This window comes from Pseudomonas sp. AB39(2026), assembly GCF_059831485.1.
Window position 1 is genome coordinate 339746 of record NZ_CP195212.1, and the last position, 57671, is coordinate 397416.

Annotated in this window: 50 protein-coding genes (2 of these 50 running past the window's edge); 25 read left to right on the plus strand and 25 right to left on the minus strand. The window is 59.0% G+C overall.

Translation table 11 applies throughout. From position 1 onward, the window contains the following. Positions 1 to 394 carry the 3' portion of an alpha,alpha-trehalase TreA gene (gene treA / locus ACSAMW_RS01450; RefSeq protein ID WP_500592331.1) on the plus strand. 1241 nt of this gene lie to the left of the window's left edge, so only the last 394 of its 1635 coding nucleotides appear in the window; its start codon lies beyond the left edge, outside the window; its stop codon occupies positions 392 to 394. 55 nt (positions 395 to 449) lie between these two features. Here the strand turns inward: treA and ACSAMW_RS01455 are convergent, their stop codons facing one another. Together ACSAMW_RS01455 and ACSAMW_RS01460 are read right to left on the minus strand one after the other, a co-directional pair. Continuing rightward, a complete protein-coding gene (locus ACSAMW_RS01455) occupies positions 450 to 1736 on the minus strand; it encodes an MFS transporter (RefSeq protein ID WP_500592332.1) in 1287 nt (428 codons plus the stop codon). Between the two features lie 109 nt (positions 1737 to 1845). Beyond that, positions 1846 to 2805, minus strand: coding sequence for a LysR family transcriptional regulator (locus ACSAMW_RS01460; protein WP_500592333.1), 960 nt, complete (start codon positions 2803 to 2805; stop codon positions 1846 to 1848). Between the two features lie 107 nt (positions 2806 to 2912). Here ACSAMW_RS01460 and ACSAMW_RS01465 point away from each other — a divergent pair, with 107 nt between their 5' ends. The 7 genes from ACSAMW_RS01465 to ACSAMW_RS01495 all read left to right on the plus strand — a co-directional run bounded on the left by ACSAMW_RS01465 (position 2913) and on the right by ACSAMW_RS01495 (position 10840). After that, positions 2913 to 3647, plus strand: a complete 735-nt coding sequence (locus ACSAMW_RS01465; protein ID WP_500592334.1) for an SDR family oxidoreductase — start codon at positions 2913 to 2915, stop codon at positions 3645 to 3647. A gap of 18 nt (positions 3648 to 3665) precedes the next feature. Next, positions 3666 to 4514, plus strand: a complete 849-nt coding sequence (locus ACSAMW_RS01470) for an ureidoglycolate lyase (protein ID WP_500592335.1) — start codon at positions 3666 to 3668, stop codon at positions 4512 to 4514. 44 nt (positions 4515 to 4558) lie between these two features. After that, positions 4559 to 5533, plus strand: coding sequence for a D-erythronate dehydrogenase (denD, locus tag ACSAMW_RS01475; RefSeq protein WP_500593934.1), 975 nt, complete (start codon positions 4559 to 4561; stop codon positions 5531 to 5533). Between the two features lie 62 nt (positions 5534 to 5595). Then, positions 5596 to 6966, plus strand: a complete 1371-nt coding sequence (locus ACSAMW_RS01480; protein ID WP_500592336.1) for an MFS transporter — start codon at positions 5596 to 5598, stop codon at positions 6964 to 6966. Next, positions 6963 to 7859, plus strand: a complete 897-nt coding sequence (locus tag ACSAMW_RS01485; protein ID WP_500592337.1) for an NAD(P)-dependent oxidoreductase — start codon at positions 6963 to 6965, stop codon at positions 7857 to 7859. Before ACSAMW_RS01480 ends, ACSAMW_RS01485 begins: the two co-directional genes overlap by 4 nt. After that, the gene (locus tag ACSAMW_RS01490; RefSeq protein ID WP_500592338.1) at positions 7852 to 9636 is read left to right on the plus strand and encodes an IlvD/Edd family dehydratase; all 1785 of its coding nucleotides are present in this window, start codon (positions 7852 to 7854) and stop codon (positions 9634 to 9636) included. The genes ACSAMW_RS01485 and ACSAMW_RS01490 overlap by 8 nt, the downstream gene beginning before the upstream one ends. A 28-nt stretch (positions 9637 to 9664) precedes the next feature. Beyond that, positions 9665 to 10840 carry a fumarylacetoacetate hydrolase family protein gene (locus tag ACSAMW_RS01495; RefSeq protein WP_500592339.1) on the plus strand — a complete coding sequence of 392 codons (1176 nt, stop codon included), beginning with the start codon at positions 9665 to 9667 and terminating at the stop codon, positions 10838 to 10840. A gap of 21 nt (positions 10841 to 10861) precedes the next feature. On the opposite strand, the gene ACSAMW_RS01500 is transcribed toward ACSAMW_RS01495, so the two are convergent. Together ACSAMW_RS01500 and ACSAMW_RS01505 are read right to left on the minus strand one after the other, a co-directional pair. Beyond that, the gene (locus tag ACSAMW_RS01500; RefSeq protein ID WP_500592340.1) at positions 10862 to 11440 is read right to left on the minus strand and encodes a plasmid pRiA4b ORF-3 family protein; all 579 of its coding nucleotides are present in this window, start codon (positions 11438 to 11440) and stop codon (positions 10862 to 10864) included. Between the two features lie 72 nt (positions 11441 to 11512). After that, positions 11513 to 11722, minus strand: coding sequence for a hypothetical protein (locus tag ACSAMW_RS01505; RefSeq protein WP_500592341.1), 210 nt, complete (start codon positions 11720 to 11722; stop codon positions 11513 to 11515). 270 nt (positions 11723 to 11992) lie between these two features. Here ACSAMW_RS01505 and ACSAMW_RS01510 point away from each other — a divergent pair, with 270 nt between their 5' ends. Further along, positions 11993 to 16174 (plus strand): PAS domain-containing hybrid sensor histidine kinase/response regulator, encoded by a 4182-nt coding sequence (locus ACSAMW_RS01510; protein ID WP_500592342.1) that lies wholly within the window; start codon positions 11993 to 11995, stop codon positions 16172 to 16174. Between the two features lie 132 nt (positions 16175 to 16306). Then, positions 16307 to 16546 carry a DUF6021 family protein gene (locus ACSAMW_RS01515; protein ID WP_500593935.1) on the plus strand — a complete coding sequence of 80 codons (240 nt, stop codon included), beginning with the start codon at positions 16307 to 16309 and terminating at the stop codon, positions 16544 to 16546. 53 nt (positions 16547 to 16599) lie between these two features. On the opposite strand, the gene ACSAMW_RS01520 is transcribed toward ACSAMW_RS01515, so the two are convergent. Then, complete coding sequence (locus tag ACSAMW_RS01520) at positions 16600 to 18543, minus strand: DNA topoisomerase III (protein ID WP_500592343.1); 1944 nt, start codon at positions 18541 to 18543, stop codon at positions 16600 to 16602. Between the two features lie 524 nt (positions 18544 to 19067). Here ACSAMW_RS01520 and ACSAMW_RS01525 point away from each other — a divergent pair. From ACSAMW_RS01525 to tssI, 7 genes are all read left to right on the plus strand, one after another. Next, a complete protein-coding gene (locus tag ACSAMW_RS01525) occupies positions 19068 to 20096 on the plus strand; it encodes a hypothetical protein (protein ID WP_500592344.1) in 1029 nt (342 codons plus the stop codon). Continuing rightward, entirely contained in the window at positions 20086 to 20820 is a 735-nt protein-coding gene (locus tag ACSAMW_RS01530; protein ID WP_500592345.1) for a hypothetical protein, read from the plus strand. The genes ACSAMW_RS01525 and ACSAMW_RS01530 overlap by 11 nt, the downstream gene beginning before the upstream one ends. 119 nt (positions 20821 to 20939) lie before the next feature. Beyond that, entirely contained in the window at positions 20940 to 21965 is a 1026-nt protein-coding gene (locus tag ACSAMW_RS01535; RefSeq protein ID WP_500592346.1) for a hypothetical protein, read from the plus strand. 2 nt (positions 21966 to 21967) lie between these two features. Then, entirely contained in the window at positions 21968 to 22684 is a 717-nt protein-coding gene (locus ACSAMW_RS01540) for a hypothetical protein (protein ID WP_500592347.1), read from the plus strand. A 213-nt stretch (positions 22685 to 22897) separates the two neighbouring features. Further along, complete coding sequence (locus tag ACSAMW_RS01545; RefSeq protein WP_500592348.1) at positions 22898 to 23179, plus strand: hypothetical protein; 282 nt, start codon at positions 22898 to 22900, stop codon at positions 23177 to 23179. A 39-nt stretch (positions 23180 to 23218) separates the two neighbouring features. Continuing rightward, on the plus strand, positions 23219 to 23938 hold the full coding sequence (locus ACSAMW_RS01550) for a hypothetical protein (protein WP_500592349.1): 720 nt from the start codon (positions 23219 to 23221) through the stop codon (positions 23936 to 23938). Between the two features lie 60 nt (positions 23939 to 23998). Further along, on the plus strand, positions 23999 to 25834 hold the full coding sequence (gene tssI, locus ACSAMW_RS01555) for a type VI secretion system tip protein TssI/VgrG (RefSeq protein ID WP_500592350.1): 1836 nt from the start codon (positions 23999 to 24001) through the stop codon (positions 25832 to 25834). A gap of 66 nt (positions 25835 to 25900) precedes the next feature. On the opposite strand, the gene ACSAMW_RS01560 is transcribed toward tssI, so the two are convergent. Both ACSAMW_RS01560 and ACSAMW_RS01565 read right to left on the minus strand, forming a co-directional pair. Continuing rightward, on the minus strand, positions 25901 to 28240 hold the full coding sequence (locus ACSAMW_RS01560; protein ID WP_500592351.1) for an FdhF/YdeP family oxidoreductase: 2340 nt from the start codon (positions 28238 to 28240) through the stop codon (positions 25901 to 25903). A 100-nt stretch (positions 28241 to 28340) separates the two neighbouring features. After that, positions 28341 to 29378, minus strand: coding sequence for an NADP(H)-dependent aldo-keto reductase (locus ACSAMW_RS01565; RefSeq protein WP_500592352.1), 1038 nt, complete (start codon positions 29376 to 29378; stop codon positions 28341 to 28343). A 215-nt stretch (positions 29379 to 29593) separates the two neighbouring features. On the opposite strand from ACSAMW_RS01565, the gene ACSAMW_RS01570 reads away from it, so the two are divergent. Further along, positions 29594 to 29845 carry a hypothetical protein gene (locus tag ACSAMW_RS01570; protein WP_168080883.1) on the plus strand — a complete coding sequence of 84 codons (252 nt, stop codon included), beginning with the start codon at positions 29594 to 29596 and terminating at the stop codon, positions 29843 to 29845. A gap of 52 nt (positions 29846 to 29897) precedes the next feature. Here ACSAMW_RS01570 and ACSAMW_RS01575 read toward each other — a convergent pair whose 3' ends face one another. Next, a complete protein-coding gene (locus ACSAMW_RS01575) occupies positions 29898 to 31025 on the minus strand; it encodes a mechanosensitive ion channel family protein (protein ID WP_500592353.1) in 1128 nt (375 codons plus the stop codon). Positions 31026 to 31125: 100 nt separating this feature from the next. Beyond that, positions 31126 to 31305, minus strand: coding sequence for a hypothetical protein (locus tag ACSAMW_RS01580; protein ID WP_500592354.1), 180 nt, complete (start codon positions 31303 to 31305; stop codon positions 31126 to 31128). 237 nt (positions 31306 to 31542) lie between these two features. Here ACSAMW_RS01580 and ACSAMW_RS01585 point away from each other — a divergent pair, with 237 nt between their 5' ends. Beyond that, positions 31543 to 31998 carry a DUF4946 domain-containing protein gene (locus ACSAMW_RS01585; RefSeq protein WP_500592355.1) on the plus strand — a complete coding sequence of 152 codons (456 nt, stop codon included), beginning with the start codon at positions 31543 to 31545 and terminating at the stop codon, positions 31996 to 31998. Positions 31999 to 32021: 23 nt separating this feature from the next. Beyond that, complete coding sequence (locus ACSAMW_RS01590; protein ID WP_500592356.1) at positions 32022 to 32714, plus strand: metallophosphoesterase; 693 nt, start codon at positions 32022 to 32024, stop codon at positions 32712 to 32714. Positions 32715 to 32719: 5 nt separating this feature from the next. Here the strand turns inward: ACSAMW_RS01590 and ACSAMW_RS01595 are convergent, their stop codons facing one another. Beyond that, the gene (locus ACSAMW_RS01595; RefSeq protein WP_500592357.1) at positions 32720 to 34297 is read right to left on the minus strand and encodes a GGDEF domain-containing protein; all 1578 of its coding nucleotides are present in this window, start codon (positions 34295 to 34297) and stop codon (positions 32720 to 32722) included. 118 nt (positions 34298 to 34415) lie between these two features. Here ACSAMW_RS01595 and treS point away from each other — a divergent pair, with 118 nt between their 5' ends. Continuing rightward, positions 34416 to 36482, plus strand: coding sequence for a maltose alpha-D-glucosyltransferase (gene treS / locus ACSAMW_RS01600; protein ID WP_500592358.1), 2067 nt, complete (start codon positions 34416 to 34418; stop codon positions 36480 to 36482). A 152-nt stretch (positions 36483 to 36634) separates the two neighbouring features. Here treS and tkt read toward each other — a convergent pair whose 3' ends face one another. Continuing rightward, positions 36635 to 38707 (minus strand): transketolase, encoded by a 2073-nt coding sequence (tkt, locus tag ACSAMW_RS01605; RefSeq protein ID WP_500592359.1) that lies wholly within the window; start codon positions 38705 to 38707, stop codon positions 36635 to 36637. A gap of 135 nt (positions 38708 to 38842) precedes the next feature. Continuing rightward, entirely contained in the window at positions 38843 to 39562 is a 720-nt protein-coding gene (locus tag ACSAMW_RS01610; RefSeq protein ID WP_168080908.1) for a pirin family protein, read from the minus strand. A gap of 111 nt (positions 39563 to 39673) precedes the next feature. On the opposite strand from ACSAMW_RS01610, the gene ACSAMW_RS01615 reads away from it, so the two are divergent. Continuing rightward, positions 39674 to 40561, plus strand: coding sequence for a LysR family transcriptional regulator (locus ACSAMW_RS01615; protein ID WP_500592360.1), 888 nt, complete (start codon positions 39674 to 39676; stop codon positions 40559 to 40561). On the opposite strand, the gene ACSAMW_RS01620 is transcribed toward ACSAMW_RS01615, so the two are convergent. The 8 genes from ACSAMW_RS01620 to ACSAMW_RS01655 all read right to left on the minus strand — a co-directional run bounded on the left by ACSAMW_RS01620 (position 40556) and on the right by ACSAMW_RS01655 (position 49036). Beyond that, on the minus strand, positions 40556 to 41734 hold the full coding sequence (locus ACSAMW_RS01620; RefSeq protein ID WP_500592361.1) for an MFS transporter: 1179 nt from the start codon (positions 41732 to 41734) through the stop codon (positions 40556 to 40558). The genes ACSAMW_RS01615 and ACSAMW_RS01620 overlap by 6 nt on opposite strands. Before the next feature lie 59 nt (positions 41735 to 41793). Continuing rightward, positions 41794 to 43380, minus strand: a complete 1587-nt coding sequence (locus ACSAMW_RS01625) for an ABC transporter ATP-binding protein (RefSeq protein WP_500592362.1) — start codon at positions 43378 to 43380, stop codon at positions 41794 to 41796. A 13-nt stretch (positions 43381 to 43393) separates the two neighbouring features. Then, positions 43394 to 44416 (minus strand): ABC transporter permease, encoded by a 1023-nt coding sequence (locus ACSAMW_RS01630; protein WP_500592363.1) that lies wholly within the window; start codon positions 44414 to 44416, stop codon positions 43394 to 43396. Further along, on the minus strand, positions 44413 to 45471 hold the full coding sequence (locus ACSAMW_RS01635; RefSeq protein ID WP_500592364.1) for a microcin C ABC transporter permease YejB: 1059 nt from the start codon (positions 45469 to 45471) through the stop codon (positions 44413 to 44415). Before ACSAMW_RS01635 ends, ACSAMW_RS01630 begins: the two co-directional genes overlap by 4 nt. Then, positions 45468 to 47306, minus strand: coding sequence for an extracellular solute-binding protein (locus ACSAMW_RS01640; RefSeq protein ID WP_500592365.1), 1839 nt, complete (start codon positions 47304 to 47306; stop codon positions 45468 to 45470). The genes ACSAMW_RS01635 and ACSAMW_RS01640 overlap by 4 nt, the downstream gene beginning before the upstream one ends. A 108-nt stretch (positions 47307 to 47414) precedes the next feature. After that, positions 47415 to 47696 (minus strand): peptidylprolyl isomerase, encoded by a 282-nt coding sequence (locus ACSAMW_RS01645; RefSeq protein WP_003417019.1) that lies wholly within the window; start codon positions 47694 to 47696, stop codon positions 47415 to 47417. Positions 47697 to 47765: 69 nt separating this feature from the next. Continuing rightward, on the minus strand, positions 47766 to 48845 hold the full coding sequence (locus tag ACSAMW_RS01650) for a 3-deoxy-7-phosphoheptulonate synthase (RefSeq protein ID WP_500592366.1): 1080 nt from the start codon (positions 48843 to 48845) through the stop codon (positions 47766 to 47768). 26 nt (positions 48846 to 48871) lie between these two features. Next, complete coding sequence (locus tag ACSAMW_RS01655) at positions 48872 to 49036, minus strand: hypothetical protein (protein ID WP_500592367.1); 165 nt, start codon at positions 49034 to 49036, stop codon at positions 48872 to 48874. 343 nt (positions 49037 to 49379) lie between these two features. Between ACSAMW_RS01655 and ACSAMW_RS01660 the strand changes: the two genes are divergently transcribed. Together ACSAMW_RS01660 and ACSAMW_RS01665 are read left to right on the plus strand one after the other, a co-directional pair. Beyond that, positions 49380 to 49823, plus strand: a complete 444-nt coding sequence (locus ACSAMW_RS01660) for a GNAT family N-acetyltransferase (RefSeq protein ID WP_500593936.1) — start codon at positions 49380 to 49382, stop codon at positions 49821 to 49823. Positions 49824 to 50035: 212 nt separating this feature from the next. Continuing rightward, positions 50036 to 52123, plus strand: a complete 2088-nt coding sequence (locus ACSAMW_RS01665; RefSeq protein ID WP_500592368.1) for a putative bifunctional diguanylate cyclase/phosphodiesterase — start codon at positions 50036 to 50038, stop codon at positions 52121 to 52123. Between the two features lie 57 nt (positions 52124 to 52180). Here ACSAMW_RS01665 and ACSAMW_RS01670 read toward each other — a convergent pair whose 3' ends face one another. Further along, positions 52181 to 53566, minus strand: a complete 1386-nt coding sequence (locus ACSAMW_RS01670) for an MFS transporter (protein WP_500592369.1) — start codon at positions 53564 to 53566, stop codon at positions 52181 to 52183. A gap of 241 nt (positions 53567 to 53807) precedes the next feature. Here ACSAMW_RS01670 and ACSAMW_RS01675 point away from each other — a divergent pair, with 241 nt between their 5' ends. Continuing rightward, the gene (locus ACSAMW_RS01675; protein ID WP_168080928.1) at positions 53808 to 54305 is read left to right on the plus strand and encodes an MgtC/SapB family protein; all 498 of its coding nucleotides are present in this window, start codon (positions 53808 to 53810) and stop codon (positions 54303 to 54305) included. A 5-nt stretch (positions 54306 to 54310) separates the two neighbouring features. On the opposite strand, the gene ACSAMW_RS01680 is transcribed toward ACSAMW_RS01675, so the two are convergent. The 4 genes from ACSAMW_RS01680 to ACSAMW_RS01695 form a co-directional block, all read right to left on the minus strand. Further along, positions 54311 to 55105: a class I SAM-dependent methyltransferase gene (locus ACSAMW_RS01680; RefSeq protein WP_500592370.1), complete on the minus strand. Its 795-nt coding sequence runs from the start codon at positions 55103 to 55105 to the stop codon at positions 54311 to 54313. A gap of 118 nt (positions 55106 to 55223) precedes the next feature. Further along, on the minus strand, positions 55224 to 56144 hold the full coding sequence (locus ACSAMW_RS01685) for an AraC family transcriptional regulator (protein ID WP_500592371.1): 921 nt from the start codon (positions 56142 to 56144) through the stop codon (positions 55224 to 55226). 98 nt (positions 56145 to 56242) lie between these two features. Beyond that, the gene (locus tag ACSAMW_RS01690; RefSeq protein WP_500592372.1) at positions 56243 to 57136 is read right to left on the minus strand and encodes a MurR/RpiR family transcriptional regulator; all 894 of its coding nucleotides are present in this window, start codon (positions 57134 to 57136) and stop codon (positions 56243 to 56245) included. Between the two features lie 433 nt (positions 57137 to 57569). Then, positions 57570 to 57671 carry the final stretch of a response regulator gene (locus ACSAMW_RS01695; protein ID WP_500592373.1) on the minus strand. 288 nt of this gene lie beyond the right edge of the window, so only the last 102 of its 390 coding nucleotides appear in the window; its start codon lies off the right edge, out of view; its stop codon occupies positions 57570 to 57572.

Sequence of the window (57671 nt, forward strand, 5' to 3'; positions counted from 1 at the left end):
GCTGTATACCCGCCTGGCCGACCCGCACCATGCTCAGCAGACCGCCGCGACCGTCAACCAGAAACTGATCCGCCCCGGCGGTATTGCCACCACCGCCAACAACAGTGGCCAGCAATGGGACGCCCCCAATGGCTGGGCACCTTTGCAACTGATCGCCGTGGAAGGCCTGCGGGCCTACGACCAGAGTGACCTGGCCGAAACCATCGGCCGCCATTTCCTTACCCAAGTGCAAGGCCTGTACGAGCGCGAGCATAAGCTGGTGGAAAAGTACGACATCGAAGGTGGCAAAGGCGGCGGCGGGGGAGAGTACGAGCTGCAGGATGGGTTCGGATGGACCAATGGTGTGACTCTGCAGTTGCTGCGGCTGTATGGCACCCAATCGCTGGTTCAGTAACCCATTGGTAAGCCGGGCCGCAAGGGCCCGGCCTGCTGAGTTGAACTGGCTTGCCTTAAGCCGAGCGGGGTATGGCGCCCCCAGGCACCGGGGGCACTGATACCGCAACAGGTGCAGGCTCCTTGAGCAACGCAAAGTACGCCAGTGCCGAACAGGCCGCCACTACCGCGCTGATCACGAAGGCGGATGAAAACGAGCCACTCTGCTGCACGCTGAAGCCTGTCAGGATCGGTGCGATTGAGCCTGCCAGGTAGCCGCCGAAGTTCTGGATCGATCCAAAGGAGGCCACGCGCTCGGATGGCACGATGGTATTGACGATCATCCAGGCGGTGGCGCTGGAAATGCTGATGAAAAACAGCGTGAGGCACAGCAGCACCACGCAAGCCACAACGTTCGTAGTGAAGGCCACTATCAACGTGAAGAGTGCGCCGCCTACCAGCCCGAGGATGACCATCAACTTACGGCTGGCCAATACTTTCATGCCTCGGGCCACCAACCGGTCGCAGGCCTTGCCGGCGACGATGGTGCCCACCGCGCCACACAGGTACGCCAGCGACACCACCCAGGCGGTACGGTAGAGGTCCAGGCCATGCTCCCGCTCGAAATAGCCAGGTAGCCACGTGAGGTTGAGCCAGATCATGTAGATCACGCCCATGAACCCCAGGAAGGCGCCCCAGGTATTGCGTTCCTTGAACATGGCGGCCCAGGGCAGGCGTTGTGCCTTAGTAACCTGCCCTGTTACCGGCTCGGCACGCCCTGTCTCGGCCATGTACTGGGCCTTGCTCTTGTAGAACACGAACCAGCAGGCGGCTAGCACGATGCCTAGCACGCCGGTCAGGATAAACATGCCACGCCAGCCCAGGTGCACCATGAATACCGTCAACAGCGGCGGGGCCAGGCAAGGCCCGATGCACGTGGACGACCACACCCAACCGGTTGCCGTGCCCCGTTCCTGCGTGTCGAACCATTCTGACAAGGCCTTAGCCGCCGACGGAAACACCGGCGCCTCGCCAATGCCCAGCAATACCCTTAAGCCCACCAGCTGGCTAAAGCCGCTGAACAGCCCGAACGCGGCCTGGGCGACCGACCACACGATCAGCGAACCACCCAGTGCCAGCTTGCTGCCGAGCTTGTCGATCAATGCGCCCAGCGGCAGCTGCGAGAACGCGTAGGCAATGGAAAACGCCGACAGCATAACGCCCATCTGGACTGGGGTGATGGCTAGGTCTTTCTGAATGGAGGTGTTGGCGATGGACAGCGCGCTGCGGTCCAGGTAGTTGATCACCCCGATCATGAATAGAAAACCGATGGTCAGGGCCTTGTAGCTTTTTATTGTTTTCATGGGCGCCTCTGTGAGCGGTTGCCGCCGTGCTGCAGCCGGCGTGCTTGCACTGTAGTAGGCGGCGGTTGCAACGCCAAATGACGACTTTCCATCGATCGATAACCGGGCGTTATCGACCTACCTGGGGCGGCGTTTCAGGCCTCTCAACGTTGTTTGACAGTGCGTCCATAAACGCTTGGGCAGACCAGCCTGGGGTTTCGTTTCTTCGTGTGATGATCCCGTAATCCGCCAGCACGAAGGGAAAGGGCAGGGCCAGCCGGGTAAGGCGGCCGGCCTGAATGTCCGGGGCCACCATCGACTCCCCCAACATGGCTACCATGGGTGCCGTTTGCAGCAGTTGCAGCGTGGTCTGCATGGAACTGGTTTCCACGGTGTTCCCAGGGGTTTGCATGCCGGCTTCGGCAAAGGCCTGCTCTAGCCGAGCGCGCATGGGCGTACCGGCCGGGTACACGATCCAGGGCCAGTTGCCCAGTTCCTCCAAAGGTACGTCGTGTGCCCCGGCCAGCGGGTGCTGGCTGCCGGTGACCAGGCACAGGGGTTCAGGGGCCAAGGCCTGGAAATCGAACAGTTTGCGGTGCTGGTCCAGGGTAAAGCGGGCGATCACCAAATCCAGCTGCTTGTGCTCCAAGCGCTCCAGCAGGTTGGCGCTGGTGCCCTCCAGAATGTCCAGCGTGAGCAATGGCCATTGTTGCTTGACCTTCACGATGGCCGCCGGTAGTGCCAAGGCGGTGGGCGCGAAAATAGTGCCTATTTTCAACAGGCCATGGCCACCTTGCCGCAGGTGGTTGATCTGGCCAACGAAGTGTTGCGCATCGTTCAGGGCAATTTGCGCATACCGTGCCACCTGGCTCCCCAGGTCGGTGGGGGGCATGTGCCGGGGAAGCCGCTGGAACAAGGCAAAGCCCAACAGCTTCTCCACCTCCCGCAGCATTTTGCTGACCGCGGGCTGGCTAATATTCATTTCCTGCGCGGTGGTATGCATATTCTGGGTACGGGCCAGGGTCGCGATAAGCACCAAGTGCCGAAACCGGAGCCAATTACACAGCTGATTAAAGCCCACATCTGCCATTCGATAACCCTCGGTTATTGAAGCTTGAGAATATCTCATTAGCGTTTATCGGCAACTGGCTCTACGGTTAAGGGCGCTGCGTAAATGGCGATAACAAGAGGCTAAGCATGGCCACCCAACGCATTCTGATCACCGCCGCTGCCCAAGGTATAGGCCGCGCTTCAGTGCTCGCCTTCCAGCAGGCGGGTTTTCACGTGATCGCCACAGACTTGCACGTTGAACCGTTGCAAGGCCTGGAGGGCATCGAAGTGGTGCCGCTGGATGTAACCCAGGCTTCGGCCATTGAGGCGGTGCAAGCTCAGGTAGGTCCCATAGATGCGCTGTTCAACTGCGCCGGGTATGTACACAGTGGCGCGTTACTGGCCTGTGATGAGCAGGCCTGGCAGTTCTCCTTCGACCTGAATGTGACGGCCATGTACCGCATGATCCGGGCCTTTCTGCCCGCCATGCTGCAAGCAGGCCACGGCAGCATCGTGAACATGGCGTCCGTGGCGTCCAGTGTTAAGGGTGTGCCCAACCGGCTGGCCTATTCAGCCAGCAAGGCGGCGGTGATCGGCCTTACCAAATCAGTAGCAATGGACTATGTGGCCCAAGGCGTGCGCTGCAACTGCATCTGCCCTGGCACGGTGGATTCGCCTTCCCTGCGCCAGCGTATCGCGGAGCAGGCCAAGGCCCAGGGCCGTACCGAAGCTGAGGTGTACGAGGCTTTTGTGGCGCGTCAACCCATGGGGCGCCTGGGTACCGCCGAGGAAATCGCCCACTTGGCGGTGTACCTGGCCAGCGAGGCCAGTGCCTACACTACAGGCGCGGTCCATGTGATCGATGGCGGTATGAGCGTTTAACTTTTTTCAGGACAGCCTATGAAATTGCTGCGTTACGGCCCCAAGGGCCAGGAAAAACCCGGCCTGCTGGATGACCACGGCCAGGTCCGCGACCTCTCCGGCCATGTGCCAGACATCGCAGGCGCTGTGCTGGGGGCTGAAAGCCTGCAAGCCCTGCGAGCGCTTGACCCGAGCAATTTGCCAGTGGTCAGTGGGTCGCCGCGCCTTGGACCCTGTGTGGGCCAGGTGGGCAAATTCATCTGTATCGGCCTGAACTACGCCGACCATGCTGCCGAGTCGGGCATGGCCGTGCCCACTGAGCCTGTGGTGTTCAACAAGTGGACCAGTGCCATCTGCGGCCCCAATGACGACGTGCAGATCCCTCGCGGGTCCACCGAGACGGACTGGGAGGTGGAGCTGGGTGTGGTGATCGGCAAGGCGGGGCGTTATATCGACGAACGTAATGCTCTGGAGCACGTGGCGGGGTATTGCGTGATCAACGACGTGTCCGAACGTGAATGGCAGCTTGAACGAGGCGGTACTTGGGACAAGGGCAAGGGGTTCGACACCTTCGGGCCTCTCGGGCCTTGGTTGGTCACCCCCGACGAAATCCCTGACCCCCACCAACTGAACCTGTGGCTGGAGGTGGATGGCCATCGTTACCAGAACGGTAATACCCGCACGCTGGTGTTCCAGATCCCCGCGCTGATCGCCTACCTGAGCCGGTGCATGTCCTTGCAACCGGGCGATGTGATCTCCACCGGCACACCTCCCGGCGTGGGCCTTGGGGTGAAACCTGATCCAGTGTTCCTGCGGGCCGGGCAGGTGATGCGCCTGGGCATTGAGGGGTTGGGCGAACAGCAGCAGCGCACGGTCGACGCGGACTGACCCTCGTTTTCTACCGTTTTCTACAACAATAAGAAGGAACCATGATGCGCATTCTGATTACCGGGGGCACGGGCTTTATTGGCAAACAATTGGCCCAGCGCCTGCTTGCCCTGAACAGCGTTACCCTGGAAGGGCAGGTTTCACAGGCTATCGAACGCATCGTGCTGTTTGATGCGTTTGATGGCGAGGCCGTGCCGCAGGACCCAAGGGTGCACGTGATCACCGGTGATATCACCGACCCCCAAGTGGTTGCCCGCGTGACAGACGGCGTGGACCTGGTATGGCACCTGGCAGCAGTGGTGAGTTCGGCCGCCGAGGCCGATTTCGACCTGGGCATGCAGGTGAACCTGTACGGTTTGATGACGCTGCTGGAGGCCTTGCGCAAGCAAGCAACAGTGCCTCGTTTTGTGTATGCCAGCGGCTTTGCTGTATTCGGAGGCACGCTGCCCGAGGTGGTCAACGACGAAACAGCCCTGACGCCGCAATCGTCCTATGGCATGCAAAAGGCGGTGGGCGAGTTACTGGTGGCCGACTACGCCCGCAAAGGTTTTGTAGATGGCCGGGTGCTGCGCCTGCCTACGGTGGCCGTACGCCCTGGCAAACCCAACAAGGCCGCTTCCACCTTCTTCAGCTCCATTATCCGTGAGCCACTGGTGGGCCAGCCGGCGGTGTGCCCCGTCCGGCCCGAGACGAAGGTGTACCTCACGTCGCCACGCCGGGTAGTAGACGCCATGGTGCATGCCATGAGCCTGTCGGCGGCCACGTTGGGTGACCAGCGCGTTATCCCGTTGCCAGGTGTTACCACGACCGTGGCTGACATGGTCGCGGCGCTGCAACGGGTAGCGGGGGAGGAGGCTGCACGCCTGATCCGCTGGGAACCGGACGCCACCATCCAACGCATCGTCGAAAGCTGGCCTAGCAAGGTCGATGCCCCCCGCGCCCGTGCGCTGGGCTTTAGCGCTGATCCCGATTTCGAGGCCATCGTGCGGGCGCACATAGAGGACACGGCCCACCCCTGAGCACTGCATTACCTACCAACACCTGTGTGCTTCCAAAAATAAGAACAGCGAGGCCGTGCACCATGATCACGTCACACCCTGACATCACTGACATCGAAAAGCAGACCATCAAGCGTGTGACGAAGCGCTTGATCCCGTTCCTGATCCTGCTGTTCGTGGTCGCGTTCCTGGACCGCAACAACGTGGGCTTCGCGGCCTTGCGCATGAACGACGACATTGGCATCAGCCAGACCATCTATGGGCTGGGGGCCGGTATTTTCTTTCTGGGGTATTTCATCTTCGAAGTGCCCAGCAACGTGTTACTTCACCGCTTCGGGGCGCGGGTATGGCTGGCCCGCATCATGGTGACCTGGGGCATCATTGCAGGGGCCATGGGCTTTCTGCAGACGGCCGGGCATTTCATTACGCTGCGTGTGCTGCTGGGTATTGCCGAGGCCGGGTTCTTTCCAGGCGTGATCTATCTGCTGTCCCTCTGGTTCCCGGCGCGCTACCGCGCACGCATGATTGCCACGTTCTACCTGGGTGTGCCCATTGCCCAGGTGATAGGCGCACCGCTGTCGGTGGGGCTGATGCAGGTGGGCGACGCAGTGGGCATGGTGGGCTGGCGGCTGATGTACATCGCCGAAGCCGTGCCCGCGATCATTCTAGGCGTGGTCTGCTATTTCTACCTGACAGACCGCCCTGCCGATGCACATTGGCTGACTGATGAACAACGTGCCTGGCTGATGAACACCCTGGAGCAGGAAGAGCGCGCCAAGCCCCTGGTAGTGGGTGTGCAGCCCACCAAATGGCAGATGATCCGCAGGGCCTTGGCCAGCCGGCAAGTGTGGATGCTGGCGCTGGTGTACTTCGGCATTACCTCGGGCAGCAATGCCATGAACTTCTTCCTGCCCACAGTGCTAGCGTCCTTCCGGGCCTCCTTCGGCCTTGAGATCGGCCTGATGCAAAATGGCCTGATCACCGCGGTGCCTTATGCCGTCGCTGCCGTGGCCATGATTATATGGAGCCGCCGTTCCGACCGCCTTCAGGAGCGCCACTGGCATGCCGGCGGGGCAGCCCTGCTGGCCGCCGTGTCCATCGCCGTGGCGCTGATCATTAACCAGCCCTGGATCATTGTGATTGGCTTTGTGCTGCTGGCCATCGGCGTGTACAGCGCCATCAACGTGTTCTGGGCCGTGCCAGGCCAGGTATTGACAGGAGTGGGCGCTGCAGCGGGGATCGGGCTGATCAACTCCATCGGCAACCTCAGTGGCTTTACCGGGCCGTACCTCACCGGTTTTTTATACAACGTTACCGGTAGCTACACCCCCGGTTTCTTGGTTATAGCTGCGCTGGTGGGTGCGGGTGGGCTGGGCATGCTGCTGATGCCACGCCATCCAGTGGTCGCCCCTGGCGCGGTAGCAACGCCTGCAGTAGCAGGAGGCAAGGCATGACGGTAGCGTTTATCGGGACGGGCATCATGGGCGCGCCCATGGTGGGCAACCTGTTGAAGGCGGGGTTTGAGGTTAGGGTGTGGAATCGCTCCCGCCATAAAGCCCAACCCTTGGCCGAGCAGGGCGCGCACGTGGCCGCTACGCCTGAAGAGGCGGCACGGGGCGCTCAGGTACTGGTGTGCATGCTCAGCGATGGCCCCACCTGCAACCATGTGCTGTTCGAGGAGGGTGCGGTACAGGGGCTGGCGGCAGGCGCGCTGGTGATCGTGATGAGCTCCATTGCCGTGGACGTGGCGGTCGCCCAGGCCAAACGCTGTGAAGAGCATGGCGTGCTGTACCTGGATGCACCCGTGTCGGGCGGTGAGCGTGGCGCGCGTGACGGCAGCCTGGCCATTATGGCGGGCGGCACCCAGGCTGCCTTCGAACAGGCCGGGCCCGTGTTGGCCGCCTTGGGCCGCCCGGTACACGTGGGCCCGGCAGGCACGGGTGAACTGGCCAAGCTGGTCAACCAGTTGATCGTGGCCAGCACGTTGGCCACGGTCAGCGAAGGCCTGCTGCTGGCCGAGCGCGGCGGCGCAGACCCCGCCAAGGTGCATGAAGCCCTTATGGGCGGCTTTGCCGATTCACCCATCTGGCGCCAGCACGGCCTGCGCATGCTCAGCGGGGACTTCACCCCCGGTGGCCCCGCCAAATGGCAGCTCAAGGACACCCATACCGCCTTGGCTCAGGCTGAGGCATTGGGGCTGGACCTGCCTGTGGCCAAGCAGGTCGACACGCTGTTCGAGGCCATGGTGCAGGCCGGCGATGGCGAACTGGACCATGCCGGCCTGATCCGCCAACTCCGCCGCCATAACGGTTTAACCCCAGACAATGCGGGAGCTTCAGATGAGTGATAGTCCTCCACGCCGCCTGCGCAGCCAGCAGTGGTTCGATGACCCCAGCCATGCCGACCTGACAGCGCTGTACGTTGAGCGTTACATGAACCAGGGGCTGACCCGTGCCGAGCTGCAATCGGGCCGGCCCATCATTGGCATCGCCCAGACCGGCAGCGATCTCACGCCCTGCAACCGCCACCACATCGAACTGGCCAAGCGTGTGAAGGATGGCATCCGCGATGCGGGTGCTATTCCCATGGAGTTTCCGGTTCACCCCATTGCCGAACAGTCACGCCGCCCTACGGCCGCCCTGGACCGCAACCTGGCGTACCTGGGCCTGGTGGAAGTGCTGCATGGCTACCCGCTTGATGGCGTGGTACTGACCACCGGGTGTGACAAGACCACCCCAGCATGCCTCATGGCGGCTGCTACCACGGATTTGCCCTCGATTGTATTGTCTGGCGGGCCGATGCTGGATGGCTGGCACAAGGGCCAGCGGATCGGCTCGGGCACTGTGCTGTGGCACGCCCGGAACCTGCTCAGCGCGGGCGAAATCGATTACGAAGGTTTCATGACCCTCACCACCGCCGCATCACCTTCGGTGGGCCACTGCAATACCATGGGCACCGCTTTGTCCATGAATGCCTTGGCGGAGGCCTTGGGGATGTCATTGCCCGGCTGCGCGAGCATCCCGGCACCGTACCGTGAACGCGGGCAGATGGCGTATGCCACGGGCGTGCGTATCGTTGACCTGGTACGTGAAGACGTTCGGCCCTCTCACATCATGACCCGGGAAGCGTTCGAAAACGCCATTGCCGTGGCCTCGGCACTGGGCGCTTCTACCAACTGCCCGCCGCACCTGATCGCCATTGCCCGCCACAGTGGTATCGACCTGACGCTGGAGGACTGGCAACGGGTGGGCGAGGACGTGCCGTTGCTGGTGAACTGCATGCCTGCCGGCGAGTACCTGGGTGAAAGCTTCCACCGTGCCGGTGGCGTGCCTGCAGTGATGCACGAGCTGGACGCTGTAGGGCGGTTGCACCGTGGCTGCCGTTCGGTCAGTGGGCCCAGCATCGGTGAACTGGTGCGCGACGCCGTTGCCCAGGACCGGGACGTGATCCGCAGCTACGAGCACCCACTCAAGCACCGCGCCGGGTTTATAGTGCTCAGTGGCAACTTCTTCGACAGTGCCATCATGAAGATGTCGGTGGTAGGCGAAGCGTTTCGCACTACATACCTGAGCGACCCGGCCCAGCCTAACTGCTTCGAAGCCAGGGCCATCGTGTTCGAAGGGCCTGAAGACTACCAGGCCAGGATCAACGACCCGGCGCTGGACATCGACGAACGCTGCATTCTAGTGATCCGCGGGTGTGGCACGGTGGGGTATCCCGGCAGCGCCGAAGTGGTGAACATGGCGCCGCCCTCAGCGCTGATTCGTGCCGGTATCGACGCCTTGCCTTGCCTGGGCGATGGCCGCCAGAGTGGTACTTCTGCCAGCCCATCGATTCTCAACATGTCCCCAGAGTCGGCAGTGGGCGGCGGGTTGGCCCTGCTGCGTACCGGCGACCGGTTACGGGTGGACCTCAATGCCCGCAGCGTGAACCTGTTGGTGGAGGAGGCTGAATTAGCCGCCCGTCGCGCTGAACCGCTGCCTGCGCTGGCGCCCTCGCAAACCCCATGGCAGGAACTGTACCGGCAATTGGTCGGGCAGTTGTCCACCGGGGGCTGCCTGGAGCCGGCCACCTTGTACTGGCGCGTGATTGCCGAAAACGGGCCGCCCCGTCATTCCCATTAATGGTGTTGGTTTTGTACAGGATGCGTGTATGCAGACGTTGCAGTTGAACATCGAAAACAGCCTGCCCACGGACTGGGAGCGAGCCACCCTGGTGGGGCGGGTCTGGCTGCCTGCCGTCCAAGGCCCAGCGGTGGTCGTGATTCGGGACGGGGTCGTAGTGGACTGCACCGCGCAGTTTCCAACGCTCAGCCTGCTGCTTGACAGCGAGGCCCCTCTGGAAACAGTGCGCACGCTGGAAGGGGTGCCCCTGGGTCGCATCGAGTCACTGCTGGCCAACAGTGGTGAGGCATTGAACCCTGACCAGCCCAGGCTGCTGGCGCCCGTGGACCTTCAAGTCATCAAGGCCGCAGGCGTGACCTTCGCGGCCAGCATGATCGAACGGGTGATCGAGGAGAAAGCAGGTGGTGATGCCCAGCGTGCCGAGCAGATACGTGCCCTGGTGCACGAGGTGATCGGTGACAACCTGCGGCAACTCAAGCCAGGCTCTGCCGAGGCCATGCGCTTGAAGCAGGTGCTGATCGATCAAGGCATGTGGTCGCAGTACCTGGAAGTAGGCATTGGGCCAGACGCTGAAATTTTTACCAAGGCGCCGGTGTTGGCCGCCGTGGGCAGCGGTAGCGCAGTCGGGATACACCCGGGTTCCTCTTGGAACAACCCTGAGCCAGAGGTGGTGCTGGCGGTGGATAGCCAAGGGCGTATTCACGGCGCCACCCTGGGCAACGACGTGAACCTGCGGGATTTCGAGGGGCGTAGCGCACTGTTGTTAAGCAAAGCCAAAGACAACAATGCGTCCTGTGCTCTGGGGCCTTTGATCCGGCTATTTGACGAGCATTTCAGCCTGGACGATGTGCGACGCTGCGAAGTGAGCCTGCGAATAGAGGGGCAGGGCGGTTATGTGCTCAATGGTCGAAGTGCCATGAGCCAGATCAGCCGCGACCCCGAAGACCTGACAGCGCAGGCGCTGAACCCCAACCACCAGTACCCGGATGGGTTCGTGCTGTTTCTGGGTACCCTGTTTGCCCCTACCGATGACCGTGACCAGCCAGGGCAAGGCTTTACTCACCATGAAGGCGACGTGGTCAGTATCACCTCGCCGGCACTGGGCGGGTTGCACAACCGTGTGACCACCAGTGATCAAGCGCCGCCCTGGGTATTCGGACTGGGCGCCTTGATGCGCAACCTGGCCGGCCGAGGCCTGCTGTAGCAGGCGATCAGCCGGTGTCCTTCAGCCCCAGAAGTTATTGCAGATGCGTTGAGTTGCGGCACTGGCAGCACGTGGGTCGAAGCGCTCAGGATCAAAGCCGGGCCCTGCCCATCGATGGAAGTCCTGGGCGTCTTCACTGTCTGGGGCCCGCTTGAGCATGGCCAGGATCTCCTGATAGCTGTCGACGCCACCGCAGTCTTCAGGCGGGCAGGCGCGTTCGCCCTCGATGACCACGCACCAGGCACCTTCGCCTTCGTCTGGGCCTTGCGCCTCTACCGCAATCACATGTTGCCAGCTGTCACCGAAATCGTAGGTATACCGCAGGCGGTCGCCCACACTCAGTACCCGCTTGAGCTTGAACTTGCGGTCATCGAGCAGGTGAGGGTCGGGGAAATCCCGGTCGGGTAACCCGTAGCGTTGTTCGTTGAGGTCGAACTCGTACAGGTGCTTGCTGCTCCAGCCCATAGCGGCTTGAATGAAATGATGGAGCCGGCGCAAGGTCACGTCGCTGTTCACGATAATGCGCCGCCACACTGGCGGGTTCAGTTGAAGGGGCTCAAGCTGGACGTAGAGCACGAAGCAGGTTGAGGCATTGGCCATTGGCATATCCTTGGGTAGTAGGCTGGCTACAGGGTCAGCTGTTCTGCCCAAGGTTTCAACCACAACATGGCATTACTTGCCCTTTGTTGGATCGCAACGGTAGAGCACGCTCAGGTCTTGGCGTTTGGCGTTTAGCTGTTCCGCCTTTTCCTTGCACTGGGCAACGCGTTTATCTTCCCTGATAAACCCGTCCGCCGCCCATACAAACTGAGGTGGCATGCAGGTGGTCTGGGCATCGCTTGTACAGAAAACAGCATTCAGGAACAAAGCAGGCAAGGACATCATGCACTCCAGATGAACTACCGTGCCGTGATGGCATGGTGCACGCATGCGAACCTTGGCCTGAAGGTTGGTTCATCACGGCGCAGCAAATAGTGTAATTTTTGGGAACAACTTCACGTGTGCCCGTGCCTAACGGGTGGGCGGTAAGTCCGAGCAATGCATAGGCCGCTTTGTAGGAATACCTTTGATTGACCAGCATTTAGAGTGATCGGAGGTTATCCTGAAGACATTGGGCAGGCAGTTGGTAGTAGCCCAGAGGGAAGAGGCGCGATGACCACACGGACGCGTTCACGTTTTTACCCTACCGCATTGGCCACTCTGGTAGTGGGGTTGTTGCTATCCGGGACAGGTGCCTGGCTGTTAGGCCAGGCTAATCATGCCCGCATTACACAGGCTGTGGACGACGCGGTTCAAGACACTGCCGACTCGATCTTCAGCCGCGTGCAGTTGTATCAATACGGTCTGCGCGGCGCGCGCGGCGCTGTGCTGACCTCGGGTGTGGATGCAATGTCCGTTCGGCTTTTCCATCGGTACAGCGAATCCAGGGACATTAGCGTGGAGTTTCCGGGCGCACGCGGGTTTGGCTTTGTGCGGCGTGTGCCTGCAGGTAACGAGCAGGCCTTTCTAGCGCGCACCCGTGCCGACGGACGGCCAGGTTTTGCCATCAGCACGCTCACGCCCCATGACGATGATCGCTGGATCATCGAATACATCGAGCCGGGCCTCGGAAACATCAGCGCAGTGGGCTTCGACATCGCATCGGAACCTAACCGTCGCCGTGCTGCGCAGGAAGCCGTAGACAACGGTGACGTGCGCCTCACCCAGCCCATTACGCTAATGCAAGAGCAATCCAAACCCCAGCAATCTTTCTTGATGCTCATGCCTGTGTACCAGTCAGCCAAGACACCGGCCACTGTGACCGAACGGCAACGCCAGCTCGTCGGCTTTGCCTATGCGCCCTTGCTGATGACAGACGTGCTGCAGGGGCTGCGCATTGATCCTCGATTGCTGCACGTCAAACTGTCTGACGTGTCTGACACCGACCGTGATCCTATCGTGTTCTTCAGCAACAGCGACAACCCCAATGGAGCCTCTGCTCAACTGCACTCTAGGCGGTTTCAGCGGGACATGTTCGGCAGGTCCTGGTGTTTTGAGTTCAGTGTCACACCAGCGTTTATCAAGCGCCTAGGCATCATACCGCCTGTGTGGATATGGCTGAGCGGCCTGCTGTGCAGCTTGGTTGTGGCTGGCCTGGCGGGTGCCATCGCAGTGAGCCGTGCCCAGCGGCGCGAAATTGCCTATGCGCGCATGGAGTTGGGTGCACTGGTAGAGAATGCTTCAGACGCCATTATTGGCAAGTCGTTGGAGGGCATTATCCGCAGCTGGAACAGGGGCGCTGAGCAATTGTTCGGGTATACGGCAGCAGAAACCATTGGCCGCCCCATTACCCGCCTGATTGTTCCGGCCGACCGCCTGGATGAAGAAAACAACATGCTGGCGCGTATTGGCCAGGGCGAGCCGGTCAGCAACTATGAAACCGTCCGCGTCCATAAAAGCGGGCAGCATCTGCACGTGGCCATTACCACGTCCCCGGTTTACGGGGCCAATGCACAGATCATCGGTGCCTCTGTGACGGCGCGCGACATTACGCTGCAGAGGGCACAGGCTGCCCACATTCAGAACCAGAATCAGGAACTCAAGAATCAAGTGTTCGACAGCCTGGCGACTACCCAGGCCATTCTTGACACCGTGGTAGACCCTGTCGTCAGCATAGACGAGCAAGGTACCGTGCTTTCCTTCAACCCCGCTGGCACCCGAGTATTTGGCTACGAAGCGGAGGAAATCATTGGGCAGCATGTAACGCACCTGATGCCTCAAACCAGTTGGGCCAGCTATAACGATTTCGTGGCCCGGCATCTGGAAAAGGCGTTGCCTTCTTCTCGTAGCCAAGAGGTACAGGGCCTGCGAAAAAATGGCACCGTGTTCCCGGCACGGGTTTCGGTGGGGTTAAAGCACAGTGGCGACGGCCGCGTATTTGTGTTTGTTGTCACTGACATCACCAGTGAGATCAAGCAGCGTAATGAGCTGCTGGCGGCACGCGACCACTTGCTGTTGGCAGCCGATGCGGCGGAACTGGGGATCTGGACGTTTAACTTGCACGACCGTTCGCTTATCTGGAACGACCGCATGTTCGAAATGTACGGCTTGGTTCCCACGCGCAGCGACCTTACTCTGCAGTACGAAGACTGGTTGCGCTGTGTCTACCCAGATGACATCCCCCGTTGCGAACATGGCGTTGATGCCCTGATTGAGCGGGGAGAGCCGTATAACCTGGTGTTCCGCGTACGTCGGCCGGACGGCCAACTTCGGTACATACAAGCCAGTGGTCGCGCCGAGCGGGACGCGGATGGCAGACCGCTGCGTGTCACGGGCATCAACCGTGACATCACCCTGCAACAGGAGATCGAAGCGCACCTGCGCCAGGCCAAGGCCAGCGCAGACGAAGCCAGTGCAGCTAAATCGGCCTTTCTGGCCAACATGAGCCATGAAATACGCACGCCGCTTAATGCGGTACTGGGCATGCTTCAACTGGTGCAGCGTACTGTGCTTGATGCCCAGCAGCAGGATTACATTGTGAAAGCGCGACAGGCCGCCAAGTCGTTGCTGGAGCTGCTCAATGACATCCTTGATTACTCAAAGATCGAAGCCGGCAAGCTGAAGCTGGACAGCCATACCTTCGAACTGGATGAACTGCTGAGCGAGCTTGCGGTAATCATTGCCGGAAACCAAGGCGCCCGGGACGTGGAAACGGTTTTCGACATCGACCCCGCGGTCCCGTCCCGGTTGTCTGGAGACGCGCTTCGGCTCAAGCAAGTGCTGGTGAACCTGGTAGGCAATGCGTTGAAGTTCACCTTGGACGGTGAGGTGGTGATACGCCTGGAAACAGTCAGGCATGAGGACGACCAGGTGACGCTCCGGTTCATGGTCAGCGACAGCGGGATCGGTATCAGCGAGGAACAGCGGCACCGCATCTTCGAAGGTTTCAGCCAGGCTGAGGCATCCACCTCACGCCGCTTTGGCGGAACCGGGCTGGGCCTGGTGATCAGTAACCGGTTAGTGTCCCTGATGGGCGGTGAGCTCAAGCTGGACAGTAAGGTAGGTGCCGGCAGCCGGTTCTGGTTTGATATCCCCTTGCAGGTTCAGGACCGGGGCGAAGTCCCACTGCCGTTGCCTGGTCACCGGTTGCCACTGCGCCTGCTGGTGGTTGACGACAACCCCATCAGCGCTGACGTACTGTCCCGCACCGTACGGTCACTGGGCTGGACGGCTCAACCGGTGATGTCCGGGCCTGAAGCCCTTGAGCATGTACGCCGGGTCGCCGGCACGGCCGCTGCCTACGATCTGGTGTTGATGGACTGGCGAATGCCCGAAGTCGATGGCGTGGCCACAGCGCTCATGATTCAGGAGGCACTGGCTGTTGAGCAAAGGCCCTCCATCGTGATGGTGACGGCCTATGCCGATCGGCTATCACAGGTGTCGGCCGGTGAACACAAAGGCTTGTTCGCGTGTAGCTTGAGCAAGCCCGTCACCCCGCGACAATTGCGTGATTGTGTGTTGGGTGTTGTGGAAGGTCGGCCCATGTTGCCCGCACTGCCGCCTGCAGATGAGCACCCCAAACGGCTGGCTGGCCTGCACGTGCTGGTGGTAGAGGACAACGCGGTCAACCGGCAGGTAGCCAAGGGCTTACTGCAGCTGGAAGGCGCAGAGGTAACGCTTGCGGGCAACGGTCATGAAGCCCTTGCGGCCCTTGCCGGCGCAAACGTGGCTTACCATGTGGTGCTGATGGATGTTCAGATGCCGGAGATGGATGGGCTTGAGGCCACTCGCCGAATCCGGCAGCTCACGCGTTTTGCACAGTTACCTATCATTGCCATGACTGCCAACGCCTCTACTGAGGACCGTCATGCCTGCCTGGCGGCGGGCATGGACGATCACATCAGCAAGCCTGTGGACCTGGCAGGGCTGGTGAAATGTGTGAGCGAATGGGTTGGCCGTGCGCGACCTCTTACCCTGCCGGCACGTATACCTGAGGTTGAAGGCAGTTTGCTCGAGGCCTGGCCGACGGTGAGCAGCCGCTTTGGGGGGGACCTGGAGCTGTTGCGCAACGTATTGGATATTTTTGCCACGGATACCCGCGACCTTCTCGACCGTCTCCAGAGTTTGGCACAGGCCGGCGACCGTGCCGCCGCCCGCTCTATCTTCCATGCCATCAAGGGCAGTGCCGCCAACATCGGTGCCAAAGCGCTCTCTGCACGGGCTGGCAAGCTTGAAGCAGGGCTGGAGCGAGGCGAGCCCGAAGCCTTGGAAGGCGTAGCCAAAGGCACGCTGGCACAAGAGCTTCGGGTGCTGCTGGAGGACAGCGAGGCACAAATGCGTGCGCGCCTTGGGTGAACCATTCGTCCTCGCCAGGGCACCATTACCGTGGCGAGGCTTCCAACCCAAGCATCTTATTGACAGGAGACGACCATGGCTATCCAAGGCAATGACCCCCAACGCCACGTGACAGATCAGGCGCCCGAACGCATTGAACCCGACCTTACCCCCGCCCCAGGTACGCCGAGTACCTATGCCAGCGCAAGCGGAAATCACGCCGACGCAAGCGGAGACAAAGGTGACCTGGGTTTTGACCCTGACTCACCAGACCTGGCCGACCCTCAGGTAGATCCTACGCACCCCGCCAAGCCGCCTGCCGCGCCTGATGTGGGTAAAGACAAACGTGCGGAAGGTGATAGCTACCCACCTTATGACCAAGGCAAGCAGTAGGCCTGAGGCTTTGCAAGGGCGCAGCCCTGAGAGGTGGCCATACTGGCCACGCCTCACTTTGCTGAAGCTGCGCGTTTGCGCCCTTTGCCAGGCGCAGCCTTCGCCCCTGTAGCCTTCCGGGCGGCTCCGCCCTTGCGTTTCTTCCCCCAGGCCGGCTTTTGCGCTGGGCCAGTGATCACTACATTCAGCCCCCGACAACGTTCTACCAACTTGCCCATCCATGCGGATTGCCTGGCCAGGAAATCTTCGAGAGACATTTCACCACTTTGGACCATATCCAGCGCCTGCTCCCATACCGCAGTGGTGCCGGGGTCGGTGATGGACCGCGGAACGGCATCGACCAGGCCACAACCTGCTGGGCTGGCGGCCAGCGCTTTACCTGTTTTAAGCAGGTAGCCGCGATCCAGCAGCCCTTGAATGATGCCGGCCCGCGTAGCCTCAGTACCAATGCCTGTGGTGTCCTTCAGCTTCTGCTTGAGCTTTGGGTCCTCAACCAGCTTGGCCACGTTTTTCATAGCGCTGATCAGGTCCCCCTCCGTAAACGGTTTAGGTGGTTGTGTCCAGTTGTGCTTGAGCTGAACCTCACGTACAGGGCACATGTCGCCCGAGGCCAGCGGGGGGAGAGGCTGGGGTGGCTCTCGCCCAGGCTGTGGTGCAAGTGCTTCAGGCAGGGCGCGCTTCCAGCCAGGTTCCACCACACATTTGCCAACCGCCAGTAGTACCTCGCCTGCGCAGTCGAACGACGCTCGCGTACGGTCATAACTGTGATCTGGCAGAAACTGGGCCAGGTAGCGCGCACGAATCAGCGTGTACACGGCTTTGTATTTAGGCGGCAGCCGGTCCAGTGCTGGGGCAGCGGCCGTGGGGATGATGCCGTGGTGAGCCGAGACCTTGGCGTCATTCCAAGCACGGGAACGGCGGGTAGGGTCCAGGTAGGGGGATACCGACGCGAGGCCGGCATCCGCTCGGCTCAGCCCTGCCAGAATGCCGGTGGCCTCCCCATGCTGGCTTACCGGCAAGTAGCCGCAATCGCTGCGCGGGTAGGTGATGGCCTTGTAGGTCTCGTACAAGGCCTGGGCGATGTCCAACGTTTCCTGAGCGCCCAGGCTCAACTTGCGTGAGCACACCTGCTGCAGCGTGCCCAGGTCGAAGGGGAGTGGAGCGCCCTCCTTGATGCGCTCGGTGCGTACATCCGTGACGCTGGCATGGCTGGCCTGGCTCATCTTTGCCACAGCGGCGTCGGCAATGGGCTGCTGCAAGCAGCGCCGTTCCTCGTCACACACCGCCTTCGGTGCCTGCCACTGGGCCGTGAATACCTGGCCTGCAGCGCAAAGCCGAACATCGATACCCCACCAAGGCACCGGTACGAAGGCTGCGATACTGCGATCCCGGTCCACAACGAGCCGTAGGGTAGGGGTTTGTACACGGCCCACGGGCAGCACACCCTGATAACCGGAACGGCGACCCAGCAAGGTAAACAGCCGGCTGAGGTTCATGCCGATGAGCCAGTCTGCACGAGAACGGCCTAGGGCACAGTGGTACAGGCTGAAGGTGGACGCACCTGGCCGGATGTCCGCTAACGCCTTGCGGATGGAAGCGTCGTCCAAGGCAGACAACCATAGCCGTTGTACGGGCCCATGGTAGCGGCAATGGTCCAACAGCTCGCGGGCAATCATTTCGCCTTCACGGTCTGCGTCCGTGGCAATCACGACTTCCGTGGCTTGGCCAAGCAGACGTTTCACGGCCTTGAACTGGCTGGCCGTTTTGGGTTTGACCTGCATGCGCCACTGTTCTGGCACGATTGGCAGATGATCCAGGCTCCACTGTTTGTAACGCGGGTCGTAGGCATCTGGCGGTGCCGTTTCAAGCAGGTGGCCGATACACCAACTAACCGTTACCCCGTTGCCTGTAAGGCAACCGTCTCCTTTACCACGGGCACCTAGCACATTGGCGATGTCCCTCGCTTGGGACGGTTTTTCACACAGGAACAGCCGCATACCTTTACCTCTCGCCAGACGCCAGCAAGGATGGCGCTGCGGGCCAAAGGATGCAAGCGGAATATGTGTATATTTGTACAGTGGTGCGGCGCCTGATGGCTTTTGCCTGCAAATGGCAGCCAAGGCGAACCATTGGAGCAATCCAGCACTGCCCTCGGCAAAAATTGATCTGGATCAATACACTGTTGACTTGGGATTCAGTGAACTTGTAACTAGTAATGTCATGTTATCTGTAAATCCCGTGGCTCTAGATCAAGGGGAACGGCTATTCAGCACTTAAGTAAGCCTTGAATTTGTAGGAAAGTGTCCGTTCGCCTTGTGCTATTACGAACTAATCAGAATGTTTAGAGGGTTGACCTTTGCTGTTTCTAAGGTATCGTTTCCGTCGCTCAAGGTTAAGGGTTAACGCTCTATTGGTTTTGGGAGCACTTACATTTGATCATCTTAGGCAAGGAGCCAGTATTTGATGAAACATGTTTATGGGGTTGGAGACTGCCAAGCTCAGGGGCGTGTTGGAGGCCTTTGTGGATAACTACCCGCGCTGCACGGTCGCCAATCCCAGAGGCCTGCCCAGGCAAGAGGGGCTCTTGGGCGAGGGTGAACTTCCTTGGCCAGACGTCATTGCCAACCAGCGCTTTGGGAAGTTCCTCCCACCAAGCCTTTATGCCACCAGTGACTATAATGCCGCTGTGTTTCTGGCTTACCAGCTTGCTTCCGCTGAGGGGCTCTCGACGATGGAGGCGGAAGAGTCGATAACACTGCTACAGCAGTTGCTGCGAAGGCTGGCCGTGGCCTCTGAGGTCACAGTAGAACAACTCAAACACGTTCAAGAACTGGCAGTCGGCATCCCCGAGATAGGGCCGCTGCTGTTCTCGCCCGGTAACTTGGCAGGTACGTTCGTCAATGCCGCCAACCTTGCAGCGGCAACGGCCAAGAACCAGCGGCTGTTCGATCTGCTGGATCTGCCGCCGGAGCAGAAGGGTCAGCTCAAGCGTTGGATAGACAACCGCGGCAAGGCCGGCGCCCGTTCGGCCAAGAAAATCAGCAAAGGCAATATAAAGCTGGTTTGGTTGGGTGGCTCACTGCACTTCCAGATCCCCGCTACCGCGCAAGCTATGGAATACACCTCTCGCTACATGGCGGGGGGTAAAGTGAATGTGCCGGTTTATGGTGCCGGGCGGGCGCTGTCAAAACGGGCTTGGGTAGCCGCAGACGGAGCCAGGGGGTTGTTGAAGTATTCTACAAACAATGTGGCAGGTATGGTGCTGGCGGTGGGGCCGCAGGCGTATTTGGATTACAAAAGCTCTACGACGATGAGGGAGTTTTATAAGAAGTCGGCTTATAGTCAGCCGACGAATGTGACGGCAGCTGCGATGGGTATGGCGTGGGGAGAGACTGTATTAAAGATCGTATCTTTGCACCCTCTAGGTCGAGGTGTGGCTTTAGGTATAATAATTGCGATCAGCTGGATAGGGTCTTTAGCAACTCAGCATGTACTTGTTGCTACAAAGGCAGACAAAGCAATTGGAGATTTGTTAACAGATGAGGGGTAGTGAGGGGGCTGTCGACATACGTGATACGGCACGGGCAGAATTCGTTCTTCTTTTATTTTTATGCGTTTTTTTGCCGTGGGGTTTGATCGGTTATTTAGAGATTGTTGTAAGCATGGTGTTGGTTTTGTCAGCTTGGACTATATATAAGATTTACTGGTGCGAACGTTATGTTGTGTATGCCTTTAGCCTGGTTGCAAGTTTTGCAGTATCCATGGCCTACATGTCTTTTACCTCAGCTAGGATATATGTAGATGAGATAGGGATTGAAGGTGCAGAGCGCCTAGCTTTGGTGGTAGGTTCGCCTTGTTTTGTTTTAGCTGTCTTCGCTATTGCGTATTTTTCGCCTTCCAAAAACTTTCAATACGTAATTCAAGGTGATCGTGTAAAAATCGGAGAGTGGAAAGGGAATGCGCGTCTGGAGATAATGTTATGTTGGGCCATGATTATAGCAGTAATTGCCCTGACTGTTTTGGCAGTGATACTTCTAAGGGGCTCATTGGAGTTGATTCTATGCTTGGTGTTGGCGCCACTTTTGACTGTTGTTGTGCTGGTTATAGGAAGGAATAAAGTACGAGGTGTAAGAGTTTTGCTATCTTTGGAGAAGGCCTCTTTAATAAAATTCACTTTCATGGATATAGAGGAGATTCGTCGGGTTCGTAGCCGATGGTTGCTAGTGCGTTTTGTTAAATGGCTGGGTTCTTATAAGGGGGCGAGGGCAAAGTGATTATTGTCGCTATGCTTGGGAGGTTGAATAGATTGATCGTAATTAGATATGTGTGGAGTTTTCTTTTATAAAGATTTTGTTGCGCACTCACTATGTCAATGTGATGATCAGGTATTTTTATGAATAACTACCCTCGCTGTACGGTCGCCAATCCCAAAGGCCTCTTTCCGCAAGAAGGGCTGTTAGGCCCCGGTGAGGAGTTTCCTACGCCATACGTCATTGCCAACCAGCGCTTTGTGCAATTCCTCCCACCAAGCCTTTATGCCACCAGTGACTATAACGCTGCTGTGTTTCTAGCTCACCAGCTTACTTCCGCTGAGGGGCTGTCGACGACGGAGGTGGAGGAGTCAATAACACTACTACAGCAGTTGCTGCGAAGGCTGGCCGTGGCCTCTGAGGTGACAGTAGAGCAACTCAAACACGTTCAAGAACTGGCAGTCGGCATCCCCGAGATAGGGCCGCTGCTGTTCTCGCCCGGTAACTTGGCAGGTACGTTCGTCAACGCCGCCAACCTCACAGCAGCGATGGCCCAGAACCAGCGGCTGTTCGATCTGCTGGACCTGTCGCCGGAGCAGAAGGGTCAACTCAAGCGTTGGATAGACAACCGCGGCAAGGCCGGCGCCCGTTCGGCCAAGAAAATCAGCAAGGGCAATATAAAGCTGGTTTGGTTAGGTGGATCACTGCACTTCCAGATCCCCGCCACAGCGCAGGCTATGGACTACACCTCTCGCTACATGGCGGGGGGTAAAGTGAATGTGCCGGTTTATGGTGCCGGGCGGGCGCTGTCAAAACGGGCCTGGGTAGCCGCAGACGGGGCCAGGGGGTTGTTGAAGTATTCTACAAACAATGTGGCAGGTATGGTGCTGGCGGTGGGGCCGCAGGCGTATTTGGATTACAAAAGTTCTACTACTATGAGTGAGTTTTATAAGAAGTCGGCTTATAGTCAGCCGACGAATGTGACGGCAGCGGTGGCAGGGATTGCCACTGGTTCTTTAGTGATAGTTGGAGCAACATTTTTTGGCTTAGCGGCGCCTTTGTATTTAGTTATAAGTATTAGCTGGGCAGCGAGTATAGGGGTGCAGGCTTTTATAGGATCACGTAAGATTGATAAAGCAATTGGCAACTATATTGTTGACTGGTGGTAGGTATGCCAGACTCAAGTTTTCTAAAAAAAAATTGTTGGTCTATGTTTTGGGGCGTTTCCATCGTCGCATGCTCTGCGCCTTGGGGAGATATTTATTACTGGTTTATATTGGGGGTTGGAATTATTTTTTACCTCATATGGATGCTATACCTTTTAAATTTCAATGAGGGTTACATTCGCCATGCGGTCACGGTTATTTTTAGTCTGGCTTTTGTCCCCATTTATCTTGCTATGATAATGCTTCATACGGTTTTTGGGGCTGTTCCAAATCTGTCTAAATATTTAAATTTTATTTTGGTCATATTACCATTACTGATATTGCTAATGGTTATTTTTTGGTTGTGCTTGAGAAGCAGCAAGACTATGCCTTTTGTTATCGAAAATAAAAGAGTTAGGTTGGTAAATGTTGCCGGCTCTCCTAATAGCTTGTCTATAATCGTGTCGTCGTTGGCATTATTCTTGACAATGGCTATTGTTGGAGTTTTGCCTTCCTACATTGCTTGGGTGGTGTTAGGGATACTCTGTACTGCCTGCGGATGCTACCTGCTCTACCTGCTTCGGGACATGATTTCAGGACTGAGAGTACTTGCAAGAAAGGAGCGTGAAGAAAATATCAAGTACACCTTCGAGAAAATAGAGGAGGTCCGTCAGGCACGTAGTCATTGGTGGTTGCCGCGTTTAGTAAAATGGCTAGCATCTTTTAGAGTCCACTCAGGATGAGACCGATTTCAGGCCTCTATAAAGACTTAGCGCAGGATGGATTATTCTTCGATGGCCTATAATGTAAGGTACTTCCAAACCTACCCTACCGCCCAGCGATGGACTATACCTCTCGCTACATGGCGGGGGGGGGAAGTAAATCTACCGGTGTATGGTACCGAGCGGGCGCTGTCAAAACGAGCCTGGGTAGCCGCAGACGGAGCTAGGGGGCTGTTGAAGTATCCCACAAATAATGTGGCAGGTATGGTGCTGGCGGTAGGGCCGCAGACGTATTTGAATTACAAAAGCTCTACTACCATGAGCGAGTTTTATAGAAAAGAGATTTATAATCGGCCGGCGAATGTGACTTCAGCCAATGAAGGTGTTGTTGGAGGAAAACTAGCAACTATAGTTTGCGGCGCCGCTGGTTTAGGAATGATAGGGCTGGTGTTGGTAATTGGTGAAAGTTTCATAAAAGGTTCGGGTGCGCTTTATCTCATTGATCCCATGGGATGAGATAAAAGCTTGGGTAATTATAATTATAGGTGATATGCGATGCCTGATGCTGGTGAGTTACGCAGCGTAATACGTGTTTTTCTCTTATCTTATGCGATGATCAGCTTGGCGGGAGGGATGATGTCTGGCTATGGATGGGTTTTTTTTGGTGTGTTTTTATGTTTATTTTTCTGGGCTAAATATCTAATTTATTTCAATGAAAGCTTTTTAAAATATGTCTACACGGTGCTCTTTAGTGCAATAACTTATTTTGCTCTGTATTGCGCTATGGCAATGTATTTTTCATATTTGGAATGGTTTGGTAAAGAAACTCCTGGTGCCCTGTTTATAAGCGCCTCTACAATAATTCTATTTGTGATTCTGTTGGTCTTGGCTCATCTGTCGAAGGTTAATACGGACATTTTTGAGTTCAAAGATAATAGGGTAAAAATAATAAATAGTACGGCGAGCAAAAGCCCGATGGGTGTTGTTGTGTTGATTGGTGGCGCGAGTACCCTGATCGCTAAAACCGTTTCTGGGATGATAGGCCCAAAATTTACAATTACATTATGTGGGGGTTTTTTTCTTATATTCGTCATCCACCTGATAACCCGTCTTAGAAACGTAATGGCAAACCTCAGAATGCTCCGTTTAAAAGAGCGGGCAACTGGAGTTGCCTATGTTTTTATGGAAATTGATGATATCCGCCAAGCTCGCACCCGCTGGTGGACACCCCGCTTTCTGAAATGGCTTGCCTCGCTTCGCCATGCATTTACGTGACGACTCAACTGACCCATCCGGCACGGGGTGTCGGCCTATCCCTATGACAAGGAGTTGCGCATGCTTGACCGTTTAGCCTCACTCTTCACCGCCCAGGAAAACCGCCTGTTCCAATTGCATACCACCGTGAAGTCTGAGCATGAACTCGTGTTGTCTTCATTTACCGGCGCTGAGGGGCTGTCCGAGGATTTCGGTTTCAGGCTGGATCTGGTATCTGAAGACCGTAACATCAAGCTGAAGTCGGCTCTAGGTCAGCCGGCCACGGTGGAAATTCGGCTGGAAGACGGTGGTAGCCGGTTTATCAATGGGGTGATCTCAGGCTTCAGCAAGCTGCGCAGCGATGACGGCACGTGCCATTACTCGGCAGTACTGGGCTCTTGGTTGAGCTTGCTGGAACAGCGGTACGACGCGCGTATTTTCCACGAGAAAACCGTAGCGGAGGTGGTGAGTGACGTGTTTTCCCGTTATTCAACCTTGGCTAACTATGAGTTTCAGCTGGCCAAACCGTTGAAGGTGCGCAGTTACGTTACCCAGTATCGTGAAAGCGATTACCACTTTGTATTGCGCCTGCTGGAAGACGAAGGGCTGTACTTCTACTTTGTTCATACGGCCGACAGCCACAGAATGATCATAGGCGACGATACCACCCTTTTTTCCGCCCTCCCGGAACATCCCGTCATCGCCTATCAACCTGATATCGGTATGGCAGAAGTAGGGTCGATCTTTGAATGGACGGCGGCACGTTCGCTTCATTCGGGGGCCCTGGCAACGCAAACCTTCGATTACCGGCAGCCCCGGAATCGCCTGCCTGTTCATATGAAAACGTTGAACCAGCAAGGGGATGCGCCTACGTTCGAACTGTATGACTACATGGGCCACTACACCCATCAGAATTACGAAGAAGGGGAGGCGCTGTTGCGCCGGCGGATCGAGCTGCTGGAGCTGGGCGGCAAAGCGTTCAAAGGGGGTAGCGATTGCCGGGCGCTACGTGTAGGCCACACCTTTGAACTCCAGGGCCATTATGAACACGACAAGGGCCTGGCCGATGACCGCATATTCCTGCCCATGGCTGTCCACCATTCAGGCATGAACAACTACCTTTCCCACCAGAGCGCTCAGTACAGCAATACATTTGAGTGTGTGCGGGCGAAAGTGCCTTTTCGCCCTGCATTGAACAGGCTCAGGCCTACCATCATGGGGCCTCAAACGGCGGTAGTGGTCGGCCCCAAGGGCGAAGAGATTTATACCGATGCCATGGGCCGTATCAAGGTCCAGTTCCACTGGGACCGGTATGGCCAGTTCAATGATCAAAGCTCCTGTTGGGTTCGAGTCGTTCAGCCCGCTGCCAGCGCAGGGTTTGGCAGCATTCGCATTCCGCGTGTGGGTGATGAGGTGGTGGTTGAGTTCCTTGAGGGAAACCCTGATCGCCCCCTGGTCACGGGCAGTTTGTATAACGCCAGCAACTCGCCGCCCTGGGAGCTGCCGGCCAACAAGACCCAAAGCGGCATGATGACTCGGTCTATCAAAGGCCAAGCGTCACAGGCCAATTTCTTGCGATTCGAAGACAAGCTCGGCGCAGAGCAACTGTGCATTCATGCCGAGCGTGAAATGTTGACAGAGGTAGAGGCCGATGACCTTCAGCGGGTAGGAGGAACTCGCTGCGTTTCGGTACAGGGCGACCATGTGGAAACCGTCCGCAAAAGCGTTAACGTCACCGTAGAGGAAGGCGGTTATAGGGTTGAGACGCAGGCGGGTGCTATCCACTTCACCGCGGCTACACAGATCACCCTCGAAGTTGGAAAAAGTATGCTCAGGCTTAAACAGGACGGGACCATCGAGGTGCAGGGCGTTACGGTCAATATCGAGGGGGCAGGGGTGGTCAACCTCAACGCCTAGGCTTGTGCACGTCACTGAAGGCCCCAGCGCCAGCCACGGACTGGCGCGGATACCTAACCGTGAGCCCTAGGCGCGCTTCAAGTCAATCGGCACGGCCCCGGCCTCCACAGGCACTTTCATCAAGGTCACTGGAATCGCCTTGGACGCAGGGACCTTGCTTTTCTCAGCGTGGTGCCACAGCGGTACCAACGGATTGCACTCCGGGTAATAACCACCGCAGCAGCCTTCCGGAATATCATAGGGCAGCACTTGCAGGGGGCCCACCACCCGTGACACTGCTGTTTCCACGGCTGTGGTGACTTTGACCCAGTCGCCCGCCACGAAGCCCAGGCGCGCGATGTCGTTGGTGTTCATGAACAGCACTTTACGGGTGCCATTCACACCGCGGAAACGGTCGTCGTAGCCATAAATAGTGGTATTGAACTGGTCATTGCTGCGCATGGTCATCAGCTGCAGCACGTCACGGCGGCCTGTACCGGCATTGACGTCATCGTCGGCATCCAGGGTAGGCATGAGGGTGAACTGTGCTTTGCCACTCTCGGTGTTCCATTCCCGCTTGGTAGCCGCCAGGGGGCGATGAAAACCACCAGGTTCGGCCATGCGCACTTCCAGGTTATGGAAGATGTCGGGATAGACCGCCGCGATAGCTTCCCGCACTTTGCGGTAGTCCTGGCGCCAGGCGTTCCAGTCGAGCTTGGGGTTTGCCTCCAGTGTGGCCTCGGCGATGCCTGCCACGATGGCCGGTTCAGACAGCAGATGCTCGCTGGCGGGTTCACTGTGGCCATGCCAGCCATGGATACAGCCTGTGCTGTCTTCGATGGCCCATTGCTGCTCCACACCGTTCTGGCGATCGATCTCGATGCGCCCCAGGCACGGCAACAGCCACATGTTTGTACCGGGCAACAGGTGGCTGCGATTGAGCTTGGTGGCGATCTGCACATTGAGGTCGAGTTGCTGCCAAGCAGGTTCCAAACGAGAGGTATCAGGTACAGCACGGATGAAGTTGCCGCCCAGCCCAATAAAGCCTTTAACGCGACCGTCCAGCAGCCCTTCGCACGCCTCTACCGTACAGAAGCCTTTCTCTTCCGGCACGGTGACGCCCAGCACCTGCTGGATGAGTTCGCCAGGCACTTTTTTAGGGTCTTCGGTAATACCCACCGTACGTTGGCCTTGCACATTGGAATGCCCGCGTACAGGGCAAATACCGGCACCAGGCTTGCCTATGTTGCCGCGAAGCAACAGCAGGTTGACCAGCATCTGCACGTTGGCCACGCCATGGCGGTGCTGGGTCAGGCCCATGCCGTACACGCCCATGACGCGCTCACTTTGCGCATACACCCGGGCGGCGGCTTCCAGTGCACTGCGGCCCAGCCCGGAGCGGCGCTCCAGCTCAGCCCAAGAGTAGCCCTCGATTTGTTGCACCAAGGCGTCAAACCCTGTGGTGTGTTCAGCGATAAAGGCATGGTCCAGCACACTGGGTTTATGGGCAGCTACGGCTTCAGCTTCCAGCGCGAGCAATGCCTTGATCATACCGGCCATGGCGGCCAGGTCTCCGCCAAGCGCCACCTGGTGGTACTGGGTACTGATTGGGGTAGAGTCAGGGCCTAGCATTTCCAGGGGGTTCTGAGGGTTGACGAACCGCTCCAGTCCCCGTTCACGCAGCGGGTTGAAGGTGATGATCTGGGCATCGCGCTTACGGGCCTCCTGCAAAGGATGAAGCATGCGCGGGCTATTGCTTCCTACGTTCTGGCCAAAGAACAGGAAGCAATCGGTGTGCTTGAAGTCATTGAGGGTCACGGTGCCAACAGGTACGCCGATGCTTTCCTGCAACCCCACTGAGGTACTTTCATGGCACATGTTGCTGCTGTCAGGCAGGTGGTTATTGCCGTATGACCGGGCCATCAACTGGTACATGAACGAGGTTTCTAGCGAGGCCCGGCCCGAGGCGTAGAACACCACGCTCTCACGCGGCAATGCCTTGAGGGTTTGACCGATGGCGGCGAAGGCTTCGGCCCAGGAAACGGGCTTGTAGGTATCCGTAGCGGCATCGTAGCGCATGGGGCGGGTCAGCCGGCCGCGCTGCTCCAAGTCGTAGTCTGGCCAGGTTCGGAGTTCGGCTAAGGTATGTTTGCTGAAGAAGTCTTCATCAGCGCGCAGCGAGGTCAGCTCCCATGCCGTGGCTTTGGCGCCGTTTTCGCAGAACTCTAGCAAGTGGGGATTATCTGGCTTGGCCCAGGCGCAGCTGACACACGAGAAGCCATCAGGTTTGTTTTGCTTGAACAACGCCAAAGCGGCTTTGGCAGGAATTCGCTCACGAAACAGGATGTTAGCTACAGAGTGGGCCGACCCCCAACCGCCTGCCGAATGGGTATAGGGTTTGAAGCGGGCGTGGGGGGGCAGGTGCATGGGATAAGCCTTCGTCGTATTGATGTTCTGTTACGACGCGGCTATATGGCGAATGGTTCTGTCGGCTAGCCCGGCGCCGCATGCGACACCGGGCATGGGATCACGGCGCTGGGTTGGGATATTGCTTGTGGATGGCCTCAAGGCCTGCACGTACATCGTCGCTCAGCGTCACGTCAATGCTGCCCAAGTTGCTGCGCAATTGTTCAAGGGTGGTAGCCCCGATGATATTGCTGGTCACAAAGGGCTGTTCGGTCACGAACTGCAACGCCATTTGCGCAGGGTCCAACCCATGCTCGCGGGCCAGCGCCACATAGGCAGCTGCAGCGGCCTCCGCCTGTGGGTTGTTGTAACGCTGAAAACGCTCGAACAACGTAAGGCGACCTGTGGAAGGGCGAGCGCCTTGCAGGTATTTACCCGACAGCACACCAAACGCCAACGGTGAATACGCCAGCAGGCCGATGGACTCGCGCAGGGCGATCTCTGCCAGGCCGACCTCGAAGCTGCGATTGAGCAGGTTGTAGGGGTTCTGGATAGACACTGCACGCGGCCAGCCACGGGTTTGCGCCAGGTGCAGGAAACGCTGGGTGCCCCACGGAGTTTCGTTGGACAGGCCGATATGGCGCACTTTGCCGGCTTTCACCACCTCATCCAGCACCTCAAGGGTTTCCTCGATAGGGGTAAACACATCGTCGGCATCGTGCTGGTAGCCCAAGACGCCGAAGAAGTTGGTTTTGCGGTCTGGCCAATGCAGTTGGTAGAGGTCCAGGTAGTCTGTATTCAAGCGTTTAAGCGAGGCATCCAAGGCCGCTATAATGTTTTTGCGGTCCAGGCGCGGGTTGCCATCGCGAATATGGTCCATGCGGCCCGGGCCGGCAACCTTGCTGGCCAGTACCCAATCCGCTCGGTCTCCATGCTCGCGGAAATAGTTGCCGATAATCTGTTCGGTTTTGGTATACGTCTCGCCGCGAGGTGGTACGGGATACATCTCGGCGGTGTCCATCAAGGTTACCCCAGCGTCTTTGGCCAGGCGGATCTGCTCGAAGGCTTCCTGCTGGGTGTTCTGTTCGCCCCAGGTCATGGTACCCAGCGCAATGGCGCTGACTTTGAGTTCGGTGTTGCCCAATACGCGATAATGCATGGAGTCTCCCGTGTGCGAAGGGCGCCTAGGCCCGGCAAATAAAGGGGGGTGAGGCGGATTGCCGCATGACGTTCGTCGTAATGCCAAGCAGGCTAACTATTTGGTTACTTCACATTCAGTTATCATACAACTGTTGACAGCCGGCAGACTTATGGGGTTCGCCAGGCCTGCCACTTACCTTATTTCCGTCTTTAAGCGAGGTTCGAACGATCATCATGGGTCGCCAAGTATTGCTCTACTTGACTCACTTCTTCAAACGCATCCAGGACCTGTTCACGTCCTCAGCCACTGCGGATGACGCCGAATCAGGCACGTCACCGCTGGCTATTCTGACCATCGTGGTGCTGTGCTTGTATATTGCTGGCGGCCTTGGCATGTATGTCAAAACCCAGTACTGGGACCACCTGACCGATGCACAGAAAACCGTCGTGCTTCAGTCCATGGCGGCAACCGAACAAACGCTGTAATCGATCTCTACGCCTCAGTGTCCGCGCAGCGGGCCCCTCATAAGAACAACATTCATACCGGTGGTTGACGCTCGATTTCCTCAGTCTTGATGGGCTGATGAGCATCGGGGCGGATCGTCTTCGTCTGTATTTCAGCGCGCAGCTGGGGCAGGCATTGAGGAAATTCGTGGTTGATGAAGGTAATCAGGCGTTCGCGCACGTGGCACCGCGCATCCCAGTTGCGGGATGAGTCCTGGGAGCTGATCAAGATGCGCAACTGCATGGATTTCTCGCTGGTGTCGGTTACTTGTAGCACGCAGACGCGGCCATCCCACAGGTGGGGGATCTCATCGCAGATCAGCTTCACCTGGGTACGCAATGCTTCCAGTGGAATGGAATAATCCACCCACAGGAAAACCGACCCGATCAGGCTTGAGGCGCTGCGGGTCCAGTTCTGGAACGGTTTCTCGATGAAGTAAGTCAGCGGCACGACAAGCCGGCGCTCGTCCCAGATTTTCACCACCACATAGCTGCCGGTGATTTCTTCAATGCGGCCCCATTCGCCTTCCACGATCACCACGTCATCCAGGCGAATAGGTTGGGAAATGGCGATCTGTAGCCCAGCGATCAAGTTGCCAAGCACAGGTTTTGCCGCAAAACCTGCCGCCAGCCCGGCCAGCCCAGCGGAGGCTAGCAAGCTAGTGCCGACTTGGCGGACAGCCGGAAAGCTCATCAGGATCAAGCCTGTGCCAAACAGAATGACGACCACGTTAAGGCAACGTACCAGTACACGCACCTGGGTTTGGATGCGTCGCGCTGTAAGGTTGTCCTCGATATCCAGCGGGTTGCGGATGGAGATAGTGTCGGCGACTGCAGCCACACAGCGCACCCCAAGCCAAGTGAAGGCCATTACGACCAACAGCCCATTCACATGGCGGACGGTATTAATGAGTAGCAGGTCATCCGGTGCAGAGGTCCACACAGACTGCAAGGCCAGCAGGGGTAGCAGCCAAAGAGAAGGGCGGCGGGATTTGGAAATCAGCTGCCTGGCCAGCAACATGCGGCGGGACACACGGCGCAGCAGGCCTAACCCCAGCCAGCGAATCAACAGCACAAACAACACAGCGGCCAGTGCGGCGATCAGGGTGCTTAGCCAGGGCAAGGGGATGCGGTCCAGCCAGGACTCAGGGATCAGCTCCATTGGTAGGCCTCGGGTAAGTACAGAAGATACCGACCCAACCGCAGCGCTGGCAGTTCCCCGAAGTGTCTGTTCAGGGGAATTGGCCGCTGCAAACGTGAGCTTACTCTGGTTGCTCGTCCTCATCGATCAGAGGCACGCGCGCGTCATCCAGCTCGGAGCCGGGGTCCTCATTGAACGGATCATTCAGGCCTTTGCCGCCATTGGCGGGCTTGGCCGGGTCATTTACGAAGGGTACACCGCTGGGGCCTTGCTCTTCAGTGCCTTGGGTTTGGGGAATCATGTTCGCTGCCTCTTTTGTCAGGGGTACAGTAGGGAGGTAGCCGTCCGGATAAAGGTTCCCTACGCGCCTTCTGATTCGGCGGGGTGCTTCATTGATGCCCAAGGGTGCTGTACGAAACGTCCAGTGGCTGCGAGACTGTGGGCTTTTTGCGGGCAGGTCGCTTTCATGCAGAAGCGCTTCGCTATACACCTGAGTGCTCTCCTTGCCGTGGCAGGAACGGCGATAGCCGGGGAGGCAGTGATTGACTGGCCTCCGGGTTGGCAGGTAGAGCCCATTCCGGTCGAGGCAGGCAGTGAAGTCAGTCGACAACGTGCAGTGAAACCCGATGCAAATGGCGACCCTGCCATGGTGGTGGAACTGAGCCAAAGCCCAGTCGAACCCGGGCACGTGGTCAATGTGGCGGGCGTGGTGTTGGAAATGCGCACTGCTGTACAAAAGAACTTTTCCCAAGGCGGCTATCAAAGCGCATGCACACGGGTGAAAGCTAGCACCCTTAACGATGTACCTGCTGCAGAAACCACCTGCACCATCACGCTCAACGGCGGCCCGGTTATCACGCAAACCCTGGTAGCCGCAGCAGGCCCGGCCAAGGCTTGGGCGTTGTCCTATGCAGGCACGCCGGCGGGTTACCAGGCTAACGTAGGGGCGGTGCTGGAAATCCGCAGTTCGCTGGTGCTCAATGCAGAACACTGACCGAGCCGGCACAGGAGCACGCCATGGCGCGATTCAAACACTACGGGCCTAACACCCAAGGCCGTGATTATGCGGTAGGCGACATTCACGGGCATTTCAGCCGGCTGGAGGCTACGCTGGAGCGCGCACGCTTCGATCCAAACCGTGATCGGTTATTCAGTGTAGGCGACTTGGTCGACCGGGGGCCAGAGAGCCCAAGGGCGCTGGAATGGCTGAACCAGCCTTGGTTCCATGCCGTGCAGGGTAACCACGAAGTGCTCACTCGCCAGTACGTGGACCAAGACCCGCAGTTGGACCCTCGTGACTACCTCGGCAGTGGTGGCGCCTGGTTCATGGAAAGCCCACCGTCGCAGCAGCGCGAGTACGCCGAGCGGTTCGCCCAGTTGCCTGTCGCCTTGGAAATCGAGACCGCCCAGGGGCTGGTGGGGCTGGTGCATGCTCACTGCCCATTTCCGAGCTGGACCACGCTGCGTGAGTACCTGTCGGGGGCCTTGCCCTATGTGATCGAGCTTGAGGAAACCTTCCAGTGGTCGCGGGCGCGCCTCAAGGCGCGTGATGAAAGCGAAGTGCGCGACGTACGCGCCGTGGTAGTGGGCCATACCCCCTTGCGGCGCCCTCGACGGCTGGGGAACGTATGGCACATCGATACTGCTGGCTGGAGCGAAGGGTACTTCAGTCTGTTGGAGTTGGGGCAATTACGGGTGGTGCAGGCGTAGAGTGGTCAGGGGGCAGGCGCCGTAGGGTACACCTGGTTCCGGCCCTGTGCCTTGGCGCGGTACAGCGCGGCGTCGGCGCTTTCGACCAAGGCCTGCGGGCGGGCTGGAAGCTCTGTATCCTGCCATACGTAGGCGCCTGCACTGATAGACACCTGGCCGTAGGGGCTACCACTGTGGGGGATGTTCAAGCCTCTTACGGCTTCCACCATGCGCTCGGCCACGCGCATTGTGCCCGGCAGGTCGCATTGGGGCAGCAATACCAGCAACTCCTCGCCGCCATACCGGACTACCAGATCACCCGCCCTGCCAACGCAAGCAAGTAGCGCCAAGCCAACTTCACGTATGCAAGTATCTCCAGCAGGGTGACCATAGAGGTCGTTAAACGCCTTGAAGTGATCGATGTCCAGCATGATCAACCCCAGGGGGCTGCCATCCCGTCGTGCCCTGCCAATTTCCCGGGGCAGGGCATCCTCCAGTTGCCGCCGGTTAGCCAGGCCCGTAAGGCTGTCCTGCATGGCCATCAGTTCCAAGGCTGCATGGGCGTCTCGCAATTCAGCCTCGGTTAACGCCGTCTGCCGTATCTGACGAATCAACATCACCCCAAACACGCCTGTGGCCGAGAGCAACAACAGAATCACTAATGCGGTGTGCAGCAGGTTACTGCGCCAGTTGGCGAGCAGAAAGGACTTGGATTCAGCCGCCAGTACCACCAAGGGGTATTGGCTGACCTGACGGTAAGCGTAGAGCCGCTCCACGCGATCAACGATGGAGGTGAGCATGCGAGTACCCTCGTGGGTAACCGGCAATAGCTGGGAGAACACTACACCTTGGGCGAGGCTGGAGCCGATGACGGTTTCATCGTAGGGGCGACGCAACAGCACAGTGCCATCGGCCATCGCCAGGCTGATCACGCCGTTGGGGTCCAACGCATAGCTTTCGTAGAAGCGCCTGAAGTAATCCACCTTGAGGGTCGCCAGTGCAACACCCGCAAACCGGCCCTCGGCATCATTGATACGCCGTGACAGGGTGACGACAAGCTCACCGGTGGAGCGGCTACGGATCACCGGCCCTATGTGAGCGGAGAGGTCGGCGTGGGTGCGATGGTAAACGAAGTAGTCCCGGTCAGCGTTGTTGGCACCTTCTGGGTAGTCATCGTTAGAGGTAACCAGCCAGTGGCCGTCAGCGGCATAGATGAACAAGCCGTGGAGCTGAGTGAGCGAACCGGTCAAGCGTTTCATCAGGCGATGCAGGCGCTGACGATGCACATCGTCGCTCACCCCATCGGCCTGCGTCCGCTCCACCAGGCCAATCAGTACGGTATCGGCTTCTTCGAACGTGTGCCCGGCATGCTCGGCCATAGAGCGCGCCATGTTGGAAGCATTGGCCGCGGCTGCGTTGAGGGTCTGGTTGCGCAAGGTCCAGCTCTGCCAGACATCGAAGCCTACCAACGACAGCACGATGATCACGATCAGTAGCAACGCCACTATGACCGGGCTTCGTCGTGCAAGAGGAAGGGGGGAGTGGCTGTAGTGCATGCGGGCTCGCTGTGCTCTGGCAATTCTTAGGGCCAAGGCACGAATCATGACTGCCATGCCTGCAGGGTGCAACCGTCGGTAACCGTTGCTCAGGCCAACAGCCCCGATGCAACGTTCGTCGTGCCTCGCACTCTGAACCTAATCCACTGCAACGGAAGGTACCTCTATGACCACCACCCCCGATCCGGATCACGTGCGCTGGCTGGTGGAGCATTCCATGCTCAACGCCGCCAAACAGCGTGCAAAGCTGTATTCGGGCCAGGCCCGTTTATGGCAGCGGCCGTTCGCCCAGGCCCGTCCGCGGGATGCTACTGCCATTGCGTCGGTTTGGTTCACGGCCTACCCCGCCTCCATCGTGACCCGCGAGGGCGGCTCGGTGTTGCAGGCGCTGGGCGATGAAACCCTGTGGCATGCGCTGTCTGAGATTGGCATTCAGGGCATTCATAACGGTCCGCTCAAGCTCTCAGGTGGGCTTCGTGGGCGCACCCACACACCCACCATTGACGGCAACTTTGACCGTATCAGCTTTGAGATCGACCCCTCGCTAGGCACAGAGGCTGAACTGGTAGGGCTGGCGCGCCTGGCTGCAGCCCACAACGCCGTAGTGATCGAGGACGCAATTCCCTCTCATACGGGCAAAGGCGCAGACTGGCGCCTGGCGGAGATGGCCTATGAAGAATACCCCGGCCTGTTCCACATGGTGGAAATACGGGAAGAGGATTGGGCCCTGTTACCTGAGGTGCCGGCAGGCCGTGACGCTGTGAACCTATCGCCTGCCCTGGTAGACACCCTGCGAGACAAGCACTACATCGTAGGGCAGCTACAGCGGGTGATCTTCTTCGAGCCAGGGGTGAAAGAAACCGACTGGAGCGCCACGCCTGTTATCGTGGGTGTAGACGGCAAGGCACGGCGTTGGGTGTACCTGCACTACTTCAAGGAAGGGCAGCCCTCGCTGAACTGGCTAGACCCCAGCTTTACCGCACAGCAAATGATTATTGGCGACGCCTTGCACGCCATCGACGTGGTGGGCGCTCGTGTGCTGCGCCTGGATGCCAACGGCTTCCTAGGGGTGGAGCGCCGGCCAGAAGGCAATGCCTGGTCCGAAAGCCACCCGCTGTCGGTCAATGGCAACCAGCTGCTGGGGGGCGCCATTCGCAAGGCCGGCGGCTTCAGTTTCCAGGAGCTGAACCTTACCATCGATGACATTGCGGCCATGTCCCATGGCGGGGCTGACCTGTCCTACGACTTTATCACCCGGCCGGCCTACCAGCATGCGTTGCTCACAGGCCGCACGGAGTTCCTGCGGCTGATGCTCAAGGAAATGCATCGTTTCAACGTAGATCCTGCCTCCTTGATCCATGCCTTGCAGAACCACGATGAGCTGACGCTGGAGCTGGTGCACTTCTGGACGCTGCATGCCCATGACCAGTTCATGTACCAAGGGCAGACATTCCCCGGCAACATCCTTCGTGAGCACATCCGTGAAGAGATGTACGAGCGGCTGGCGGGTGAACACGCCCCTTACAACCTCAAGTTTGTGACCAACGGCGTGTCTTGCACAACGGCCAGTATCATCACTGCCGCCTTGGGCATTCGTGACCTGGATACCCTCACAGCAGAGGACATTCAGCGCATCCAGCACATTCACCTGCTGCTAGTGATGTACAACGCCATGCAACCGGGCGTGTTTGCCTTGTCCGGCTGGGACTTGGCGGGTGCTTTGCCGTTGCCAGCCGATCAGGTAGCCCACCTGATGGAAGACGGCGATACGCGCTGGATTCACCGAGGGGGTTATGACCTGGTCGATCTGGACCCGACTGCAACGGTGTCCACGGGCGGCATGCCTAAGGCCCGCAGCCTGTACGGCAGCATCGTGGACCAGCTGCAACGCCCGGATTCCTTCGCCTCCCAGCTCAAGAAGATTCTCTCGGTACGCCGTGCCTACGACATCGCGGCCAGCAAGCAGATTCTGGTGCCCGACACCGAGCATCCCTCGTTGCTCATCATGGTGCATGAGCTGCCGGCTGGCCGGGGCACACAGATTACGGCGTTGAATTTCGGCAGTGAGTCGCTGGTGGAAACCTTGCACCTGCCAGGCATTGCACCGGGACCGGTGGTGGACATCATCAACGAGCGAGTGGAAGGAGACTTGAGCGAAGGCGGCGCCTTTACCATCTCGCTTGATCCGTACGAAGGGTTGGCGTTGCGTGTAGTCAGTGCGTCGCTGCCCTGATCGGCCTTAAACACTATCGCTGTAGGGCCGGCCGAAGCCAGTGGCTGAGGCCGGGAACCTAGAGCATGGAGGTTGCAGCGGTACGACGACTGTCCATTCGCCCGCTGCCGCTGCGCGAGCTCCCACAGGGAATTCGCGCAGGGTGCAGAGGTTTACCCGATCTGTTCCTTGGCCAGCTTCACCACGTTATCCACGGTGAAGCCGTATTTGGCCTGCAGCTTTCCGATGGGCGCCGAGGCGCCAAATGTGCTCATCACCACTTTTGCACCGGTATTGCCCACATAACGGTCCCAACCCATGGGGCCTGCCTGTTCGATGGCGACCCTCGCCGTAAGCGAAGGCGGCAATACACTGTCCTTATAGGCCTTGTCCTGTTCTTCGAACAATTCCCAGCACGGCAAGGACACCACGCGGCTGTCGACACCCTGGGCCTTAAGCTGCTCGTAAGCCTCCACGGCCAGGCTCAATTCACTGCCCGTTGCCAGCAGGATCACCTTAGGGGCAGGGCTGTCTGCCAATACGTAGCCGCCCTTGGCCACGTTGTCAGCACTGGCGAAGCGTTCACGGTCGAGGGTAGGCAGAGGTTGGCGGCTGAGAATGATGCAGGAGGGCCTATGGGTCTGCTGCAATGCCACTTTCCAGGCCTGGGCTGTTTCATTGGCATCACCGGGGCGCAGGGTCAATACCCCAGGTGTTGCCCGTAGCTGGGCCAGTTGCTCAATGGGTTGGTGAGTAGGGCCGTCTTCACCCACCCCAATGGAGTCATGGGTGAACACGAACACTACCGGCACTTCCATGATCGCGGCCAGGCGAATGGGCGGCTTCATGTAGTCGCTAAACACCAGGAAGGTGGAGGTGTAAGGGCGCACATAACACAGCGCCATCCCGTTAGCGATGGCGCCCATGGCATGCTCGCGCACCCCGAAGTGCAGGTTGCGGCCGGCATAGTGCCCAGCCTGGAAGCTGCCCGCGCCTTCAAACGTCAGGTTGGTTTTGGTGGAAGGTGAAAGGTCAGCCGAGCCCCCCAGCAGCCAGGGGATACGCTGAGCGTAAGCATTAAGCACCTTGCCGCCAGACTGGCGGCTGGCTACGCCCTTGGCGTCTGTGGGGAATGGTTCGATGGCCGCGTCCCAGCCTTCAGGCATCTCTCCAGCGCGCATGCGCTTCAGATCCTCAGCCAAGGCAGGCGCTTGTTGCTGGAGGGCAGCCAGGCTGGCCTCCCAGGCCTCGTAAGTGCTTTGGTTGCGCTCGATGAGCAGCGCCTCAAGCCAGCCCTTGGCATCGTCTGGCACGCTGAACTGTGCATCAGGGTTCCAGCCATAGGCGGTCTTGGCCAGGCGAATTTCATCTTCCCCCAAAGGCTCGCCATGGGCAGCTGCTGTGTTGTGTTTGTTGGGGGCGCCGTAGCCGATCACGCTGTCCACCACGATCAACAGCGGTGCGTCGCCTTTTCCATCAAACCCTTCCAGGGCGTTTGCCAACGCTGCCGTGTCGTTGGCGTCTGTGACGTGTACAGTCTTCCAGCCATAGCCCTGGAACCGGGTGATGACGTTCTCGCTGAACGCCAACTCGGTGTGCCCTTCAATGCTGATGGTGTTGTTGTCGTACAGCCAGCACAGGTTGCCCAGTTTCAGGTGGCCCGCCAGAGAAGCCGCTTCACTGCTGACCCCCTCCATCATGTCGCCGTCACCGCAGATCGCGAACACCCGGTAATCGAACAACGTGCCGGAAGGGCGGTTGAAACGCTCGCCCAGCCAATGGCCAGCCATGGCCATGCCCACACTGTTGGCACAGCCCTGGCCCAGGGGGCCTGTGGTGGTCTCAACCCCTGTGGTCATGCGGTATTCAGGGTGCCCTGGGGTTTTGGACGACATCTGGCGGAATTGCTTGATGTCTTCCAGGCTCACGGCAGGCTGCCCCGTGGGCTTGCCATCGGCATCGATCTCTACTACCCCGGCCAGGTGCAGAAGGGAGTACAGCAGCATGGACGCATGCCCAGCTGACAGCACAAAGCGGTCGCGGTTAGGCCAATCGGGATGTTTGGGGTGATAGCGCAGGAAGCGGCTCCACAAGGTATAGCCCACCGGCGCGAGGGCCATGGGCGTGCCCGGGTGGCCAGAGTTGGCCTTTTGCACGGCGTCCATGCTCAGGGTGCGAATGGTGTCGGTGCTCAGGCGGTCGCGTGCTTCGCGATCAGCAGGTGACAGGGTGGAGGGTACTTGCATGGTTTGGGTCCTTGGTCGACGATGAGTCGATTAGCGGACCGGCCTACGGCCGGCTCCGTAACCGTGCTGGTTATGAAGCTGACCGCAGTTAGCCTGTCGAGTTGCTTTGCTGTGCGGGTGGGCGTATGGACCGAGTTACAGGCCTGGTAATTCGTTGGGCCTTAGGTCGAACACCAGTACCTCAGCGTTCTGGCCATCGGTCAGGGTTAGGGTGCGTTCATTTCGCACCCGCACGCCGTCACCTTCGACCAGTACCTGCCCGTTGAGGGTCACGCTGCCTTGGGCGACGTGCACATAAGCGTAACGCTCTTCGGCCAGTGTCAGCTCGGCGCGTTCATCCCCTTGGAATAGCCCCGCATACACGCGCGCGTCTTGACGCACAGTCAGGGAACCCTCTGCGCCTTCTGGCGAAATGATCAGGCGCAAGCGGCCGCGTTTTTCCTGAGGCGTGAAGTGTTGCTGCTGGTAACGAGGGGCAGCACCTTGCTCAGACGGTACGATCCAGATCTGCAAAAAATGCACGGGCGCGCTGGCCGAGTGATTAAATTCGCTATGGGTGACGCCGGTGCCAGCACTCATCAGCTGCACGTCGCCCGGGCGTATCACCGAACCTGTACCCAGGCTGTCTTCGTGGGCCAGTTCGCCTTCCAGTACGTATGAAAAAATCTCCATGTCCCGGTGAGGGTGTTGGCCAAAGCCTCTGGCCGGTGCCACGCGATCATCGTTAATGACCAGCAGGTCCGAGAAACCCTGTTCACGTGGGTTGCGGTAGGACGCGAAGGAAAAGGTGTGAAAAGACTTGAGCCAACCGTGGTCAGCCACGCCGCGGTCGCTGGATTTTCGCAGTGCTAGCATGTTGGGCAACTCCAGTAGAGACAGTAGGGGCCATAGTACCGGTGTAGGTACGCTGTATTAAGCGGGCTAGCCGGGCAATACTGTCTCGCTCAGGTTGACAATGGTGCCCTTATGAACCCCTTCGAAGACATGCGGCTGTTCGCTCAAGTGCTGGAGTCCGGCAGCTTTACAGCGGCCGCCGACCAGTTGGGGGTATCCAAGCAACTCGTTAGTCGGCGCCTGATGCAACTGGAGGCAAGGCTGGGCGTGCGCCTGCTGAACCGCTCCACACGGCGCCTGGATGTAACACCCCTGGGCCAGGCGTACCATGAGGCAGCGCTTAGGCTGCTGAACGAAGTGGAGCAGGTCGAGCAAAGTATTGCCAGTGCCCAAGGCCAGCCCCGGGGAACGGTACGCCTTAGCGCCCCATTGTCCTTTGCAGTAGAGCACCTGGCCGGCTTGCTTCCGCTGTTCATGCAGCGCTACCCGCAGGTGACCGTGGAAGTGGACCTAAGCGACCGCTCCGTGGACCTGATCGCAGAAGGGTTTGACCTGGCGTTGCGCATTGGTGAGTTAGAGGATTCGAGCCTGATCGCCCGGCGTATCGGCCAGGTTGAACGGGTGTGGGTAGCAAGCCCCGATTACCTGGCCGCCCATGGCACCCCTGGCACGCCAGGTGATCTGGCCAGGCACGCCTGCCTGCCCTACGGTCACGGCCGCGTGTGCCAGTGGCGGTTCGAGCACAGGGGGCAGTCGCAGGTGATACAGGTGACCGGGCGTTTGCGCGCCAACAACGGCGAAGTACTGCGAGACGCTGCCATCAGTGGCCTGGGGATTACCTACCTGCCCTTGTTCATTGTCCGCGATGCACTGCAGGCAGGCCACCTGGTGCGCGTGCTGGATACCTACCGGCCAGCGGCCCTGGCCGTGTCAGCACTCTACCCGCAGCACCGGCAGGGCGCCCGTGCAGTGCAGGCGCTGGTGGAGTTTCTGAAGGCGCAGTTGCACAACGCCCTATGAACGCCGACGCCACCGCAGTGCAAAGATCGCCAGCCCTAGGGCAGGCAGTGCCATACCCAGCGCCACAATGCCGCCCCAACCGGCACGCTCGTACAGGCTGCTGGCAAACGCCGAGCCCAGTGCCCCGCCTATGAAAATGCTGGTCACGTATAGCCCGTTCAAGCGCGCGCGACTGCTGGCGTCCAGTTCATAAATGATGCGCTGGCCCGTGACCATGCTCATTTGCACGGCAAAGTCCAATACTAGCCCCGTGATAGCCAGCGCTATCACGCCTTTGGGCAACCACCCTAGCAGGAAGGCCAGCGGTGCCAGTACCAGAGCCAGCAAGGTGGCAGCCTGCCCATGGCCGGCGTCGGCCAGCCGCCCGGCAATGGGCGCCGCCACTGCACCAATGGCACCCACCAAGGCGAACACTGCGATCTGGGTCTGGCTAAGGCCGTACACCCGCGTCAACTCAACCGGCACCGTCGTCCAAAACAGGCTGAATGCGCCGAACATAAGGGCTTGGTAGAGTGCTCGCTCGCGAAGGGCGGGAAAACGTTTGAGCAGTTTTAGCATCGACAGCAGGAGTTCGCCGTAGCTGGCACTGTGGGCAGGCTGACGGCGTGGCAGGGTAAAGGCCAACAAGGCAAGGATCGCGACGCTTACGGCCGCGGCCACGATAAACACCGCCCGCCAGCCTAGGTGGTCCGCCACCACGCTGGCCACGGGCCGTGCCAGCAGAATACCCAGGATCAGGCCGCTCATGATGTTGCCCACTACACGGCCACGGCTGGCTTCGGGCGCCATGTGCGCTGCCATGGGAATCAGCATTTGCACGGCCACCGAGCTGAAGCCGATCAACAGTGAAATGGCCAGGAAAACGTCCGCTCGTACACTGAAGGCCGCCCCCAGCAGGCTGAGTGCCGACAGCACCACCGTGGCCAGGATCAACCGGCGGTTTTCGAGCAGGTCCGCCAGTGGCACCAACAGAAACAACCCCAAGGCATAGCCCACCTGGGTCAGGGACACCACCAGGCTGGCCCCGTGTGCCGACAGCCCAATGGCCGGTGCAATCAGCTCGATAATGGGCTGGCTGTAGTAGATATTGGCAACAATGGCGCCGCAGCAAAAGGCGAACAGCAGCACAAGCGCAGACGTGAGCGGTGGGTGTTCAGGGGTAGAGGCAGTCATGGCGGCATCCGGCGGTGGGCATAGGCCGCTAGCAACGGCGCGGTCGCTACTGTAGCGGTTCAGGGTAAGGGCGCCAAGGCAGAGGCTGCCAGCAATTCCTGGGTATAAGGGTGTTGCGGCGCTTCGAACACGGCGTGGCTGGGCCCCTGTTCTACCACTTGGCCATCCTTGAGCACGATGATGTCGTGGGCCAGTGCACGAATCACGGCCAGGTCGTGGCTGATGAAGAGGTAGGTCAGGCCATGGCGTTCCTGCAACTGGCGCAGCAGGGCAACCACTTGCTTTTGCACAGTGCGGTCCAGTGCGGACGTAGGCTCGTCAAGCAGGATAAGTGCCGGCTTGAGCACCAGCGCCCGGGCAATAGCAATGCGCTGGCGCTGGCCTCCTGAAAACTCATGGGGGTAACGGTGGCGGGTCTCTGGGTCCAGGCCCACGTCGCGCAGTGCCTGGGCGACCAGCTCATCACGCTGTTGGGCATTGGAACTCAGGTGCACTTCCAACCCCTCGGAAATGATCTGTGCCACAGACAGCCGGGGGCTGAGGCTGCCGTAAGGGTCTTGGAACACCACTTGCATTTTCTTGCGCCAGGGCCGCATCTGCGCCTGGTTGAGCGTGTGCAACGCCTGGCCCTCGAAGGTGACCTGGCCTTCAGCCTCGATCAACCGAAGGATGGCCTGCCCAAGGGTGGACTTGCCTGAGCCGGACTCACCCACGATGCCTAGGGTTTTGCCGCGTTGCACACTCAGGCTAACGCCGTCCACAGCCTTGATGTGCTGCCAGGGTTTGCGCAGCCAGCCACCGCCTAGTGCGTACCAGACTTTCAGGTCCTGCACCTTGAGCACGGCCTCGCGCGTGTCTCGTGGCAGGGCTTGGCCTGCAGGTTCGGCGTCCAGCAACAAACGGCTGTAAGGGTGCTGAGGGGCGTTGAACAGGTCCTCACAGGTGGCCTGTTCCACGATCTCGCCACCCCGCATCACGCACACGCGCTGGGCAATGCTGCGCACCAGGTTCAGGTCGTGACTGATCAGTAGCAATGCCATGCCGAGCCGCTTCTGCAAGGACTTGAGCAACGTCAGGATCTTGCGTTGCACCGTAACGTCCAGGGCGGTGGTGGGCTCGTCAGCGATCAGCACGTCCGGCTCGCACGCCAGGGCCATGGCGATCATCACCCGCTGACGTTGCCCACCAGACAGCTGGTGAGGATAGGCCTTGAGGCGCGACTCGGGATCGGCGATCCCGACCAGCCCCAGCAGCTCAAGAATCCGCGCCTTGGCCGCTTCTCCCGTGACGCCTCGGTGGACCAGCAGCGTTTCGCCAATCTGCCGTTGCACCGTGTGCAACGGGTTAAGCGACGTCATGGGCTCCTGGAAGATCATGGCAATGCGATTGCCACGAATCTCCCGCAGGGTCTGTACGTCGGCGCCCAGCAGTTCCCGGCCTTGGTAGCGAATACTGCCTTGGCTGTGGCAGGCATTGGCGGGCAGCAATTGCAAAATGGCGTTGGCCGTTACGGACTTGCCCGAGCCGGATTCGCCCACCAGCGCCAGGCATTCCCCTGGGTGGAGGCTCAGGGACAGGTTGCGCACCACGGGCTGGCCATTGAAGGCGATCCACAGGTCGCGAATATCGATCAAGGGTTCAGGCATGGCAGGTTCCGGTTCAGGCACGGGGGTCGAAAGCGTCGCGCAACGCTTCGCCAATAAACACCAGCAGGCAGAGAATCAGCGCCAGGGAAAAGAAAGCCGTGAGCCCTAGCCATGGCGCTTGCAGGTTCTGCTTGCCCTGGGCGATCAGCTCACCTAGCGAGGCACTGCCTGCAGGCATGCCGAAGCCCAGAAAGTCCAAGGCACTGAGCGTGGTGATGGCGCCGGTGAGAATAAAGGGCAAGTAGCTGAGGGTAGCGTTCATGGCGTTGGGCAAGATATGCCGCACGATGACCTTACGCGTTGGCAGCCCCAGCGCACGGGCGGCTTTTACGTACTCCAGGCTACGCCCCCGCAGAAATTCGGCACGCACCACATCCACCAGAGCCAGCCATGAAAACAGGGTCATGATCCCTAGCAGCCACCAGAAGCCCGGCTCCACGAAGCCTGACAGGATAATCAGCAGGTACAGCACTGGTAGCCCGGACCATACCTCCTGCAAACGCTGGCCGAACAGGTCCACCCACCCGCCGTAGTAGCCTTGCAAGGCACCAGCGGCTACCCCGATCAGCGCGCTGAGCACGGTCAACGCCACGGCGAACAGGATCGAGATTCGCGCCCCGTATAGCACCCGTGCCAGTACATCGCGGGCCTGGTCGTCGGTACCCAGCCAGTTCATCGTTGTAGGCGGGCTAGGGGCTGGCGTGGTGAGGTCGTAGTTGGGCGTGTCTGGGCCGAAGGCAATGGGTGGAAAAAGCATCCAGCCGCCCTGGGCTACAACCAACTGGCGAACGTAGTCACTGCGGTAGTCCGGTTGAAAAGGCAGCACACCGCCCAGCTGCTGCTCGGTATAACGCTTGAAGGCGGGAAAATAGTAATGACCAGCTGCTTTGAGCATCAGCGGCTTGTCATTGGCCACGTCTTCAGCCCCCAAGCACAGTACGAACAGGGCCGTGAACAACCACAAGGACCACCAGCCCCGGCGGTTATTTCGAAAGCGTTTCAGGCGCCGCTGCGCCAGCGGAGACAGGCGCATCACGTGTTCCTCGAAAAATCGATACGGGGGTCGACCAGGGTGTAGCACAGGTCCCCCACCAGCTTGATCAGCAGGCCGAACAGTGTGAACAGGAACAGTGAGCCGAAGACGACCGGGTAGTCGCGGGACACGGCGGCGTCATAACTCATGCGGCCTAGGCCATCGAGGGAGAAAATGACTTCCACCAGCAGCGAGCCGGCGAAAAATACGCTGATAAACGCCTGGGGCAGGCCGGCGACCACCAACAGCATGGCATTGCGCAGCACATGGCCGTACAGCACCCGTCGCTCGCTGACCCCTTTGGCACGTGCGGTGACCACATACTGTCGGGTGACCTCATTCAAAAAGGCGTTCTTGGTCAGGATGGTCAGGCTGGCGAAGCCTCCGATCACCAAAGAAAGGACGGGTAGCACCAGATGCCAGAAGTAGTCGGCCACTTTCCCTATAGCAGATAACGCATCGAAGTTTTCCGACACCAGGCCCCGTACCGGGAACCAGTTCAAGCCCGTGCCACCGCAAAACACGACGATCAGCAGCATGGCAAACAGGAAGGAGGGCATGGCATAGCCGACAATGACTGCGGTGCTGCTCCAGACGTCAAAAGGGCTACCATGGCGAACCGCCTTTTGGATGCCCAAGGGAATAGACACCAGGTAGGTGATGAGCGTGGCCCAGAAACCCAGCGACAGGGTCACTGGCATTTTTTCCAGTATCAGGTCAGTAACCTTGGCGCCGCGAAAGAAGCTGTTGCCGAAGTCGAACACGGCATAGTGCTTGAGCATCAGCCATAGCCGTTCCGGGGCGGGCTTGTCGAACCCGTACTGGCGCTCGATGGCCTGGATCATTTTCGGGTCCAGGCCACGGCTGGCGCGGGAACTGCCTTGCGCACTGTCGCCCCCTCCGCCCCCTGCGCCTGTGGCGCCTACGCCCTGCAACCTGGCAATGGCCTGCTCCACTGGCCCACCGGGCGCTGCCTGCACGATCACGAAATTCACCAGCAGAATAACAACCAGGGTAGGAATGATCAGCAACAGGCGTCGCAGGATATAGACGGTCATGGGCGCACCTTTTGCGCCATCTGCTCACTGGTCAACGCCGTGGGGCTGATCTCCCACCAGGTTTCTGGCGCTTCATCGTAGGCTGCCTGAACCTGGGGGATGCCGAACCGGTTCCACCACACCGTGGAGGTTCCCGGCGGGTAGTAATTGGGAATCCAGTAGTCGTTCCACTGCAGTACACGGTCCAGGGCGTGGGCATGGGTGACCATGTCGTCGAACGTGGTGGCTTTGACGACGCCTTCGATCAGCCGGTCCACAGCGGGGTCGCGCAGCACCATGTAGTTACCCGAGCCGGTGTCGGTCGCAGCAGCCGAACCGAAATAGTTGACCAGCTCTAGCCCTGGCGATGCCGATACCGGGTAGCCGGCGATAATCATGTCGTAGTCCCGGGCCATCAGCCGGTTCAGGTACTGGGACGGGTCGATGCGGCGGATCTGCAAATCGATCCCGATCTGTGCCAGCGTGCGCTTGTAAGGCAGCAGCAGGCGCTCGAGGCTGCTCTGGGTATTAAGGAAGGTGAACGTCAAAGGCTCGCCCTTGGCATTGACCAGCCGATCACCGTCCGGGTGCCACCCTGCGTCGGCCAGCAGCTGCAACGCCTGCAATTGCTTGTCCCTGATAAAGCCAGTGCCATCCGTTTTCGGGGCTTGGAACGCCGGCCCAAACACTTCATCCGGCACCTGGCCGCGCAGGGGTTCGAGCACTTGCAGCTCTGCTGGGGTAGGCGGCTGGGTCGCAGCCAGTGGGCTGTTTGAAAAAAAGCTTTGCTGGCGGATGTACATCTTGCGCATGAGTTGCCGGTTGCTCCACTCAAAGTCCCAGAGCAGGGCCAATGCCCGGCGCACACGCCTGTCCTGAAATATTGGGCGGGCCAGGTTGAACACGTAACCTTGGGCGGGCTGCAGGCCTTTTGGGGCCAGGTGCGCCCGTTGCAGGCGCCCGTCCTCCAAGGCAGGGCTGGCGTAGCCGATGGTGTACGCGGTGGCGGAGAACTCGCGGTTGTAGTCGAACCCACCGCCCCGCAGTACCTGACGGGCCACTTCGATGTCGCCGAAATACTCCACGCTGAAGGTGTCGAAGTTGTAAAGGCCGCGGCTGACGGGCAGGTCTTTGCCCCACCAGCTCGGGTTACGCTCAAACGTGATGCTGCGGCCGTTATCCACCTTACCTACGCGGTAAGGGCCGCTGCCCAAAGGCGCCTCGAAGCCGCCGCCACTGGCAAAATCCCGGCTTTTCCACCAGTGCTCGGGAAACACTGGCAAGGCCGCTACCTCCAGCGGCAGGGTACGACTGTCGCGGTTTTTAAAATCAAAACGCACCTGGCGTTCGCCCTCTACTACCACCTGAGCCACGTCCGCGAACTGTGCGCGGTAGCGCAGGCTGCCCTGGGTCATCAACAGGTTGAAACTGTAGCGCACGTCTTCAGCAGTGATGGGTGTATCGTCAGCGAAACGGGCACGGGGGTCGAGGTAAAAGCGAAGGCTCAGGCCGTCGTCGCTCAATTCCATGGCCTTGGCTATCAGGCCATAGACCGTGTAGGGCTCATCCAGGGAACGTGCGGCCAGGGGTGAGTACACCAGGCCGTCTACCTGTGAAACCCCAATGCCTGCGTCGATATAAGGCATCAGGTGATCGAACTGGCCAATGTCCGTAGCGGAGCGGCGAAAGCTGCCCCCCTTGGGGGCCTGAGGATTTACGTAGTCGAAGTGTTGAAACCCTGCAGCGTATTTGGGCGGTTCGCCATAAACTGTAAGGGCCGGCTGGGGAATGGCAAAGGCACAGGCCGAGGCCAGCAGGGCCAATGCCCCGCCTAACAGGTTGAAAACCGATTGCATTGGCTGCCTTGAGCGGGTTTGCAGAATGTCCGGCTGCCATCATGCACGTCCGCGCCTGGAAAAAAAACGGCTCGCACCAGGCGAACCGTTTTTTAATACTGCAAAGGGTCAGTCCTGGCGGCTGGTCACTTCCAGCAGGTGGTAGCCGAACTGGGTTTTCACCGGGCCTTGCACGGTGTTGACCGGTGCGCTGAATACCACGGTGTCGAATTCCTTGACCATCTGGCCTGGGCCAAAGGAGCCTAGGTCGCCACCTTGGCGGCTGGACGGGCAGCTGGAATTGGCCTTGGCAATTTCGGCGAAGTCTGCGCCGCCCTCGATCTGGGCTTTGAGTTCGTTGCACTTGTCTTCGCTGGATACCAGGATGTGACGTGCGGTGGCTTTGGCCATGGTACAGGTTCCTCCGTAAATGAACGCAACAGCCTACCCTGAGCCGGCCTTGCAGGCTAGCCCATGAAGTCAGGCTCGCCCGCAGGCTGCTCGCAGTGCAGCTTCGGTGGCTTCCCAGCCCAGGCAGCCATCGGTGACCGATACCCCATAGCGCAAGTCGCCCTCCAGGCGTTGAGCCCCTTCGAACAGATGGCTCTCAAGCATCACCCCTACCACGTCCCGGTTCCCGGCCCGCCTTTGACGCAGCACGTCCGCCAGCACCTCCGGCTGCAGCGCAGGGTTCTTGCCACTGTTGGCATGGCTGCAGTCTACGATTAGCCGAGGATTGACACCGGCGTTGAGCAATCGCAGGCGTGCGTGTGCCAGGTGCTGTTCGCTGTAGTTGGGGCCGCCATGGCCGCCACGCAGCACCAAGTGACAATCCCGGTTCCCTTCGCTGCGCAGGATGGCCGGATGGCCGTGCAAGTCCAGGCCGAAGTGACGGTGCGGGTGCGCCGCGCTGCGAATGGCATCGCACGCCACGGCCAAGCCGCCATCAGTGCCGTTCTTGAACCCTACGGGCAAAGACAGGCCACTGACCATCTCGCGGTGCACCTGGGATTCAGTTGTGCGCGCACCTACCGCCCCCCATGTCAGCAGGTCCTCGAAATAGGCGGTGGCCATGGGCTGCAGCAGCTCGCCGGCCAAGGGCAGGCCCAGTTCGGCCAAGCTCACCATCAGCTCCCGCGACAGGGTCAGGCCCAGCAACATGTCATCACTGCCGTCCAGGCGCGGGTCGTATAGGAGGCCCTTCCAGCCTACCGTAGTACGCGGCTTCTCAATGTAAGCCCGCATCACAATCAGCAGCTCGTCCTGCAAGGCGTCGGCCAGGGTGGCCAACCGCGCACCGTATTCAAGGGCGCTTTCAGGATCATGGAGGGAACAGGGGCCGGTAATCACCAGCAAGCGGGCGTCGCGGCCGTCGAGAATGTCACGCACTTGCTGGCGCTGATGCCCAATACGCGCCTGTAGCGAGGGGGTTGGGGGCAAGGCCTGCCGGAGTTCGAACGCCGTGGGCAGCCGCTGGCCGATACCTTGGCACGGTTCAACGGGAAGCAAAGGGGTAACGTGGGACGTGATGAGTTGCGAAGGGGTGACCTGGGTATTCATGTGCGATCCTTATCGCCCGCTGCGTGTCAGGCACGCAAGCGGTGAGTCGAGGGTGTTCGTAAGCGCCGGCTGGAGCGGGCAAGGGTTTCGCCACCTTGGGTGGACCGGTCGGAGGCGGCGGGCTGTACCGAACGGGGTTCGCTAAATCGCCAGGTGTAAGAGGAAACGCTGCGGTAGAGGGCGTAGTACATGGTGTGAACTCCAGACGTTACGGTTAAAAGTGCAAAGCCGAAAAAGCAAAACCCCCGATCGGAAGGCCGACCGGGGGTTTCGAAAAACGTTGCCAGGCGACCCAAGAGTGGGGCGCCTGTATCGGGGGATCAGGCGCGCATAGGGCTAAACCAATAGCCAAAATACGCATAGGCACGGGCACCAGGAGCACACACAGCTGCGCCGGCCAAAGAGGCAGGGCGAAGGGTCGTGTGCAAGGCGTGTGGCATGTTAGTGTCTCCTGAGGTGGGCTGGAGCTTACGTGAGCCTTGGCACGGCTGCAATGCCCACTGTGCCCGTACTGATGTTGCTGTGGAGCACACCATGGACCTGGAGTTTCTACCGGCAGGCGACGCTGAGCTTGCATTTGCGCGGAGCCTGGCGCGTTGCACCATGATGCCGTACTACACCCGCCACGGGCTGCTGTGGCGAGACATTGATTTCGACACTGGCTGGGGATGGCGAGAAAACTACCTGCTGCGCCGGGCCGCCTTGCCGGTGGGTTTCGTGAGCTTGAGCGCGGACCCGCGCGCCTTGTACATACGCGAATTGCACCTAGTGGAGCAAGCGCGGGGGCAGGGCGTAGGTGCAGCTGTGTTGGCTCATGCAACAGAGCTAGCGGCGGCGCGCCATTTGCCACGGCTGAGGCTCATGGTGTTCAAGGACAATCCGGCGCAGCGGCTTTATGCACGGATGGGGTTGCAGGTGGTGGGTGAAGAAGGTTGCTTCTGGCGGATGGAGCGATTATTGAGGCAACCCCCCGGATGATCACACCCGGCGCGCAGCCACATAAACATGTACAGCCAGGCTTATCATGTACGATTCTTAACGTTTATGCAGCTATTCGGCACCTGGCTGGTGGCTTTATGATACTAGCACGCATTGCGCTTCACGGCCTAGGTGTGCCTTCCACACGTTAGTCTCTGTTCCCTTCATGAGGGACTGCGAGGTTTTCCAATCGAGATTGTCTGGTAGACCCTATGCTCATTGGAACCTATTCTGCTCCTTTGGTCGCCGTGTCATGCCTGGTCGCGATACTGGCTGCTTATACGGCACTCGACCTGGCGGGGCGCATCTCCAGTGCCCGTGGCCGGTCTGTGCACCTCTGGATGGCAGGCGGTTCTCTGGCCATGGGCATAGGCATCTGGTCGATGCATTTTATCGGCATGCTAGCCTTCGAGTTACCGATCCAATTGGGCTATGACCTAGCGCTCACGGTCTTGTCGTTACTCATTGCCGTCGGCAGCGCAGGTTTCGCATTGTGGCTGACAAGTCGTGCCACCTTGCCTTGGCCGCGCCTGGCCGTTGGCGCAGTGGTACTGGGCGCAGGCATCGCCGGTATGCATTACACAGGCATGGCGGCCATGCGGCTGTCTCCAGGCATTACCTATGACGCGGCTCTGCTTGCAGCCTCATTGTTGATAGCCATAGGTGCGTCTGCGGTGGCCTTGATCATCGCTTATCGGCTGCGCCGTCACATGCCCTATGTGCGTGTGGCTCGTGCCGGGGCGGCCGTGGTGCTGGGTCTGGCCATCATTGGGATGCATTACACCGGCATGGCTGCGGCGCGTTTTCCCATGGGCAGCCTGTGCGGCGCCCTTGAGGGATTGAGCCTCACTGGGGACGGCCTGGTTTACCTGGTAATCGTGACCACGCTTTCAGTACTGGCCATTGCCTTGCTGACGTCAGTATTAGACGCACGCCTGGAGGCGCGAACTGCCGACCTTGCTCTCTCATTGACGGCGGCCAACCGGCAACTCACTCGCCTGGCCTTGCATGACAACCTGACTGGCTTGCCAAACCGGATTTTGCTGAGCGACCGTATCGCACAAGCCATGCAACAGGCTCACCAGCATGCCACGTGCTTCGCCCTGATGTTCATCAACCTGGACGGGTTCAAGCCTATCAACGATGCGTTTGGTCATCACATGGGCGACCAGCTGTTGCTGGCGGTCACCAGGCGACTGTGCGCTGGCCTGTCCGCACAGGCTACCTTGGCACGTATGGGCGCAGACGAGTTTGTGCTGCTAGTTCCGCTACGGCGTGCAGGGGACGCAGTGGCAGTAGCTGCAGCGCAAGTGCTGTTGCTGGCCGAGCCTTTCTGGGTGAGCGAACACAGCTTGCGGGTGTCGGCCAGCATAGGTGTGGCGCTGTATCCCGGTGGCGGGTCTGACCCGCATCAATTGCTGGTCAATGCTGACGCGGCCATGTACCACGCCAAACACAATGGCAAGAACATGTACTGTTTTTTTGACGCATCTATGAACAGTAACGCACGCCGCCAACTCGACTTGATCCAGGACTTGCGCACGGCCTCGGCGCGGGGTGAATTTCGCTTGTTTTATCAACCCAAGTTCGATGCCATAAGTGGAAATGCCGTGGGCGCCGAAGCCTTGCTGCGCTGGCAACACCCGCAACTAGGTTTGCTGGCTCCCGATGCTTTTATCGACCTGGCCGAAAAGACCGGCCTGATCGTCTCCATCGGCGAATGGGTGCTGGGCGAAGCCTGTCGGCAGATGGCCGAGTGGTATCGATTGGGCTATACGCAATGGCGTATGGCGGTCAACCTGTCGGCCGTGCAGTTCGGGTATGGTGGGCTGGTAGACAGCGTGGCGCACGCGCTGGCCAGCAGCAGCCTTTGCGCGCGCAACCTCACCCTGGAAATCACGGAAACCACGGCTATGCAGAACGTAGAAGCCAGCATGGCCATCCTGCAACAGCTGGCTGATAGGGAGGTAGATATTGCGATCGACGATTTCGGCACCGGCTATTCGAGCCTGATGTACCTCAAGCGGCTTCCTGCCAGCGAGCTGAAAATCGATCGAGGGTTTGTGCGTGACCTTCACCAGGGCAGTGAGGACGCAGCGATCGTGTCTGCCATTGTAGCGGTTGGGCAGGCACTGGGCTTGCGCATTGTGGCCGAAGGGGTAGAAACGGAGGCGCAGCGAGCGTTTCTGACCCGCTTGGGATGTGATTCGCTTCAAGGCCACCTGCTGGGGCGACCCCTTCCAGCAGACGCGTTCATTGCCCATGTTCGGTCCGTAGCCCCCCGCGCTGCGCACGTGTGAGCCGTACAATGAAACGCCGGGTAGTTCCCGGCGTTTCAACACGTTGCACGTTAAGTGTCAGACCGGCGGGGCGGCCTGGGCACGCATGGCGTCGTAGTCGCGTTTTTCAAGCGGTACGGCATTGCGCTTTCCCAGTTCCTCCATAGGAATGCGGTAGGTTTCCCGCGCTGTGTAGGCCGCCAGTGCTGCAACAGCCGTGACAGCAAAGGCAATGCTGCCCACGGTCAAGGGAATATTATCTGACCCAGGAGGCGCCACGGCTGCGAACAAGGCAGGAAGCAGCGCCGTGATCATCGTCCCTACGTTCTGGGAAATGGCCATCGCAGAGACCCGATAGCGTGTCTGGAACAGCTCAGGATAAAAGCTTGGGAACACAGCGTTGTAACCTTGATACACCACTCCCCACATCAGCAGCGACATGCCGAACGCCAGCGGTACGCTGTGAATACTGATGGCATAGAGGTAACCAAAGGACAGCAACCCTGCGCCTAACGCGCCACCGATGATCATCGGGCGACGGCCTACTTTGTCTGACCAGTTGCCTACAAAAGGGATCACCAGCACGGCAACCAAGTTGCCTACCACAGGAATCCACAAGTAAACGCTCTTGGAAAAGCCGATGCCGTAGGCCGGCTGAACGGCGTAGGCCGCGCCAAATACAGTCGCTACCACTGGGATGACGTTCATCAAGGCCATGCACATCACCAGGCCCATGTTCTGCCAGTTTTTCTGGAAGGCTTGCGCTATAGGTGACTTGGTCACTGCACCCTTGGTTTCAGCCTGCGTAAACGCAGGGGTCTCGTGTACTTCCCGGCGAATGATCACGCCGGCGATCAGTACCACAGCCGATAGCAGGAAAGGGATGCGCCAGCCCCAACTGTTGAACGCGTCATCCGGCATAAAGTACGCCAAAGGCAGGAAGATAGCTGCAGCGAAAATCTGCCCGGCCTGTACACCTTGCAACGTATAGCTGGCGTAGTAGCCGCGTCGCCCAAAGGGCGCATGTTCCATGATCATGGAGCTGGCTCCGGAGATCTCGCCAGCCACAGCGAAACCTTGTACCAGGCGCAAAATCACCAGCAACGTGGGTGCCAGGAACCCCACTTGGTTGTACGTGGGCAATAGCCCTACCGCCATAGTGGCGAAGCCCATCAGGAACATGCACATCAAGAGCACGTTCTTGCGCCCACGGGTGTCACCCAAATGGCCCAGTACCAGCGCACCGATGGGCCGGGCCACATAACCTACGCCATACGTCGCCAGCGACGCGACAATGGCAATCTTTGGGTCACTGGAGGGAAAGAAGATCTGCGGGAAGATCAGGGCTGCCGCTTGGGCATAGATGAAGAAATCGTAGTATTCCAGTGCAGAACCGACCCAGCCGCTGGCGGTCGCTTTTCTGGTCTGATGTGAACCTTGGGAATGAGTGTCATGGATGGCCATGGTTGTCTCCGTTGTTTTTATTATCACGCGGGCCGTCGTTACAATGCCGGGGGCAAAACTAACTGGGTGGTACAGGAATATCAGCCGCCCTATCAGGCGTCAATATTGCCTTGGCGGTAGCCTATGAATAAGTGCGATAACCGAACGGTAGGTTACTCAAGGTAGCGGCGCAAATGTGCACCTGATCGGGCACTTGCCCTCGCCGGTAGAGTCGAACCGCATCATTGTAACGGGTACTCGCATGAACGGGTGGAATGAAGTGGTAACGGCCTTGCAGGAAGAGTTCGCTGACATTGCCGATGTAGAGCAGTTGACCAAGGTCACGGCTCGGTTGCTGGTCGCAGCCTTGCTAGGCGGTATCCTGGGGTTTCAGCGGGAACAGAAAGGGAAGGCGGCTGGCGTGCGGACCCACATGCTGGTGTCTATCGGCGCTGCGCTGTTCGTGATGGTCCCGCAAATGGCGGGTTCAGAGGCCGATGCTTTAAGCCGGGTTGTGCAAGGCATTGTCGCAGGTATTGGTTTTCTGGGCGCCGGGACGATTCTGAAGGGTAGCCAGCTTAACACCCATGATGTAAAGGGGCTTACCACGGCTGCTGGCCTCTGGATGACGGCAGCCATCGGTACAGCTGCAGGGCTTGGCCGAGAGGCCACGGCAGTGCTTAGCACGGTATTGGCGTGGGGCGTGCTGTCACTGGGGCCTCTTATTGCGCAGCGCGTGGAAGAAAAAACAGAGCATTGAGTCGGTTAGGGCAGGATTTTCACCGTCCTTACCGCATGCGTTTCATAGGGCACGCTGACTTCCGCTTTGCCGGCCAGCTCGGGATGGTGTGCGATCAATTCGCGCACCTCGGCGATGATCCTGGCTTTTTCGTCCTCTGGGCGGGCCGCAATGAAGCTGATGGATTTTATCCGACGTACGATAACGTCCTCAGGGCTTCCAGTATGCAGGTGCTGCCAGGTGGCTTCCCTGAGGGGGGCATAGCCTCGCTTGATACCGTCCAGCAACGGCTCGCGCCAACGTTTATCGTAGTAGCGGGGCTGCTCACCGGCATAACGATTGACAATGTTGGCCAGCTCGCTGACCCACCCCACACGGGTGTCGCGCACGTTCCAGAACAGCCCCAGGTGCCCACCTGGCTTAAGCACACGATGGATCTCTGCCATGGCCTTCTCGCTGGCGAACAAATGAAAGGACTGGGCACAGATCACGGCATTCATGCTGCCGGAGGCGAGCGGCAGGTCTTCTGCAAAACCATCCAGTACAGGCACTGAGGGTACATTGCGTTCGAAACGTGCCCGCATGCTGGCTTCTGGCTCCACAGCAGTCACGTCGGCCCGGAGTTCAGCCAGCAGGCGCGTGAATTTGCCCGTCCCTGAGCCGAGGTCAAGTACCTTGGTCTGGTTCTTGATCTGCATTTCTTCAGCTAGCCACGTCTTGATAGCTGGTGGGTAGCCAGGGCGGCCTTGGTCATAGGTATCGGAAACCAAGCCAAAGCCTGGAAATTTGGGCAAATGAAGCAATTGGGCAACACTCTTCATGGTAGTCCCTCACGCAACTGGCTCAGGCGAGATGAGCATTCTGGCGCGCGCGCCGCAATGCCTATGATTAGCGTAGCTCACCCCTGACTACGCGAAGGGGCATTAGGGCCGCTTGTCGTTAACCCAGCGCAGATGCCTGAAGGTTTTGCTCGGTAAGCCTCTGTACGGCCAGGCGCCTGTAATCGCTGGGCGTCATACCTTTTAGCTGCTGGAAGCGACGGTTGAAGTTAGAGATATTATTGAAGCCGGACTCGAAACAGACGTCGGTGACAGGTGTGTGGCCATCGGCAAGCAGCTCGCAGGATTTGCTGATCCGCAACCGGTTCACAAACTCTACAAAGCTTCGCCCGGTGGACTGCTTGAACACGCGGGAGAAATAGGTCGGTTTCATGTTCAAGTGGTCCGCAACTTCCTCCAGGCACAATTCTCGACCATAGTGCGCAAAGATGTAGTCCACCGCGCGGTTGGTACGCTCCATATTACTGTCATCGGCAAGCGCTGCCGCACTGGTCGCAGACAGCAAGGCGTAGTCATGGGTGTTGGCAAGGGCTTCCATCAGCACCAGAAAATACCCCAGGCGGCTTACCCCGGTGGTTTGGGCGATCAATGCCATTAGCCGGTCCGCTTCAAGTATCAGGGCTTTGTCCTTGAACTCGATGCCGTAGCGGGCTCTGTCCAGCAGCGGGGCGAGGGTTTTCAGCTCGGCAAACACAGCATGAGCAGACTCGAACAGTACATCGGTGAAGTTCACTAGCATGTCCCGCTGAGGAAAATGCTGGCATTCCTCCACTTGGCTGATCCAGTTGTGAGGAAGGTTAGGCCCTGTAAGAAACAGGCTCCCAGGGGTGAAGTTGCCTATGTAATCACCAATGAAGACTTTCCCTGAACTGGCGGTGATCAGGTGCAGTTCATATTCCTTGTGAAAGTGCCACCTCACCAATGGGCAAGGAAACCCGTGCTGGCGATAGATAATGGACAACCCTTCATGGTCATCCATCAGCTCGTATGACGGGTCTGTGCTGCGGGCGGCTCTGATCATGACGCGGCCTGCTCGTTCTTGTGGTGCACCATAGTCGCCAATAGCAGGCAGGGTTGGCAACTCGTTCCGGGCCTGCGTTATAGCCTGTACCGCACACCTTAGCCTTTGATGGCCTTCATGCGAAGGCTGTTCATGGCCTCTTGTGCCTGCCGCATGGCTTGGCTTGCCTTGCCCTCACAGCGGTGACGAATGCTGGACGCTAGCGCTTCGATGACACTCAGGGCGCTCGCTGTGCTTTCACCCAGCACAGGATGATTGCCTGGTGCATATAGCGTAAAGCTCGCATGACGTGCCAAAGGTGAAGCGGGGGAGTCCGTGATCGCCAGTACCTGAGCTTTTCGCCCTAGGGCATACCGCGCCAAGGCAGTGACCTCATCGCTGTAGGGTGGCAAGGCAATTGCCAGCAGTACATCCGAGGGGCCAATACCGGCCAGGCGACAGGCCGCTGCTTCGCTGCCACCTTCGGTGCTGATAGACAGTATCTGATGGCACACCGGCAGGAAGGCCGTCGCCGCCAGCCCTGCCAAGTGGTGGCAAGGGCCGAACCCAAGGGTGTACAGGCGGTTGGCCTTGACCAAGGCTTCAGCCGTGCCGCTGAAGGTCGCTTCGGCATTGGCGGCCAAAGTAGCGTCCATGTTGCCTTTCGATACCCTCACTTGAAGGTCCAGGGCAAACGCGCCTCCGGGGCGCTGATGCAGTTCCTGTCGAACCTTGTCAGCAGGGGATATCAATGCCAGCAGGTTTTCAACCAACGCAGCCCTCAAGCCTGTAAAGCCTGCAAGATCTATGGCATGGGCGAGCCGATTCACGGCTGCCGTAGAGGCGCCGGTTGCCAAGGCGATTTCGTCGATGTTCATGGTTGCAGAGCGCATGGGGTTGCGCAGGATGAAGTCAGCCACCTTGCGTAGGGCAGGCTTGAGCGTCGGCGTAACGGTCACGAGCCTTCTCATGACCGGCGTGTCGTAAACCAGGCTGCCGGTGATATTTAACATGATCCTACCCTCGCTCATAAGGCTTGTATAAGAAAACTCCTACAGGAGTGTAGCCTGATAAAAATGGGGATCCAAGCAAATAGTGGTTGAAATTTGTGCTTATGTGACTGGTCAGTATCAATTTTGACTTTTGTGCATAGTTTCCGACAGAACATCGACACACTGAAAGTGCTCTTACAATCTTAATTCAGATAAAACGCTTTAAAATCAGCATGATGGATTTTAGGATCCTATACGAGTATTGGACTGTCGGGGGGATTTCCTCTTTTCTGAACAGCCAAAGGATTCAATGCCAGAGTTCTCTGGAGGTTTACTCGGCGCGCAAATAGAGAATAGGTTGGAACGAAAAGGGAAGGAGAGGGAGAGAGGCACACGGACAGCATCGGCTGTCCATGCGTTGTACAAGGTTTGTGGCGGTAGGGTTCGGTAGCGTTTATAGAGAGCGGGTAGAGCGCTCTACCAGCAAGGCATTCACCGTGTCGCGAAGGCTGTCGATGGTAAACGGCTTGCTCAGCAGCTGCGCACCGGCCGGAAG

Bases quoted from the DNA above. Each gene is read 5' to 3' on its own strand.
- ACSAMW_RS01590 (WP_500592356.1), top strand. From the start codon at position 32,022: ATGGCGCGATTCAAACACTACGGGCCTAACACCCAAGGCCGTGATTAT.
- ACSAMW_RS01500 (WP_500592340.1), bottom strand. From the start codon at position 11,440: ATGGCCAATGCCTCAACCTGCTTCGTGCTCTACGTCCAGCTTGAGCCC.
- ACSAMW_RS01580 (WP_500592354.1), bottom strand. From the start codon at position 31,305: ATGATTCCCCAAACCCAAGGCACTGAAGAGCAAGGCCCCAGCGGTGTA.
- ACSAMW_RS01640 (WP_500592365.1), bottom strand. From the start codon at position 47,306: ATGCAATCGGTTTTCAACCTGTTAGGCGGGGCATTGGCCCTGCTGGCC.
- ACSAMW_RS01620 (WP_500592361.1), bottom strand. From the start codon at position 41,734: ATGACTGCCTCTACCCCTGAACACCCACCGCTCACGTCTGCGCTTGTG.
- ACSAMW_RS01465 (WP_500592334.1), top strand. From the start codon at position 2,913: ATGGCCACCCAACGCATTCTGATCACCGCCGCTGCCCAAGGTATAGGC.
- ACSAMW_RS01680 (WP_500592370.1), bottom strand. From the start codon at position 55,105: ATGAAGAGTGTTGCCCAATTGCTTCATTTGCCCAAATTTCCAGGCTTT.
- ACSAMW_RS01540 (WP_500592347.1), top strand. From the start codon at position 21,968: ATGCCAGACTCAAGTTTTCTAAAAAAAAATTGTTGGTCTATGTTTTGG.
- ACSAMW_RS01670 (WP_500592369.1), bottom strand. From the start codon at position 53,566: ATGGCCATCCATGACACTCATTCCCAAGGTTCACATCAGACCAGAAAA.
- ACSAMW_RS01685 (WP_500592371.1), bottom strand. From the start codon at position 56,144: ATGATCAGAGCCGCCCGCAGCACAGACCCGTCATACGAGCTGATGGAT.
- ACSAMW_RS01550 (WP_500592349.1), top strand. From the start codon at position 23,219: ATGCCTGATGCTGGTGAGTTACGCAGCGTAATACGTGTTTTTCTCTTA.
- ACSAMW_RS01495 (WP_500592339.1), top strand. From the start codon at position 9,665: ATGCAGACGTTGCAGTTGAACATCGAAAACAGCCTGCCCACGGACTGG.
- ACSAMW_RS01505 (WP_500592341.1), bottom strand. From the start codon at position 11,722: ATGTCCTTGCCTGCTTTGTTCCTGAATGCTGTTTTCTGTACAAGCGAT.
- ACSAMW_RS01455 (WP_500592332.1), bottom strand. From the start codon at position 1,736: ATGAAAACAATAAAAAGCTACAAGGCCCTGACCATCGGTTTTCTATTC.
- ACSAMW_RS01510 (WP_500592342.1), top strand. From the start codon at position 11,993: ATGACCACACGGACGCGTTCACGTTTTTACCCTACCGCATTGGCCACT.
- ACSAMW_RS01535 (WP_500592346.1), top strand. From the start codon at position 20,940: ATGAATAACTACCCTCGCTGTACGGTCGCCAATCCCAAAGGCCTCTTT.
- ACSAMW_RS01615 (WP_500592360.1), top strand. From the start codon at position 39,674: ATGAACCCCTTCGAAGACATGCGGCTGTTCGCTCAAGTGCTGGAGTCC.
- tssI (WP_500592350.1), top strand. From the start codon at position 23,999: ATGCTTGACCGTTTAGCCTCACTCTTCACCGCCCAGGAAAACCGCCTG.
- ACSAMW_RS01665 (WP_500592368.1), top strand. From the start codon at position 50,036: ATGCTCATTGGAACCTATTCTGCTCCTTTGGTCGCCGTGTCATGCCTG.
- ACSAMW_RS01565 (WP_500592352.1), bottom strand. From the start codon at position 29,378: ATGCATTATCGCGTATTGGGCAACACCGAACTCAAAGTCAGCGCCATT.
- ACSAMW_RS01610 (WP_168080908.1), bottom strand. From the start codon at position 39,562: ATGCTAGCACTGCGAAAATCCAGCGACCGCGGCGTGGCTGACCACGGT.
- ACSAMW_RS01470 (WP_500592335.1), top strand. From the start codon at position 3,666: ATGAAATTGCTGCGTTACGGCCCCAAGGGCCAGGAAAAACCCGGCCTG.
- ACSAMW_RS01490 (WP_500592338.1), top strand. From the start codon at position 7,852: ATGAGTGATAGTCCTCCACGCCGCCTGCGCAGCCAGCAGTGGTTCGAT.
- ACSAMW_RS01675 (WP_168080928.1), top strand. From the start codon at position 53,808: ATGAACGGGTGGAATGAAGTGGTAACGGCCTTGCAGGAAGAGTTCGCT.
- ACSAMW_RS01570 (WP_168080883.1), top strand. From the start codon at position 29,594: ATGGGTCGCCAAGTATTGCTCTACTTGACTCACTTCTTCAAACGCATC.
- ACSAMW_RS01575 (WP_500592353.1), bottom strand. From the start codon at position 31,025: ATGGAGCTGATCCCTGAGTCCTGGCTGGACCGCATCCCCTTGCCCTGG.
- denD (WP_500593934.1), top strand. From the start codon at position 4,559: ATGCGCATTCTGATTACCGGGGGCACGGGCTTTATTGGCAAACAATTG.
- ACSAMW_RS01645 (WP_003417019.1), bottom strand. From the start codon at position 47,696: ATGGCCAAAGCCACCGCACGTCACATCCTGGTATCCAGCGAAGACAAG.
- tkt (WP_500592359.1), bottom strand. From the start codon at position 38,707: ATGCAAGTACCCTCCACCCTGTCACCTGCTGATCGCGAAGCACGCGAC.
- treS (WP_500592358.1), top strand. From the start codon at position 34,416: ATGACCACCACCCCCGATCCGGATCACGTGCGCTGGCTGGTGGAGCAT.
- ACSAMW_RS01625 (WP_500592362.1), bottom strand. From the start codon at position 43,380: ATGCCTGAACCCTTGATCGATATTCGCGACCTGTGGATCGCCTTCAAT.
- ACSAMW_RS01655 (WP_500592367.1), bottom strand. From the start codon at position 49,036: ATGTACTACGCCCTCTACCGCAGCGTTTCCTCTTACACCTGGCGATTT.
- ACSAMW_RS01520 (WP_500592343.1), bottom strand. From the start codon at position 18,543: ATGCGGCTGTTCCTGTGTGAAAAACCGTCCCAAGCGAGGGACATCGCC.
- ACSAMW_RS01690 (WP_500592372.1), bottom strand. From the start codon at position 57,136: ATGTTAAATATCACCGGCAGCCTGGTTTACGACACGCCGGTCATGAGA.
- ACSAMW_RS01560 (WP_500592351.1), bottom strand. From the start codon at position 28,240: ATGCACCTGCCCCCCCACGCCCGCTTCAAACCCTATACCCATTCGGCA.
- ACSAMW_RS01595 (WP_500592357.1), bottom strand. From the start codon at position 34,297: ATGATTCGTGCCTTGGCCCTAAGAATTGCCAGAGCACAGCGAGCCCGC.
- ACSAMW_RS01480 (WP_500592336.1), top strand. From the start codon at position 5,596: ATGATCACGTCACACCCTGACATCACTGACATCGAAAAGCAGACCATC.
- ACSAMW_RS01530 (WP_500592345.1), top strand. From the start codon at position 20,086: ATGAGGGGTAGTGAGGGGGCTGTCGACATACGTGATACGGCACGGGCA.
- ACSAMW_RS01635 (WP_500592364.1), bottom strand. From the start codon at position 45,471: ATGACCGTCTATATCCTGCGACGCCTGTTGCTGATCATTCCTACCCTG.
- ACSAMW_RS01485 (WP_500592337.1), top strand. From the start codon at position 6,963: ATGACGGTAGCGTTTATCGGGACGGGCATCATGGGCGCGCCCATGGTG.
- ACSAMW_RS01650 (WP_500592366.1), bottom strand. From the start codon at position 48,845: ATGAATACCCAGGTCACCCCTTCGCAACTCATCACGTCCCACGTTACC.
- ACSAMW_RS01660 (WP_500593936.1), top strand. From the start codon at position 49,380: ATGGACCTGGAGTTTCTACCGGCAGGCGACGCTGAGCTTGCATTTGCG.
- ACSAMW_RS01460 (WP_500592333.1), bottom strand. From the start codon at position 2,805: ATGGCAGATGTGGGCTTTAATCAGCTGTGTAATTGGCTCCGGTTTCGG.